The sequence below is a fragment of the Parundibacterium terreum genome, assembly GCF_014636315.1.
In the GTDB taxonomy this organism is placed as follows: Bacteria; Pseudomonadota; Gammaproteobacteria; order Burkholderiales; family Burkholderiaceae_D; genus Undibacterium; species Undibacterium terreum.
The window spans coordinates 345,742-402,780 of sequence record NZ_BMED01000006.1; the positions used below are offsets into that span (position 1 = coordinate 345,742).

A 57,039-nucleotide genomic window follows, 5' to 3' on the forward strand; every position below is an offset into this window, starting at 1 on the left:
GCAAGGTGGGATCGTAATCCTTATCCATCAGGGCGCGGAAATTGGGATCGTAGCTGATTGCGACACCGGCCTGTTTCAATTCTTCTGCCAGCGCGACCAGCTTGCCGGCCAACGGCTGGCGCGCCAGGCTGATGCCGCCGAAATGCACCCATTGCGCATGCTGCTGCCATTGTGCAGGCAACTGGCTCTGGTCAAAGTGCAGGTCGGCGCTGTCATCGCCGACGAAAAAATATTTGGGCGGATCAAGCTGGTACACCATCGCCAGCAGCGGCGATTTGGCAACGCGCTGCAGGAAGCGCGGGTCCAGCCCGGCGGCATCGTTGGCCGCCGCCAGCGCATCGCCGAACACGTCCTGGCTGACGGCGCCGGCAAAGGCGCTCTGCACGCCCAGGCCGGCCAGTACGCGCGCCACATTCCAGGTGGAGCCGCCGACCTGCGCCTTCCAGCTATCGGCGCCGGTATGCAGCATGTCGGTCAGCGCTTCACCGGCGGCGACAAAACGCGGCAAGCCGCTCATGCCCTGCTCCCGGACTTGTCTGCGCGGTCCAGCACTGTCAATACTTCGTAACAGGCGCCCATCGTGTGGTAGTCCACCTTGCCGGCCGGGCTCTTTTCCGCGCTGTATTTTTTATTGTCGGCACTGAGTATGCGGTACCACGCGCCATGCTGATGATCGACAAAATGGCGCCAGCTATAGTGCCAGATATTATCGTAGTGCTGCCAGTAGACGTCGTCGCCGGTGCGCTGCGCCAGCACAGCCGCTGCCGCCAGGCTTTCCGCCTGCACCCAGAAATATTTGTCGGCGTCGCAGATTTCGTTTTGCGGGCCGAAGCCGTAAAAGATGCCGCCGTGCTCATCATCCCAGGCTTTACCCAGCGCCGTATCGAATAATTGCGCCGCGCGCGGCGCCAGCCAGTCGGCTGGTCCGGCCAGTGCATCTGCATGGCGCTCCATGATCAGCAGCAGCTTGGCCCATTCGGTGAAATGTCCCGGCTGGTAACCCCAGGGGCGGAAGATATTGGTCTTGTCATGCAGATTGTATTCCCAGTCCACCGACCAGTCGGCCTGGTAGTGTTCCCAGATCATGCCGCCGGCCAGCGCTGCTTGGCGCACGGTGATATTGTGGGCCAGGGTTTCTGCGCGATGCAGATACTGTTTCTCGCCGGTGGCCTCATAGGCTGCCAGCAAGGCTTCGCAGGCATGCATATTGGCGTTCTGGCCGCGGTAGGAGTCCAGCACAGACCAGTCGGCGCTGGCTTCATCGGCATACAGGCCGTGCTCTGGCTGCCAGAAGCGCTGCTCCATCAAGGCGAAGGTTTCCGCCACATGTTCACGCGCCTCGGGTACACCAGCCGTCAGCGCATGCGAGTAAGCGAGCAATACAAAGGCCAAACCGTAGCAGTGGTTGTTGCCGTCGGTGACGGTCTTTTTTCCATCCTGCCAGGACAATTGCCATGCATAGCCGCCGCTATTGCTATCGCGATGCACATTGCGCAAAAAGTCCAGGCCGTGCCGCAAGGCGTTCAAATAGTCGGCGTTGCCGAACTGGCGGTAAGCCATTGCGTAGTTGAAAACGAAGCGCGTGCTGCTGACCAGATGGCGCGTGCTTGTGTCGTATACGCTGCCGTCATCCATGAAGAAATGATAGAAGCCGCCGCTAGGATCGATACAGCGTGGATGGTAGAAGCGCATGGTGTGCGAGATGTGCGACAACAGCATGTCGCGCGAACGGAAATCGGGAATCATGTAGTCTCTGATGTAGTTATGGCAGGCAGATAGCTGATAGATAGTGGTGCTGACCGTGAAATCTGGAAAGCAGATACGGCACAGCGGAATGTAGCACAGCGCGCATGGTAGCGCTACCGCGCACCGGCTATTTGACTGAAATCCGCCGCTGAAGTTCACCTGGTGCCAGGCCCAGCAACTGCCGCATGCTGCGCGCCATATGGCTCTGGTGTGTAAACCCGGCTTGCAGCGCAACCTGGCTCAGCGGCTGGCCGCCTTGTATCAGCTCCGCAGCAAATTCCACGCGCCGCCGCATCACGTAGCGATGCGCGGCAATACCGGTTGCAGTTTTGAACCGCATTTTAAAATGGGAGACACTGAGGCCCGCGATTGCAGCAAGTTCAGCCAGCGACAAGTCCGTATCCAGATTGTTTTCTATGTGGACCAGCACGCGCTGCAGTCCAGGTGCGGGAAGCTGGCGCAATTTGCCCGCTTGCGCTGCAGCATTGTCTACTCGCTCCGGCACGGACGAACCCAGCAGATGCGCTGCCAGCGCGGTACCCAGGCTCTCCAGGTAGATGGCGGCGGCGGCCGTGGCTGTGCGATGTTGTGCCTGCAGCGCCCAAGCCAGGTGTTCTATGCTTTTATCGCGCAATTGCAATTGCGGCCTGATACCGCGCACAGACAAGTCGATGTCCATACGCGCTGCAGTCGCCGCAACCAGGTCCTGAGACAGGCTGATCGTCAATATAGAACACGGAGCCTCATCTTCCCATTCACCGGTGCAACCGGCCGGCACCACATCGATGTCGCCAGGCATTTGCAATCGCCGCTGCAACGGTCCGCCGGCCAGTCTGCAAGCCGCCCGGACAGGTTTGCCGACATGGATGGCCAGCAAGTGGCGGGTTTGCGGCGCCAGGCTGACTTTGCATGCAGGCATGTGTTGCAAGGAAATGCCCACATTTCTTTTTGCGCTATTTGCGGCGGTCGTCGTAAGCATCAGAATTCGCCTTCATAAGAATACGGCCTTGCTTGCCGGAATGTCGTCCATCCTCAAGTCTACGCCGATGACTGCATCATTGCAGGCGCTGTGTTTATTTACGGAAAATGCAATAAAAAGTGCAATAAAACTGCGCAGTATTGCGCGCGATGAGGCGCATCTGTGTTGGCTTGGCATATAATTTAACACTGTCAAGATCAGGGTTTTACAGACCAGCATGGATAATAAAAAAATACCCTCTACAGACACGGAACAGGCCAGGGAAGTCCGGGATGCCTATCATCACGGCTCGCTGCGCGAATCCCTGATTGCCGCAGCCGACGATATCCTGAGTGAACGCGGCGTGGCAGGATTTACGCTGCGCGAGGCGGCGCGCCGTGCCGGCGTGTCCGTCGCGGCACCGGCCCACCATTTCGGCAGCGCCGCCGGCCTGCTCAGCGAGGTCGCCATCCTGGGTTTTGCAGAACTAGCCCGCTATCTGAAGGAGGCGGGAGGTGCGTTGACAGGAGCCGCCCGCATGCGCGCGCTGGGCAAGGCGTATGTGTGTTTTGCACTGGCTTATCCGGGCCGCTTCCACTTAATGTTCAGGCATGATCTGTTGCTAGCAGAAGAGGCAAGGCTGGAAATCGCCGGCCAGGCGGCGCTGGCCGAGGTGGAGCAGGCGGTGCGCCTGTACCTGGGCATGGCGGCCGATCAGCCGCTGGACAAGGCTGCCCGTACCATTAAGCTGTTGGCATGGTCCACCGTGCACGGTTTTGCCCATCTGGCGCTGGACGGCAAATTTGATAATCTGGCCATGATGGATGCAGGCATGGGGGATTTCCTCGAAGACATCCTGCCCGCGGTCTTGCTGGCGCAATGGCCGGATAACAAGGCCTAGCGTTTTCAGACTACCTGTATTTCTTCCTTCTCTTATGCCGGCATATTCTTGCGTTGCCTGAACTGTTGCCGGTAATCTGCAGGCGACAGGCCGGTCTCGCGCTTGAACAGGCGGCGGAAAGAACCGGGGTCGGCGTAACCTATGCGTTCAGACACGGTATCCAGGCTCAGCGTCGAAGTTTCTAGCAAGCGTTTGGCAAGGTCGATTTTCAGCAGCTGTGAATAGGCGGTGGGCGTACTATCCAGCGCCTGATGAAAATGCCGTATCACCGTGCGTTCACTGACCGCAAGATGAGCGGCCAGGTCGCGCAGACTGAAGGGCAGGTCTTGCCGCTTGCTCATCCATTTCTGCGCGCGCAGCACCAGGCTATTGCTATGCGACTGGCTGTCCTGCTGGGTCATGCTGATGTAGGGCATCTGCGACGTGCGGTTGGCGTCGATCAGCATGCTCTTCGCACAAACCGCGGCTATATCCTGGCCGGCATAGCGCTGCACCAGGTGCAGGCTCATGTTCAGGTAGCTGGTGCCGGCGCCGCTGCATAGCATGCGCTCGTATTCAGTCAACACATCGGCCAACCGCAGTTCCACCTGTGGATAACGGGCGCGAAACGCGCGTTCCAGCCACCAGGTCGTGGTTGCGTGGCCGCCATCCAGCAGTTCTGCTTCGGCCAATAAAAAACTGGCGCTGCAATTGGCTGCCAGCAGGCTGCCTTGCCGGTATCTTTGCTGCAGCAAAGGGTATAGCGGCTGCAATTGCTGCAGATTGGCCAGCAATCCCGCCACGCCTTTGTCGATATAAATGCCGGGCAGCATCACGACATCTGTGTCGCCAGCTTCGTTTTCTATGGCGCCATCCGCCGCAATCTGTATGCCAGAAGGCGTTTTGACAGGATTACCATCGAGCGAGCGTATGCTCCATGTAAATAGCGGGCCGGTACGGTCGCGGTTTTTTGCCGCCCAGATCGCATTGGCCGCGGCAAAAATGTCCAGCGGCCCGGTCACGGCGGAGGCCAGGCAGTCCGGGTAAATCCACACTTCGATATTGCACATAGGCTATTTCCGCAGGCTTGTCAGTTTTGGCTTCAATTGAGTCAATACTGACACTATCCTGCCTTCGCCGCAATACCTACAATGGTCTTCATTTGCAACGAGGCAAGCATCATGGTCAAAGACAAATTTTCAGCAGACGCTTATAACGAGGTAGGCAAAAACTTTTTGCCTGGGCACCTGGGGATAGTGATCAAGAAGATCGCACAACGCGAAGTGCAGGCGGAACTGGCGGTGGTCCCGCATCTGATGGCGCCTAACGGTTTCCTGCACGCAGGCAGCGTAGTGACGCTGGCGGATACCTGCTGCGGCTATGGCTGCGTGGCACATCTGCCGGAAGGCGCCAGCGGTTTTACGACGATAGAACTGAAATCCAATCATCTGGGTACCGCGCTGGAAGGCGTGATCCAGTGCGAAGCCAAGGCTGTGCATCTGGGTAAATCCACGCAAGTCTGGGATGCGGTGGTCAGCCAGAACGGCAAGACGCTGGCGCTGTTCCGCTGCACGCAGATGGTCTTATTTCCTAAATAAACGAAGAGGTTGATGATGGCTGAAGGATTGGAAGGAAACGGCAGCGTGCTGGAGCAGTGGCTGGCGCGCGAGGCCGAAGTAAGGGCTAACATCGCCGGCTATGGCGTGTCTACAATGGAGCAGATGAAGTCGCGGAGCGGCTTTGAGTTCCTGCGTGCGATCATCAGCGGCGAGTTGCCGGCCGCGCCGATTGCCCAAACGCTGGGATTTCTGGCTGTGGACGGTGAACCCGGCCGTATCGTGTTCCAGGGTACGCCGGGCAAGGAACACTACAATCCTCTCGGCAGCGTGCACGGCGGCTACTTCTGCACCTTGCTGGATTCGGCGGTGGGTTGCGCAGTGCAATCGGTATTGCCCAAGGGCGTGGGCTACACCACCTTGGAGATCAAGGTGAATATGATACGCGCGATGACCGATAAGACAGGTCCGGTGCGGGCCGAAGGCAAGGTCATCCAGGTCGGCAGCCGGGTCGGCACGGCAGAAGGGCGCATCATCGATGCGAACGGCAAGCTGTATGCGCATGCGACCACCACCTGCCTGATTTTCCCCTTGCCTTAATCAGCCTTAATGACGGTCAACTGGTGTGCCAGCTCCCGCGCCGCCTGCCAGCGGCGGGCCGGCGCGGGGTGGCTGCGGCTGTCGAAATTTGGCGATGCACTGGCACGCGCCAGCTTCTTGAAATAATTCGCCAGCCCATGTGCCGGCCAGCCGGCGCGCCAGGCCAGTTGCATGCCCTCGCGGTCGGCCTCCACTTCCTGCGCCAGGTTGAAAGCGGCCAGCTTGCGCATCAATGCATTGTCATTGTCCACCGCCTGTTCCAGTTCTTCGAACGGCCTTTGCTGCCAGGATGGGTCTATTCTTAGGGCTTCCTGATATTCCTTCAGATTGTGCTGCTGTATCGCGTGCTGCATTTCGTGGCTGATCAGCATGGCCAGTTCTGCATCGTCCAGATGCAAATCAGTGGCGAAGCGCTGCCCTATCAGTATCTTGCCGCCCGCCATGCAAAACGCATTTTCTTCCGGGTCCGACGTGGTGTGAATATCCCAGGTCCAGCCCGCCGTCTGTGGATAATCGGCAGCGGCACGCTGTATCAGGCGCTGCGCCAGTTGCCTCACTCTTTGCAGAAAAGCGGCGTCGCCATCCAGTGCTGATCTGGCATCCAATGCGGCAATGCGTTCGCGGTACATGCGTTCGGCACCTGCCACTACCTGCCCCTGCGTCAGTGCGCAGGCGGCATAGGCAGCACAGGCAGCAAGCAAAGCAAGACAAAACAAGAGTGCGCGCAGCATAGTGAAAGGAGGATTGGGCGTAGTAGCAAATGGTAACAGGCTTGTGCAGGTCTTTAGCAGTGCCGGGCATTTGAAAACCAGGGGTTTGCAGTCAAGGAACTGCTTGTGGATTTATCGCTTAAAGATTTGCAATCAAAATACGTTCGTGGTTCAGCGGAGCGTTGATTATCGCAATTACTTTCAGGCGCTCCTTATTCAGGATGTCAACACAGGAGCAAATATGCAAACCGAAAGCATTTACCGCCGCCGCGGTCTGGAGTTACTGGAACAACTGCATGGCGGGCATGCCGGGGCCGCGATGGTCGCCGAGATGCAGGATGTCTGCCCTGCCTTTGCCGACATGACGATAGATTGGGCGATAGGCGCGATCATGGACAGGCCGGGCCTGGATTTGCTGACGCGCGAGCTGGTGCTGATTGCCTCCTGCGTGACGATGGGCCATGCGATGCCGCAGTTGCGCGCGCATGCGCAAGCCGCGCTGAAGCTGGGCGCGAGCCAGGAACAGATCGTGGAAACCGTATTGCAACTGACTTTTTATGCAGGCGGCCCGGCAGTCAGGAATTCGCTGGTGGTATTGAAGGAAGTGTTCCAGCAGGCCTAGCTCAGAATGAAAAAAGCCGGCTTGCGCAACAAGCCGGCCTCGTCTGTTTTGATTACCCAAGATTAGGGGTTGTTGGCCGCTTCTTTTTCCTGCAGCGCACGCCACATTACCTTGCCGGTGCCGGACTTGGGCAGCGTGTCGACAAATTCGACGATGCGCGGGGTTTTGTAGGCGGCCATTTTTTCATGCGACCAGGCGATGATGTCTTCCGCGCTGACATCGCTGCCCGGCTTTTTAACTACGATCGCCTTCACCGTCTCGCCGCGATAGGCATCGCGCGAAGCGATGATGCAGCATTCCTGTATGCCTGGATGCTGGTACATCATTGATTCCACTTCCGCCGGCCATACCTTGTAGCCGCTGGCATTGATCATGCGCTTCAACCTGTCGGTAAAGAAGAAGAAACCTTCTTCATCCATATAGCCGAGATCGCCGCTGCGGAAGAAGCGTTTGCCATCCAGCTCGGCAAAAGATTCGGCAGTTTTTTGCGGGTCGTTCCAATAGCCCTGGAATACCTGCGGGCCATTGATCCAGATTTCCCCGGTTTCGCCCTGCTTTACCTCCTGCAGCGTCGTCGGATCGACCACGCGTGAATCGGTACTGAAGTAAGGCATGCCCAGGCATTGCTGCTTCATGCGCTGCGGCGGATTCAGGTGCGAAGGCGCCATGGTTTCCGACAGGCCGTAGCCTTCCATATAGGTCTGGCCGGTCAGTGCCAGCAGCTTTTGCGCGATCGCGGCCGGCATTGCAGCGCCGCCGCCGGATACCCGGCTCAGCTTGGAGATATCGTATTCGGCCAGGCGCGGATTGGACAGGAAATCGATCATCATGGCCGGCACCAGCGTCCACGCTGTGACGTGATAGCGGGTAATCAACTGGCCGGCCACATCCCTGTCCCAGCGCGGCAGGATCACCAGCGCGCCGCCGCAGTAGATGGCGCCGTTCATCACCGACTGCATGCCGGTTACATGGAAGAAAGGCAGCACCGCCAGCGACACCATGTCCGGATTGATGGAGCCCGACCATACCGGGCTGCCGACCACGTTAAACATCACCGATGCGTGGGTGTGGATACAGCCCTTGGGTTTGCCGGTCGTGCCTGAGGTATACGGCATGCAAGCCAGGTCGGCAGGGCCTGCCAGATGAGGCCCCGGAACATGCCCGGCGGCGATCACGTCTTTCCACGCGATCACGCCCGCCTGCTCAGGCACCTGGCGCGGCGCGGCGACAAAATCGGGCACGGTAAGGTCGGTAGAGGCAGGCAGGAAGTCGGAATAGGTCGCTACCACTGCATGCTGCAGGCAAGTCTTGCCGACCAGCGGCAGCATGCGCGGGAAAATCTCTTGCGAAGCGACGGCCACCTTGGCGCCGCTGTCATTGATGTAATGTTCCAGCTCATCGGTCATCAGCATGGGATTGACCGGCACCACCATCGCATCGGCGCGCATGATCGCATAATAGGCAATGACAAACTGCGGGCAGTTCTGCATGTCCAGCAATACGCGGTCGCCGCGCTGCACGCCGCATACCTGCTGCAGATAACCGGCCAGCGCCAGCACTTCGGCATGGAACTCCGCATAGCTCAGTGTCTTGTCGTAGAAAATGATGGCGGGCTTGCTGGGGTAGCGCTTGGCCGAGATTTCCAGGTTGGTATAGACGCTTGTTTCAGGTGGAGTGAGGAAATGCGGCAGGCCTACCGGCCAATGGGCGTAGTGCAGGGTATTCATGTCTCGTGTCTCTCTTTTATCCTGGTGGAAATGTATTTTTGTAGGAGTAGAGTGCCACATCTAAAAGATTTTTGCACGGTCGTTCACAAATTTGCAACGCAAAATGGCAGGCTGTTGCCCTGGCGCCGGGAGAGTGGACTACATCTCCAGGCTCAGCGTTACGGAGCCGTATTTGTGTGAATTGGCCTGGGTCTTGAATTCCTTGCTGTTGATATAGTGCGCGTAGGCGATCTTGCCGCCGCGCCATTGCCATGCAAAGCCCAGCGCGGCATCGCCCACCAGGTATTTCTTTTGCACAGAGGGGCTGGAAGAGAAGGTGTTGCCATCAAGAAAAATATCCCTGGCGACCAGCCTGCCGTCCAGCGCCAGGAAAGCATGCACACCGGTCGTCGCATACCGGCTGCCGTCGCCTTCCACCGGCGCATTGCTATCGCCGCCCGGGCGTATCGGTGCCGAGCCAAAGTCATCCGGCAAGCCGGTGCCAAGCCGGAACTCCATACCGGCATTCAGATAGGTGCGGACATTGCCGACGCTGGCGCCGAAGTGGGAAATCGCGTCGAAGTGTATAGGGCTGGCCGGATCGGGCTTGGACAGCTTGTATTTGCGCTCAGCCACCAGTTGCAGGCCCAGCTCATTGTGCAGCTGGTTGTCCCAGCCGTAGAAACGTCCCAGTCCGCGCAAGTCGTGCACGAAATCCTGCGTCTGCTTTGCCAGTGCCGCCGGCCCGACCACGCCTATGTTCACTTCGACCGTATCCATGCGGTCCATCTCCACATCCAGTTTTTCGGTCAGCTTGTTCTTGGGCGGAGGCACGCTTTTCCGGGCGTTGTAGCCCAGGCCCAGGTAGAGCCAGCCGGCATACGGCCTGTCATTCGGAATCACGTCACGGCGCAGCCGGTCTTGCGGCGTGTACATCGCCTGCCCCAGTGTGACCACCATGTTGCGGGAGGTAAAATCGCCAGGATGTACGCTGGTGAACAGCGAGTTCATGCCCTTGACCCACTGCGGCAGGCAATCCGCCTCGGTATAGCTGCGCAGGTTGGCCGATACCCAGGATAGCTTGACGCCATTGGTGTAATCCCGGTCGGTGCCGGTGAACATGTCATTCTCGAAGTAGAGATTGATGACGGAAGGATAGGAAATGAATTCATTCACCCCCTGTTTGATACCTGCGCACTGCGATTCTATGTTTGCTGTCTGGGCCCACGCGCTTTGCGCACCCAGCGCTATTGCTAGCGGGAGTAGGATTTTAATCAATGCCTGCCTTTAATCTCTGATGCCGTGCTGCCGCTGCCTGGTAAGCGTCTTGGTGGCGACAAATATCTCGCGTAAGAAAAACATAAAACTGCCGATCAGCACCAGGATGCCCGCGACGAACAGCGAAGCGATCAGCTTATCCAATTGCACATCCAGCGCGTCTCCGGTAAACAGCGCGGCAATCACCAGGCAGATCAGCAATGCGCAGGTGGTGCTGAGCGTAATGGCCCGGTTGATCAGGTGCGCCCTCTCATACAGCTCGCTCAATTCTTCGCGCAGCGCGGGTTTTTGCGTGGTCTGGCCTTTCGCCTGCAGGATGTCTTCCAGTATCCGCGAGCGGTCTATGATGCGGCCCAGACGGTTGGTAAGCACCACCAGCGTGGTGCCGACGCCGCTCAACAGGAAGACCGGTGCAATCGAAAGCTGGATGATATGCCCAACATCGCCTAGTTGTAAATTGATCATGATGTTTTTTTTGTACTTTTTTTGGCGCCGGCCTTTTCGCAACTGCCAAAATCATCCCAGCAGGGCGTGTCGCCGAATTGTTCTATCAGGTAGTCGACAAAGGTCCTGACTTTGGCCGACAAATGCTGGCGGCTCGCATACACGGCCTGCACCATGCTGGCCGGCGGCACATAATCCGGCATCAGGTGTACCAGCTTCTGGTCGCGGATGTCGTTGCCGACGATGAAGCTGGGCTGCAGCACCAGGCCCATGCCGCCCACGGCGGCTTCGCGCAGCAGGTCGCCGTTATTCGCATTGATGCTGCTGCTCAGCTTGACGGTATGCGTCTTGCCGGCTTTGACAAAGGTCCATACGTCGGGATTGTTGGCATAGCTATAGCGCAGGCAGATATGGTTTTGTCTTTCTATGTCCTGCGGCACCAGCGGCGTGCCGTATTTTTCCAGGTAGGCCGGCGACGCGCACAGCACCAGGCGGGCGGGTGCGATCTTGCGCGCCACCAGGCTGGAATCTTCAATACGCCCTATCCGTATACCAAGGTCATAGCCTTCGTCGACCAGATTGACTACGCGGTCGGACAGGGAAATATCCAGCTTCACATCCGGGTAGCGCTCCATGTATTCCGGCAGGATGCGGCCCAGGTGGTTGACCGCAAATGACATCGGCACAGTCATGCGCAGGGTGCCGGTGGGATTGGCCGCGCTCATGCCGGCTTCCAGCACCGCATTGTCGATATCCAGCAAAACCTGGTTGCAGCGTTCCAGGTAATTGCTGCCGACTTCGGTCAGGCTCAGCCGGCGCGTACTGCGGTTGAACAGGCGCGCGCCTATATAGGCTTCGAGGTCGGCGATATAGCGCGTGACCGAAGGATTCGAGGTGTCCAGCGACCTGGCGGCACCGGAAAAACTGCCGGATTCGGCAACCTTGACGAACATGCGCATGGCTTGAAACAGGTCCATTTGAGCCCTCTCCCATTATTCTAAAAACCGGAATAATTATTTTCTCACATCCCCATTTTTCTATCAAACTGAAGAATATATGCTGTGTTCACGGTCTGCATTCAGACGTTTCAGGCTAAGCCAAGAGCACGTAAATACTAGACAAACACTAGAACTCATTTCATAAATAGGAGCGAGTGCGAACGAGTCCATTTGGGATGCAGTGCGAGGCGCGTCGCGACGCAAAGACTGGCCGTCTTTGCTAGCGGCGCAACGCTGCAATGCGCCCAAATGGGCCGTTCCCAGAGGGTTTGCCTTAAAAGTGGCGCTGGCTGCGTTGCGCTCGTTGTCAATAGCTCGCTATTGACGCCTCGCACGCCTTGCCAGCACCGCTTTTAAGGCAAACGCATCTCACTCCTATTTATGAAATGAGTTCTAGATAAATACCGGAGATATCATCATGAACGACAGAAACACCAACATCGCTGCCAGCTTGCTGCGCGTCAGCTTCGGCGTCATCCTGCTTGCGCACGCATTGCTGAAGGTACTAGTGTTTACCCTGCCCGGCACGGTCGCATTCTTCGCCAGCCAGGGATTTCCCGGCTGGATGGCCTACCCTGTCGTTGCGGTAGAATTTTTTGGCGGAGCGGCACTGCTGCTGGGTTTTCAGACGCGCCTGGTCGCACTGGCGACCTTGCCGGTGATGCTGGGTGCGCTGACGGTACACATGGGCAATGGCTGGGTGTTCAATGCGCCTAACGGCGGCTGGGAATATCCTGCCTTGCTGGCGGTTTTGGCAGTCGTCGTGGCCTTGCAATCCAATGCAGGTGTTACATTGAGTAAAGCTGGAATTAGTACCGGGGCAAAGGCACACTAAGCACACTAGGCCGCGCTTGCAGAATGCAGTGCCGCCCCCAAGTGCTTGTAAGATAGCTTAAGCAGGGAATCGGCAGGAAAGCTGCGCCTTGCTGCTGAATTTTGATTGTGGACAAGCTTGCTTATCCACAGTATCGGTACCCCGAAGTAAGATTAAAGAAAGAACCATAAAACCATGTCCACTATGTCCACTACACGACGCATGCCGGCCATTTTTTTCGGACACGGCAGCCCGATGAATGCGCTGGAAGACAATCGCTATACCAAGGTGTGGGAAGATTTCGGCAAGAATTTCCCGCGCCCGAAAGCCATACTGGCAGTGTCTGCGCACTGGACCACCCGCGGCACCGGAGTGACTGCCAGCCAGGCGCCGGTCACCATCCATGACTTCGGCGGTTTTCCACAGGCCTTGTTCGACGTGCGCTACCCCGCTCCCGGCGATCCTGCGCTGGCCAGGCGCGTGGCAGAAATCTTGTCGCCTTTGCCGGTGGCGATGGACCAGCAATGGGGGCTGGATCATGGTACCTGGTCGGTGCTGGTAAAGACCTATCCCGACGCCGATATCCCGGTGATACAGCTCAGCATCGATGTCGAAAAACCACCCGCCTATCATTTTGCGCTGGGGCAGAAACTGCAGGCATTGCGGGATGAAGGCGTGATGATCATAGGCAGTGGCAATGTGGTGCATAACCTGCGCCGTCTTGACCGCGATACCGCCGGCCACGGCTGGGCCATACGTTTCAATAATGCGATACGTCAGGCCTTGCAGGAAGGCGATATGCAGACCGTGATCAACTACCAGGCCTTTGGCCAGGATGCCGCCTTATCGGTACCCACGTCCGAACATTTCCTGCCTTTGCTGTATGTGCTGGGAACCAGGACAGAACAGGACAAGCTGGAGATTCCTGTGGATGGAATCGAGCTGGGCGCGATTAGTATGCTGTCGGTGGTCGTTTCTTGATAGAGAAACGATTAGAATTATTTTGTGCAAGAATTGCACTTCGTGGGTATAGGCCGGGGGTGGCCCGGCGGCCACTCACTTTTCTTTGCTTCGCCAAAGAAAAGTAAGCAAAAGAAAGGCGACCGCAGACTTGCCCTACGGGTGATGGCGCGGCGCCATCACATTTTGTGCGTCACAAAAAATGGGAAATGAACGAAACTCGCTTCCCTTGCAGGGCGCATATCCGCTTGCAAGCGGATACCGTTCCGCAGGCACGGAGCAGTGCTCCGTGAAACCCCTGCTACACCTCAGACAACGTTCATTTCTGATCCATTTTCTGCGAAGCACAAAATGCAGCGTCCCCAGCGGAAGTAGGTCAACAGCAACGGCAATCAAGCCGTATGTTTTTGGAGTTTACGGGTTTCGGCTTGCGACTTGGTTTTTCTCAGGCAGCTTTTTCCATCAGGGTCAGCCTGACTTCCAGGCCGCCTTCTTGCAGGTTCACCAGTTGCAGTGAGCCGCCGTGCTGTTGCGCGATGTTCTGTGCGATGGTCAGTCCCAGGCCGGTGCCGCCGGTGTCGCGTGAGCGTGAGGTTTCCACGCGATAGAAGGGTTCGAATACCTTATTCAACTGGTCCGGCGGGATGCCATGGCCACCGTCGCGCACGCAAATCTGTATCAGCCGCTTGCCGGCATCGTTCACCGCTTCCGTGCTGACCTTTGCGTATTGCCCGTATTTGACGGCATTGTCGATCAGGTTGATCAGGCAGCGGCGCAGAGCGACCGGCCTGGCCATTACGGTAATGCCGGGCTTGCCGTCGAAACTGACCTCTTGTCCGGCATCTACTGCATCGGCGCAAACGCTGTCTATCAATGAATCAAGGTCCAGCGGTTTTAGCGGTTCATTGCTGTCCATGCTGCGCGCCAGGTCCAGGCCTTCCTTGACCATGGCCTGCATTGCCGACAGATCGTCGATCAGCTTGTCGCGCAATTCATTGTCGTTGACCTTCTCAAGCCGCAGGCGCAAGCGGGTCAGCGGGGTTTGCAAATCGTGCGTGATCGCGGCCAACATGTGAGTGCGCTGCTGGATATGGTGGCGGATACGCGATTGCATGGAGTTGAACGCATGCGTGGCCTGCACGATTTCGACCGCGCCTTTTTCTTCCAGCGCCGGATGATTGATATCGTTACCCAGATCTTTTGCTGCCTGCGCCAGCTGCTTCAGCGGATGCATGGTCATGCGTGAGATCAGGAAAGCCAGTACACCTATGCTGGTCAGGAACAATGCCAGCGAAACGACGAAATCCGTACTCAGCGGCGGCACCGGGCTGCGCGGCGGCAAGACCGTCAGGCGCACGGTTGTACCGTCATGCAAGATGAGGCCAAGCGCTTCACACGGCCCGCGCACGCCCCTGGCTTCCGGCGACAGCGGCGCAGGGCAGTTCTCAGGATTCATGGGCAGGAACTGCACCTTGAATTTATTGCTGAGCCGTTCTTTCAGTGCATAGGCAAACGGCGTATGCATTTCATCATCGGAAGTCGCGGCCGGCAGCTTGCTGAGCTGCAGGCCCAGGCGTGGAGCCGTTTCCAGGAAAGCTTCGCGGTTATCCGCGGGCAGCGCATCCAGCGCCAGCAGCAATTGCTCGGCCCTTTCCACGGAATGGGATTCGCGATATTGCGCTATCGTCTTTTGACGTTCGCCAAAAGCCAGCCACCAGGTCAGCGCAGTGGAACTCACCACGCCTAGCAGCAAGATGGCGAATACCCGGCCTGACATGGAGCTGAGGATTTTCATGATTAATTTTCAGCAGTGACGGCGACGGACAACACATAACCGCCATTCCTGACAGTCTTGATGATTTGCGGCGAGCGCGCATCTTCCCGCAATTTCTGGCGCAGGCGGCTGATCTGGATGTCGATGGAGCGGTCAAACGGATCGGCGTCGCGGCCATGCGTCATGTTCAGCAACTGGTCGCGGTTCAAGATACGGTTCGGGTGATCAAGGAAGATGCCCAGCATGCGGAATTCTGCGCCGGACAGCGCAATGACCATGCCCTCGGGGCTGATCAGGTGGCGCGCGGTCAGGTCCAGCGTCCATTCTGCAAATTTCAGTTTTTGCACTTGTTCGCCGTTGGCGCCCATGCTGGAAGTTTGTGTGCGGCGCAGCACGCTACGCACCCTTGCCAGCAACTCGCGTGGTTCGAAAGGCTTGGGCAGATAATCGTCGGCGCCCATTTCCAGGCCGAGTATGCGGTCCAGCGGTTCGCCGCGCGCGGTCAGCATGATGACCGGCACGGAAGATTTGGCGCGCAGGTTGCGGCACAGTGTCAGGCCGTCGTCGCCGGGCAGGTTCAGGTCCAGCACGACCAGATCGATGTGGTGCTCGTCCAGCATGGCCCACATGGCAATGCCGTCGGCAGCGGTGACGGTGTCGTAGCCGTTACCGTTCAGGTAATCGGCCAGCAGGCTGCGGATGTCGCGGTCGTCGTCGACGATTAATACTTTGGTAGGTGTATCCATACTTGCCATCATCACTCATCATTGTTCTTGATGGCTATTATGGAGGCATCCGCCGTAGATAAAAAGCGTTTTTGTATCCACTTGTTAGGATAAATCGCTTGGGAAACAGTGCGAAACAAAGATTCCCCGCACGTGGTCTGAATTGTTACTTTGCGATACAAAGGCCGAGAGCAGAGACACTTGCCAGTTACATAAGTAGGCCAACATGCTTCCCATGTGCAAGGCACAGAAAGCCTGCGCCGCAAGGTGCTGCAAGCAGCCAGTATATTTAGCCCAGCGTTGCCCACCAGGTGCATGACTTTAATTTATCCACCAAAAGGAAGATCATGAAATCGTTGAAAAACCAGTTTTTTATAGGATTGACCGCATTGACGATGGCTGCCGGCGCCTACGCACAAAGCGCTTCCGCCCCGGCCGCATCAACACCGGCAAGGCACGCTCCGAGCGAAGCGGACCGTGCCAAATGGGCGGCAAAAATGAAGGACCGCATGGCCAAGCACCAGGCTGAACTGCACGACAAGCTGAAACTGACTGCCGCGCAGGAACCAGCCTGGAAAACTTTCATCGACGCGACTGCACCAGGCCCCATGCCAGCGCACAAGCCGGAAGACCGCAAGGCTTTCGAAAAGCTGAATACGCCGGACCGCATGGAAAAGGGCCTGCAAATGATGAAAGAACATCAGGCGAAGATGGAAGCGCATCTGGCAGCATTGAAGACTTTCTATGCAGTGCTGACGCCTGAGCAGCAAAAGACTTTTGATGACGCGCATCGTCATATGCGTGGACATCGGGGTGGGTGGGGGCATCATGGCGGTGATGGCAAGCCTTCTGACAAGAAGTAGTAGCTTTGGGTTTTACTTCTTCGAAGTATGGCTGCTTGTGATTTAAGATCGCTGGCCGGGGGTGGCCCGGCGGCCACTTACTTTCTTTGCTTCGCCAAAGAAAGGAAGCAAAGAAAGGCGACCGCAGACTTGCCCTTCGGGTGATGGCGCGTAGCGCCATCACATTTTGCTGCACTACAAAAAATGGGAAATGAACGAAACTCGCTTCCCTTGCAGGGCGCATATCCGCTTGCAAGCGGATACCGTTCCGCAGGCACGGAGCAGTGCTCCGTGAAACCCCTGCTACACCTCAGACAACGTTCATTTCTGATCCATTTTCTGTAAAGCACAAAATGCTGCGTCCCGAGCGGGGGTAATTCAAAAGCGGCGTCAAGAACAACCCCAACCCCTACATCAAGCCAACTTAATTTGAATAGTGAGATTCTTTTGAAAAAAGAGAATCTGGTTGCCGTTGTTTTTGACTTGGCTTTTGACCTTAAACCGCTCGGAGCCTCGCCGATTGTGCGGTACAGAAAATGGATCAGAAACAGGTGTGTCTGAGCGCAGCGAGTTTCGCCTGTTTCCCATTTTTTGGGCCGAATAATCGGGCACCCCGAAGGAGCGAGGCTTGCGGTCGCCTTTCTTTGCTTACTTTTTCTTGGGGGCCGCCGAGGTGCGAAGCAAAAAAAGTGAGTAGCATGCCGGGCTACCCCCGGCCAGCAATCTTAAATTAAATCTAAGCGTTATCGCAGCCAGAAAAGGCGGCGACCACGATAGCTTGATATCAAGCGTAAGTTACGCAAACTTGCGCAACGCATCCAATCCCAACCCCGCCCCAATACTCCCAAACAAATCCCCCTCCACCTTCTTCGCATCCGGCACGATAGCACCGATGCGATCGCGCAGTCCGCGTACGCCGCTGGAGCCGCCGGTGAAGAATACAGTGTCGACTTCGGCAGCCTTGACGCCGGCGTCGCTCAATACCTTGGCAACAGCCTGTTCGACGCTGGTGATCAGGTGCGAGATCGAAGTCTGGAAGCCGGCCTGGTCCAGATTCATGCTGCATGCGGTGCCGCTCTTGTTGCGCAGGCGTTCCAGCGGCAGGTCTATCTGGTCCTGGCTGGACAGCAGTATCTTGCCCTCTTCGGATTTCAGCGCCAGCCAGTGGCCGTCGCGTTGTTCTATCAGGTACAGCAGACGGTCGAAGCGATCGCGCACGTTGGCGTCGCTGATGTCGCGGTACACATCCTGCAGTTCGCGCCAGATCTTTTGCGTGTAGTTCAAATTGATTGTGTGCCAGGTTGCCAGGTTGAAGTAATAGCCGGACGGTACATCGGTGTTGCTGCCCAGGCGGCCGCCGAGGCCCAGCAGCGGCATCACGTGGCCCAGGCTCAGGTATTTGTCGAAGTCGGTGCCGCCTATGTGTACGCCGCCGTTGCCCAGGATGTCGTCGCGCCTCTCGGTTTTTTTGGCGCGTTCCGGTGACAGGCGTACCAGCGAAAAATCGGAAGTACCGCCGCCGATGTCGGCGATCAGTACCAGTTCTTCCTTGTCGATGCGGGATTCATAATCGAAGGCAGCGGCAATCGGTTCGTATTGGAAACTGATGTCGCGAAAGCCTGCTGCGCGGGCGATTTCTTCCAGCGTTGCTTCGGCTTTCTTGTCTGCCGCAGCGTCGTCGTCGATGAAATACACCGGGCGGCCGAATACTGCCTGCGTGAAGTTCTGGCCGGCGGATTGCTCGGCGCGCTTTTTCAGTTCGCCGATGAAGTAGGCCAGCAGTTGGCGGAACGGTAAGGCCCGGCCTTGCACTTCGGTCTGGCCGTCGATCAGGCTGGTACCCAGCAGGCTTTTCATCGAGCGCATCAGGCGGCCTTCGTAGCCGGCCAGATAAGTGCTCAGTGCGGCACGGCCGTAGCTGACGTGGTCGTCCTCGGCATTGAAAAATACTACCGAAGGCAAGGTGGTCTTGTCTTCTTCCAGCGCCAGCAACGCAGGTTTGCCGGGCTGGTGCCAGCCTACGGTCGAATTGGAGGTGCCGAAATCCACTCCACATGCAATTGCCATGACGCTTCCTGATTAAAAAGTGGGCAGCGATTATAGAACGAAGCAGGGCGTCTCGTCATTTTTATTATGAAATGCTGTTAATTTGTCACTGAATTAACGGGTTTGTCCGCACGCACCACCAGCAACTGGTCAATACGGTAGTGATCGATATCCACGACCTCGAATTGATAGCCGCCATAGAACACGCAATCAGTGCGTTTCGGGATTTTTTTCAGCATGGTCATCATGAAGCCGGCGATAGTTTCATAGCTTTCCTGCTCCGGCAATTCATCCAGGCCTAGCGCGCGGCAGACGTCGTCCACCGAAGTAGCGCCGTCTATCAGCCAGGAATCTGCATCGCGGCGCACGATCTGGTCTTCGCCGAAAGGGTGGACCAGGTTGCCCATCAGTGTGCTGAGCACATCATTCAGTGTGATCACGCCGACGACGTGTGCGTACTCGTTCAGTATCACTGCGAAATCTTCACGCGTGCCCTTGAAGTGTTCCAGCATTTCAGACAGTGTCAGCGAATCCGGCACTACCAGCGCAGTGCGCATGGACAACTCCTGCACCTTGGTAAAGGCCTGGTTGGTCAGTACCCGTTTCAGGATATCCTTGGATTCCACATAGCCGACCACGTTGTCGATATGGCCGTCGCAGACCAGGAACTTGGTATGCGGATGCTCGGCGATTTTCTGGCGTATCACGACGTCGGTATCCTGCAGCGTGAAATAGACGATGTCGCCGCGCTGTGTCATCGCCGACAATACCGTGCGGTTTTCCAGTTCGAACACATTGCCGATCAAATGATGTTCGCTTTCCAGCAAGGCGCCGGCTTCGGCTCCCGCATCGACAATCGCATAGATATCGTCGGACGTAATCTTCTCATCGCGCTGCGTAGAGATATTGAACAGCTTGAAGATCAGGTTGGCCAGGCCGTTGAAGATCCAGATCAGCGGACTCAGCAGGCTGACGCAGCCGTTCATCGGCCCGACGACGGCCATCGCTATCGATTCCGGCGCGGTCATCGCCAGCCGCTTCGGCATCAGGTCGGCAAACAGCACGAACAGCGAAGTGACCAGCACAAAGGCCACCAGAAAGCTGGCGCTGTCTACCCAGGGGCGGTCGCCCAGCATTGCATGGAAGGCGCTGGAAAAATAAGGCGACAAGGCTTGCTCGCCGAGGATACCGCCGAGTATCGATACCGCGTTCAGCGCGATCTGTACTGCAGTAAAAAAGTGGCCGGGCTGCTGCTGTAACTCCAGCACGCGCGCAGCGCGCAGGCTGCCTTCGGCAGCGAGTACCTGCAGCTTCAATTTACGTGCGGCTGCCAGGGAAATTTCCGACATCGAGAAAAACGCACTGATCGCGATTAATAAAGCGATCACAAGAAAATGGTCAAATAAGGCCATGGGCAATTCCTTTCAGCATTCCATGCAAGGCCGCTGTCCGGGCGGTGCGAGGAATGGGGGGGGGGCGAAAACTTTGGGCGGGCGCAAATAGAAGCAATCGGCGGCCTGCCCAGGGTTTCTCTTCATAGATATTCTTGCAATCATATACTATGGTAATTCCCCAGCGAGGTGTATTGAACAACAGTTGTCACATAAATTTTCCTAAATGTAGCGTTCTTCTCTGAAAGTGGCAGCTTCATGCAGCAAAAAACTTCCGCGCCCTCATTGCAACCGAGTGTTAAATTTGTCCTGATTACGGTGTTCCTGGACATTCTCGGCATAGGTTTGATCATTCCTGTGTTGCCCAGGCTGGTGTCACAATTTGCGCCGCAAGCCGATGCGCAAGCGTATTGGTACGGCATCATTGTGGCGATTTACGGTATCGCGCAATTCTTTTGCGCACCGATACTGGGAGCGCTGAGTGACCGCTATGGCCGCCGCCCTATCCTGCTGCTCTGCGTCTTCGGCCTGGGAGTGAATTTCCTGCTGATGACGGCGGTGACTTCGATCGTCTGGCTGGTGGTGGCGCGCGGCCTGGGTGGCGTGACCGCCGGCAACCTGTCGGTGGCGAATGCCTATATTGCCGATGTCTCTACGCTGGAAAACCGCAGCCGCGCGCTGGGCAAGATAGGCGCGATGTTCGGCCTGGGCTTTATCTGCGGCCCCGTGCTCGGTGGCGTACTGGGCGAGATCAATACCCATTATCCGTTTTATCTGGCAGCGCTTGTTTCGCTGACAAATTTTGCTTACGGCTGTTTTAGCCTGCCCGAATCGCTGCCCCAGCATATGCGCAAGCCTTTCTCCGCGCAAAAGGCCAATCCTTTCACCGGTTTGATGGGCCTGGCCAAGCTGGCCAATGTTGGTCCGCTGGTGATCGTGTATGCGCTGTCCATGTTTGCGCAATTCACGCTGCAAACCACCTGGGTCCTGTCAACAGAGCTGCGCTTCGGCTGGAGCCCGCTGCAGAACGGCTTGTCGCTCTTCGTGGTTGGGGTGTCCAGCGTGCTGATGCAGGGCGTATTCCTGGGCAGGCTGATCAAGCGTATTGGCGATGCGCGTGCGGTATTGATAGGACTGGCCTCGTCCACCACCGCATTGCTGTTGTATGGGCTGGCGACGCAGGGCTGGATGATGTATGCGCTGATCTTGTGCAACGTGCTCGGCTTTGCTTCCGGCCCGGCGCTGCAGGCTATTTTTTCCAAGGCGGTAGAGCCGCAGTCGCAAGGTGCAGCGATGGGTTCATTGACAGCCCTGGCCAGCATCATGAGCGTGGCGGCTACGCTGGCAGGCACCTTTTTATTGGGCCAGGTCAGCCATCAGGCCAAAGGCAGCGTTTTGCTGGGAGCGCCGTTTTTCATGGCCGCGGTCATGCAGGGGCTGGCGCTGACTATTGCCTACCGCCATTTGCGTGCTGCGCCGGCTGGCGCATAACGGAGAGGCGGTACCCAAATAAAAAAGCAGACCATAGTCTGCTTTTGTTTTGCCCGTTCGGATTGCTGATTATTCAGCAATCCGGTTTAGCGAGCCATATGGGCAGTGGTGTGATCCAACACGGCTTCCGGGTTGTCTGCATCGGGCTCCACTTCCTTGTTCAGGACCTTGCCCAGCCTGACCATGTCCACGTCATTACCCCATTTGCCGACTACGACGGTGGCGACGCCATTGCCGATCAGGTTGGTCAGCGCACGTGCTTCGGACATGAAGCGGTCTATGCCCAGGATCAGCGCCAGGCCTTCAACCGGGATGGTGCCGGTGGAAGACAGCGTCGCCGCCAGAACGATGAAGCCGCTACCGGTAATGCCCGCTGCACCCTTGGAGGCGACCAGCAAGAAGATCAGCAGGGAAATCTGATGGCCTATCGTCAATGGAGTATTGGTCGCCTGCGCGATGAAGACCGCAGCCATCGTCAGGTAGATTGCGGTGCCATCCAGGTTGAAGGAGTAGCCGGTAGGAATCACCAGGCCGACCACGGATTTTTTCACGCCCAGGTTTTCCATCTTTGCCATCATTCGCGGCAGTGCGGATTCAGAAGAGGAAGTACCCAATACGATCAGCAGCTCTTCCTTGATATAGGACACGAACTTCCAGATGTTAAATCCGTGCCAGTAAGCGATCAGTCCCAGTACGCCGAAGATGAAGATCAGGCAGGTGATGTAGAAGGTACCCATCAGGTAGCCCAGCGAAAGCAGCGAGGCAACCCCGTATTTGCCGATGGTGAAAGCCATCGCACCGAAAGCGCCGATAGGTGCTGCTTTCATGATGTAGCCGACGATCACGAACAGTACGTGCGAAGTCTTTTCGATGAAATCAAATACCAGCGTGCCGCGGCCGCCGAAGCGGTGCAGCGCAAAGCCGAAGAACACGGCAACCACCAGAATCTGCAGGATATCGCCTTTGGCGAAGGCATCAAAGATGGTATTCGGTATCATCGCCATCAGGTATTCGACGATGCCGGCCAGTTTGCCGGGGCCCGCATAGGCCAGCGCCTCTTTGGAGTTGAGCTTGGTGAGGTCGACATTCATGCCGGCGCCAGGCTGCAGTACATTGACGACGACCAGGCCGATGATCAGTGCGATCGTACTGACGACTTCAAAATACAGCAGCGCCATGCCGCCGGTTTTGCCCACTTTTTTCATGTCTTCCATACCGGCGATACCGATCACGACAGTACAGAAAATAATTGGGGCGATCATCATCTTGATCAGCTTGATGAAGCCGTCGCCGAGGGGTTTCATCGCAGCGCCGGTTTGCGGATAAAAATGGCCCAGCAGAACGCCGATGACAATGGCGAGGATGACCTGGAAATAGAGGGATTTATAAAGCGGCTGCTTCATTCTTAGTCTCCGATTAATAATTATGCACTGAGACTGCGCATCAAAATCAGAGATGCCCACGTATCAGCGATGGGGGTGATGACGGCAGCATGGAAATCGGTTTTTCCAATTTGCGCTTGGCCGTGATCATCAGCGATTCCCATCATACGGGCAATTGTGGGTTTCCACAGCAGTGCTGCGTGGTGTGTAACTTACTGTATCGCAACGGACCTTGGCTGTAGCTTCAGGCTGCGATGGACGGACGTTTGAGTTTTCTTTCTATCAGCACGGCGATGATCTGGCCCAGCTTGCGCAATGCCTGGTCCAGCTCATTGGAATAAGGCAGGCCGCAATTGATGCGCAAAAAATGGTCGAAGCGATTGGAATTGGAAAACATCAGGCCCGGCGATACCAGGATATCTTGCTGTAGTGCAGCATCAAATACTGCTTGCGAAGAAAGCTGCTGCGGCAGTTCCACCCATAGCGATACGCCGCCGTCCGGTATCGTCAGCCGGGTACCGGCAGGAAAATAGGCAGCGATTGCCTCGGCGGTGCGCTCCCGCTGTGATTTCAGGGCGCTGCGCAGGCGCCGCAAGTGCCGGTCGTAAGCGCTGGAACCCATGAACTCGGCCACGATGATTTGCGCCCATTCTTCGTTATAGCGGGTCTGTGCATACTTCAGCATATTGATGCGCGCATGCCAGCGTCCGCCTACCATCCAGCCCAGCCGCAGGCCGGGCGCGAGTATCTTGTGCAGCGATGCGCAATAGATCACATTGCCGGTCTTGTCCCAGGATTTGGCCGCCAGCAGCGGCACCTCGCTATTGGCCAGCGCACTGTAGGAATCATCTTCGATCAGCGGGATGTGCTGGGCATCGCACAACTGCACCAGCCTTTCCTTGTGCGCGTCCGGCATGATGCTGCCCAGGGGGTTTTGCAGATGCGGCACTACGACCACCGCCTTGATATTGGGATAGGTCTGCATCGCCAGTTCCAGTGCCTCCAGCGAAATGCCGGTCTGCGGGCTGGTGGGAATTTCCAGCGCCTTCATGCCCAGGCTTTCCAGCACCTGCAGCAGGCCATAGAAAGTCGGTGACTCTACTGCGATCACGTCGCCCGCCTGCGCAACCGCGCGCAAGGCCAGGTTCAATGCTTCTATGCAGCCGTGGGTGACGACGATATCGTCGGCTGCAATTGTCAGGCCATGGGCCATCGCGCGTTTGGCCAGCGTGGACTTGAAGGCCTGGTTGCCGCGCGGCGGGCAGGCCTTGGTCAGGATGTCCGGGCGCTGCCGCAGCGCGCGCAGCGCCAGGTTTTTTAATTCCTGCTCGGGATACAGTTCCGGCGCGCCGGTAGCGCGTGCCAGGTTAACCTTCACCGGCCTCTGCCCTTGCGAAATGATGGCAGACACCCGCTCATGGATGCCGACAAACTGCGCCGGGTCTATCGCCTGCCCGGCCTTGGGTTCGGCCAGCGGCACCAGCGATACACGCTTCGGCTGCCGCACAAAATAGCCGGAACGCGGCCGCGCTTCCAGCCAGCCCTCGGTTTCCATATGGCGGCACAGCGTCAGCGCGGTGGACAGGCTGACACCGTGCAACTGCATCAGCTTGCGTACCGAAGGCATGCGGTCGCCGCTGACCAGGGTGCCGGCTTTGATTGCGGCCACATAGTGCGCCGCCAGTTTGCGATACAGGGTTTGAGTGTCCATGTCTCATCATTCCATTGTTATCCCGGCCAGGACAGATACAGGCTGGAGGAATTCAGACGATAACAGATATGAAAATTGGCTGCTGATGCGATACAGATAGGTTTTTGCTGTGTCTGTCAGGCACGGAGAGGCGGGACTAAGCTGTAGATACTGTCACCTAAGGAGAACGCCATGCATGTCAGCAATATCAGCGATACCCGTACCCAGCTTAGCGCCGGCCAGCGCCTGCACTTTCCGGCGCTTCAGGGGGACCTGATCTATGTGAGTTTTGGCAAGGCCGGTATCTGCAGCGCTCCGGTCTGGATGGAAACCCCGTATTTTGAATCGGAGCTGGTGTTGCGGGAGGGGGAGTCTTATACGGTGGGCAATAAAGGCTGGGCCACGGTTTCCGCCTATGAGCACTGCGAACTGATACGGATCTGCCCCGCCAGCCGCTGGCAAAAATGGGCGGAGGCGGTGCGTACCGGCCTGCAAGCCGGCAGGCTGGCGCTATTGCTGCGGCTAAAGAGAAAGCTAGGTCGCTGGGTACGCGCTACCTGAAGTCGAATTCCCGCATCATGAAGTCTTCCAGCGCGGCGGTATCTTCCGGGCGGGCAGACATCGATACTGTGCGTCCCAGGCGGCGGGATTCCCAGTTGAAGTCGCCGGTGTAGTAGGTACGGATGATCTGTATCATGCGGCGCACGATGGCCAGGTCAATGTCTTCACCCTGCTTTGCATCAACTTCAATCACTTGGCGCCAGCGCTTACGGGAATTAGGTTCGGAGCCGTTAAATGCAAAAGTCGCTGAGTGCGCGTCCTTGTTCAAAATTTGAAAAATTGAACTGGAATTTGCAGCAGTGCTTATCCGCTTGAACGGAGCTATTGTGCGATTACGATCCAAAATAGCTGCGTTTATACCTGCGAGTTGAGCCTGGTTGGCAACGATATCTGGATCTTCCGCATTGAGTTTTTTGACTCGTATCGCTAAAGCTTGCCTGCTAAGCGGCTCTGCTTGCTCGAAAAAACCTTGCGCCGCATAGATGGCGGCAAGTTTGCTTAGGCTGGTTGCCACATCGGGATTATTAGGTGTGTTGTCGCTTTGGGCAAGCTGAAGGGATTTTTTTGCCAGTGCGGTAGCCTGGTCATATCTCCCGTCTTGATAGAGTGCGGTTGCTTCATCGTTCAATCGTTGCCACTCTGACTTTTGTGCTGCGGGATTTGCGCAGGCGCAGATTAGCAGTGACCAGAGCAGACTGTGGATATTTCGTTTTTGCATTGTGCGCGCACGATATAAGAAAGCAGGAACATTGTTTATTCATTCTGCTCAAGCAACTGCAAGCTGACAGGCAGAAAAGCTTCGCGATTCATTTCGGATCAACGATGTCAGATGAAGGCGTAAAAATATTACGCAACATTGAGGTTGAGTATTGTAAAACGGAAAATAGTATTTTTGGCAATAAAATGCCGAAAAAGCTCGTTGAGTTAGTAGCTTTTTGCTATTCCCATAGGAGGCGATAAAGAGGGTATTTAGTGGTTGCAGACCGGCACCGCCTGCAATGTGGATATCCGACCCTTTGCCGTTGTGAGCTACCTGAAGTCGAATTCCCGCATCATAAAGTCTTCCAGCGCGGCGGTATCTTCCGGGCGGGCAGACATCGATACTGTGCGTCCCAGGCGGCGGGATTCCCAGTTGAAGTCGCCGGTGTAGTAGGTACGGATGATCTGTATCATGCGGCGCACGATGGCCAGGTTGACATCGCCACCCAGACCGGCATCGACTTCAACCACCTGGCGCCAGCGATTATTCGCATTCGGTTTCCATCCATTGAAAGCAAAAGTGGCTTCGCGGGTGCCCTTGCGCAAGATCTGGAATACGCCGCCGGTACCCTCGGTATTGGCCCTTTGCATACTGCGCCTGACGTTCGCTTCCGCCACTTCCTGTGGCGACATGCCACGGCCGGACTGGGCTGCGGCTTCGTTTTCCTGCCTGGCCTTGTCTTCGACGGCCTGGCGGCGCTGGCGCGCGGCGGCCAGCATGCTCGTCATGTCAGGCTCATTGGTCGTCACCGACGGCGGCGGTTGCACCGGCGAAGGTGTCGGCGTTTCCCGTGCGATGATAGGGCTAGGCGTGGATTTTCTCGGCGGTGTGATCGCCTTTGGCGTTTTTGGGGAAGGCTTGGGCTGAGTTTTCTTGGGCTCAGCTTCCTGCGCGATCTTGGCCATGGTCTTTTGATCCAGGATCAGGACCATAGGCGGTTGCTCCTGACCGCCGCCATTTTTGATTTTTTCGGTGTGGTGTGTCAGGATCAGATACAGCAAAAAGCCGTGCACCAGCAGGGCTATCAGTATTCCGAGCAGGTTGCGTGGACGAAAACGGATGTGCAGGTGCGCTTCGCCTTGCTCTACCCATTCGCCGTCAGGTTGCTCAAAATAAAACTTCATGTTTCAGATGCAAGGAGAAAAACCCGTTTACGGCGGCATTTCGCTGGTCGCGGCCCGTTAAAAGGGGCAAGCTTAACCCAAACGGAAGTAAACACATGTAACAAATTTTTTCGCCTTAATAATATAGTCAGATGTACCCAAACCAGCCCAGCAGCGCCCCGGCAGCCAGCAGCCACAGCAGGTGGATGCGGGTGCGCCAGACAATCAGCGCAGCGGCGGCAGCCAGTAGCCACACGGGCCAGTCGGTCGCCGCATTACTGTGCGATGAAGCAAGAATCCAGCCTGTCGCCACCAGCAATCCTATTACTATAGGCGCCATACCCAGTTTGAAGGCACGCACCGGCCGCATTTCGCGGTTCTTGTGACCCCAGCTCGCTGCGATATACGTCAATGTAGTGCTGGGAAGCAAGATGCCTACCATTGTAATCATGACGCCCAGCAAGCCGGTCCAGACACCGCCTGCATTCAGGCCTATATTCCAGCCCATTAGTGCAATAAACAACACATTGGGGCCAGGGGCCGCCTGTGCAATGGCGATGGATGCATTAAATTGGGGATCGGTCAGCCAATGTTGCTCAATGACAAGATAACGATGCATATCCGGCACTGTGGAAATGGCGCCGCCTATGGATAACAGCGATAGCATCAGATAGTGCAGGAACAGGTTCAGCCAGTCGCTCCAGCCCAGGCTCAATTGCAATACTGTCGTCATCCGCCCAGCCTCTTATAAACCAGGATGCAGGAGATGCCACCCAGGCCGATCAGGATATAGGCCAGCGGCCAGTGCATGATGGCGATGCCGAGAAAGCACAGCACACTTAATACAGTGCAAATCTTGATGCCGAGCGGATTGGTTTTCAGCGCGCCGTACAGGCGCAGGCCCGTCGCAATGATCAGGCCGGCCGCGACCGCGCTCATGCCGCGCAAGGCACCGGCCACGCCGGGATGGTCGGCGACATGCGCATATACCAGGGCGAGCAGCAGGATGATAACCAAAGGAACTACCAGCATGCCGGCCAGCGCTGCCATGGCACCCGGCAGGCCGAAATAGCGGCTGCCTATCATCATCGACAAATTCACTACATTCGGACCGGGCATGATTTGGGCGACCGCCCATTCTTCGACGAATTCTTCCTTGGTCAGCCAGCGCTTTTTCTCTACCAGCTCATGCTGAACAATGGCCAGCACGCCGCCGAAACCTTGCAGCGCCAGCAGCGTAAAGGAGACAAACAGGTCGGTCAGGGATTTGGGTTGCGGACTGGCTGGGTCGGGAGGCGACTGGGGCAAGCTGTTCATTAGTGAATTCGGCAACTAGAGGAATGCGGCGCAAACAAAGGGCTGCTAAAAGTAAGTACCTGTTTGCGCATGCTGGACCTGCTTATTGTAAAGCAAGGCGGGCAGACTTGATACGCCGGATGCAGCGTTTAGGCTGCTTCCGGCGATTTGCCGGGGCCGCGTGTTTCCTGCCGTGAGCTATGCGCCCGTATCCTGGCGCGCCATTCGCCCAGCACCGTCAGTGCGCCCTGGAATTCGCGTTCTATCAGATCCGCTTCCGCATTGGTGATCACGCCATCCATCAGTGCCGAAGAGACTGCTTCGGCGACATCGCCCACCTGGCTCATCACGCGGCATACGGTTTGCGACAGATCATCATTGCTGAGCTGCTCCGGCTCCGGCACCACAAAGGCGGCCATGCCATGGCGTCCCAGCAAGGCATGCAGCGGCAGCAAGGCATCCTTGACTCCGGCCTTATGGCAAAACTCCACGATCAGCGAGGTTTCCTCAAACGAGGGGTAGTGCGACTCTATGCCCGGTGCCAGCTTGTTGCGCAATACATTGGCCGAAATTTCCATTTTCTGTGCCAGTGCTTCCAATCCTCCCGGATAGGCGCGCGCTACTTTATACAGTGCATCGTGCTGGTTCATGTCCGAGTATTTGCGAGTCATGGTGAATTTCCCTTTTTATTACCGATGCGTTTTGTTTTTCTGTCTACTAAGATTCCCTCCACTGCAGCGACGATGAAGAGTTTGCAGATTGTACCGAACAAAAAGCAGAAAATGGGCAAAGGACGTTGCGAAGCACGGTATTCGGAGTAATGTATTGTTACCAATATCGGGTTGATGATTTTATTATTAAAATGATAGCATTCGTGAAAAAATATCGGACTTGGTCGGGTACCTATAAATAGCATTCGGGAAAAAGATGATGCAGAAAAAAGCAATAGCAGTGATGCGCATGATGGTGCTGACGATAGCGGCGGCGGTAGCCGTCGCCGGCGTCAGCGATGCGCAGGCCAGCTCGGCCAGCAGCAGCCGTTCCAGCACATCGGGCTCCTCATTCAAGAGCGGATTTTCGTCGCAAAAGAAATCGTCTTCCGGCTCTTCATCGAAGAATTCTTCTTACGACTTCGGCAATAGCAGCAAATCTTCCGGCAGTTCGGACTCCGATTCGGGCAGCAGTAGCAGAAAGACCGGTTTCGGTTCTTTCAGCAAGAATTCAGACAGTGGTTCTGCGCCATCATCGGACTCCGGCAGCTCCAGGTCCAGGTCCGCGCTCGGCAAGGATCTGGACAAGAATGCAGCCAATGCCAATGCATTAAAGACGCTGGACGCCAGGAACGCGGCAAAAGCCCGCCAGGATAGCCAAAACCAGCAATCGGCAGCGGGCGGCCCGCTGTATTCACCTGCCCCGGTACAGCAGGCTCCTGCGGCGGCACCGCCGGTGATCATCCAGAACAACGGCGGCGGTTCGTCGAACGGCTGGATGTGGTTCCTGCTGGGCCAAAGCATGCATAGCCACGATAGGGAGCGGGTCATCATAGACCGCGGAAACGGTTCCACCAACTCGTCCGGCAGTTCTGACGGCATGGCCGATGGCGTGGGCGGACAAGGGGGCGGCAGTGGTGCGGTCAGGGCCAGCCAGCCTGAGCAGCCCGGCTTTTTCATGCATACATTGCGCGTCCTGTTCTGGTTGCTGGTATTGGCCGCGGTCGGCGGCGGCATCTACTACCTGGCAAAGCGCAAGGGAATCAGCAAATCCTCCAACTACTCATTAGGAAAGTTCTGAAATGGCCTGGACAGATGCATTCAAATACGTAAAAGGCATAGCCGCCCGTCACGGCATGGACAGCGGCGAGCGCCGCGAAGACCAGGGTTTGCCGCTGGGCGGCCGCATAGGCGGCATGATCAAGATGCAGAAAACCCCGTTCATCCACGCTAGCACCAATGGTTCGCTGATGGAAATCCCGGGTGACGGAGATACGCTGATCAGGGCCGTGAGCCGGGTCAACCTGGATATGTCGGGCAGCCTGTTCCGCTATTACCTGGCGACCGGCGATGACGACAGCCAGGAAAAATACCTGCAGCTTTACCAGGACGACAAGGGCCAGGTGGCGGAATTGATGTACTGCACCCGCCTGACCCGGCTGATCCCGGAAACCGAGGAAGACCAGGAAGCCTACCTAGGGGAAGCCGGTTACGGCCTGGGTGACAAGTCATATACCTTGTGGCGCGAGCAGTTGGCGGGCCTGGGTTTTGACGAGGCGGATCTGAAAAACGTGTTTGGCGAAGCAGACAGCATTACCTACCAGCGCGATGCCGGCGACCCGCAGGCGGAATTTGTCCGCCCTTTCTCCGGCACCGAGACCAGGATAGACGACGCTGGCGGCGAACACGGATTGAAGCAGCAAGTCGTCTTCATGCCTTACACCAGGGACGTGGTCGGCAGCCCGGAATACCTGCTGATTACGACAGAAATTGTGCTGAGCCAGGACGGCGACAGCAGCAAACGCGGTATCCACGTGGACTTCATGATAGGCATACCACTGGAACAGGACAGGGTAACGATACAGTAGAGAATGCGAATTTGATTTCATCCCCATGACAGTATTTGGCAGTAAAACATAAGAACCAAACACAAGAATTGAAGAGCTGTACGGCAGTAACACACTAGAAGTATTTCTTAATTGAGAGGAAGCAAAATGAGTAATTTGAATGGTTGGGGCCTGACAGCACGTTTGATATCCAAACACTTCGGCGTACTGGGCGACAAGGTATCGGAAGCCATCGCCAATTTCGACCCGGAAACAGCAACCGAAGCGGATCGTGACCGCCTGGCCGATACCCTGAGGGAAACTGCACAAAAGCTGGCGGCGGCCCGTTCTTCTTTCGACAAGGAACACGCTGACGTCGTCAAACTGCGCGAACTGATCGCCACCGACGAAAAAGCCTCGGAAACCCTGGCAGAACGTCTGGCGGCAGGAAAGATTTCGGAAGCGACAGTCAGCCTGTTTTGCGACGAGCTGGAATCGAACAAAGCCAGGCTGCCGCTGGAAGTGCAGGAAGAGGCGGACGCGCAAGAGTATATGAGCGAGCTGCAAAAGATCGTCGATGCACTGTCCAAGCAACTGGCTGACTTTGATGCGGCTGCGAAGAAAGCCATGCAGGCACTGGCTTCCGCGAATGCGCAAAAAGACTTGCAAGCCTTGCGTGCCGAGCGCCAGGAGCAATTGTCCAGCCTGTCCGGCCTGAAAGGCAACAGCACTGCGCTGAACGCGCTGACCCGCCGTGCACAGACGGTCAGCAACGAAGCAGCCGGCCTGAAGATAGTTGCCGATATCGCGCAAAAACCGCTGGACCAGGCTGCCGAGATCGACGCTATCAGGAAGTCGGTCTCCCAGCCGGATACCGCCGGTGAATCGACACTGGAACGCCTGAAACGCCTGTCCGGAAAATCGGCTGCAGCAGCATAGTTAAAATTGCAGCGCTGAGTTTAAGAATGGCGGCGTGGAGAAATCCACGCCGCCATTTTTTCGCCATAGCTGGCGGGAAGTCGCCGTGGAATGGCGGCCAAGATTACTGTCGAAGCTGCTGCTTTTGCCTTTGCTGCAGATAATCCTTCACCTCTTCAAAGCTGACCTTGCCGCGCTTGCGCGTATCGATCTGTTCAAAATTCTTTGCAACATAGCCCAGGCCCGCCGCTCGCGCCTGTACTGCAGTAACCGCGCCGTTGCCTGATGTATCGGCAGCATCGAATTGCTGCTTCAGCTTTTTCAGCGCCTGCTCCTGCAAGGCCGCGCCGGACGCCGGTGGCTGCGTTGGCGCTATGCGCTTTTCGGGCGGTAGATAAGGATCGGCGTGAGCGGGACTGGCATAAGGCGGTACAGCACGCGCAGTATCCTGGCTATTCTGCGCCAGGCAGGCTTGCGTAGTGCCGGATGCAAGAATAAGGATGCCCAGTAATTTTTTCATATTTCCTCCCAGTGCCGGCCGTCTGCTAATGCGCTGCCACTGCCGCGGCATAAAACTTGAGCAGATCGGCCTTTGCCAGTTTGCGCGAAGCATCATCCAGATAATTCATATGGCCTCCGCTATAGTTCCTGATCTGTATATTGGCATTACTGCCCAGCCTGGCCAGATCCATTTCAGTCTGGTAAAACGGCGTGGCCAGGTCATGGTAGCCGTTCAGTGACAATACCTGCATCGCCGGATTCAACAGCAGGGCTGCCGCCAGGTCCGGCACCGTATCCGGCAGGCCGATACCGTCGTGCTGGAAATTCCAGCTATTGATGGCGGGTGAAGAAACGATGTAAGTGGAGTTCGCCGAGTACTTGAGCTGAGTGCTCAGGTAGCTGGAAAAGATGCTGCTGAAGCTGGCCGTGATCAGCGTGGAAGACGGATCGCCGCCGCTGGCCAGCGCACTGCCATTGGCGGCAAAGATGCGCGCATCATAGCGGCCTATCAGGCTGCCGGGCAGCAGGAATTGCTGGAAGGTATCCGGCGTGACATTGATGTTCTGTTGCCAATAGCTGGCTGTCAGCCCGGTGTATGCGGAGGCCTGTGCCACCAGGCCGGCGGGCGCGGAAGTGTGATTGGCCAGATAGGCCAGAACAGCGGGGCGGTAGCTGGCCGCACTAAAACTCCGTACCTGAGCCAGGTAGCCGGCGAGGTCCGTGGGCACGGGACTGGACAAGCTGTAGTAAGCGCCTGTTGCCGCATAGCTGGGCAGATAGCCGTCGCAGCTGATGGTGACCGGATAAAGCACACCGCAATTGACGTTGTAATTCAGTATCGACGATTGCAGTACGATGCCGTCTATCTTGACGCCAGCCGTCTCCAGCAGATTTGCCAGCACGGCAGTCCGCGGCGTGCCATAGGATTCGCCGAACAGGAACTTTGGCGACGAGCTGCGCTGGTACGCGGCGACATAGCGGATCACGAAATCGCGGAATACCGCAGCATCCTGGTCCACGCCCCAGAAACTTTGATTGGTATTTGGCGCTATCGCTTGCGAATAGCCGGTGCCTACCGCATCGACAAACACCAGGTCACTGGTATCGAGCAGGCTTTCAGCGTTGTCGATGAAGGGCACCGGGTTTGCCAGAGAGGTCGCCGGGGCATTGGTGACGATGCGCTTGGGAGCATAAGAACCCATGTGCAGCCATATCGTTGCCGAGCCGGGGCCGCCATTGTAAAAGAAGGTGACGGGCCGTTTGGCCGCATCCTGGTTATCCGCCGTATAGGCAACATAAAAGAAAGAGGCGGAAGCTGCCCCGGTTTTCAGGTCGCTGGCGGTGAGGTGGCCGCTGCTGCTGGTATAGGCGATCGTTTTGCCGTTCAGGCTTAACTGGCTGTGCACTTGCGCGGCTTGTTCACTGGCCATTGCCAGCGATGCGTTTGCTGCGCCGGAATAAAAAACGGGATCGGCGTAAGCCTGGTCGCCATTGCCTGGGCTGACCGGGGTGCCGGTGCCATTGCCGCCGGATGCCGGCGCACTCGATCCACCGCCGCCGCATGCGCTGAGCAGTGACAGCAGGATTGTCAGAATACCTGCCCAGATTTGTTTGTGTGCCGTCGCCATGCGCAGGCTCCTGGAGGATGGCCGGATGCCGGCCTGAGGGGACCCTGTATGCATTATCGGACTATTTGCAGGGATTTCAAGTTTGGCCGCCATACCCGCTGTTAAAACGATGTGCGCTATCCTTGCAGCAGGGACTTGTGACTATTTTTGAACTCCGCTGCACGGCGGCGTGACATTTCTATCACTTGCTGCTTGCCCAGATGCATGTCCAGGCCGCCATTGGCCGAGGCGGTGATGCTTTGCACATGGTCCAGGTTCACGATATGGCGGCGGCTGGCGCGCACGAAGCGGGACGGCTCCAGCTTTTGCTCCAGCTGTGTCAGCGAGCGCAGCATCAGCGGCTGTTGGTTGTCGAAATACACACGGGTGTAATTGCCTTCCGATTCAAACAGCCGTATTTGCGGCAGGCTGACAAACCAGCAACGATCGCCATCCTTGATGAACAGCTTGCTCTCGCCTGCTGTTGTCGCAGCCGCTGCTGCTGCGCCGGCTTGTGATGGCGGATGCGGGGCTGTCTTGTGCAAGGCCGACGCCAGCCTGGCTGCCGTCACCGGCTTCAGCAGGTAATCCAGTGCGCTGACTTCAAAGGCCTTGATTGCATAGGTATCGAAAGCGGTAGTAAAGATGACTTGCGGGGCATGGTCCAGCGCTGCCAGCAAATCAAAGCCGCTACCGCCCGGCATTTGTATGTCGAGAAAAATCAGCTCGGGTTGCAGTTCTTCTATCAGCCTGTGTGCCTCCGCCGCAGTCGCGGCTTCCCCTGCGATGATCACTTCCGGGTGGGCCGCCAGCAGGCGGCGCAACTCTGCCCGCGCCAGCCTTTCATCATCGACGATCAATGCCCTCATGCCGGCTCCAGCGGCAACGTCAGCGTCGCGTAGACCCAACCGCCGTTTTCAGTGATGGTGGCCGAGGCCTGTGCGCCGAACAGCAGGCCCAGGCGTTTGCTGACGTTGTTCAAGCCCAGTTGCGTGGAACCGTGGCGCCGTACCAGGCTGCCCTGATTAGCTACGGTCAATTGCAGCCTGTTCCCCAGCAATTGCGCGCCTATGCGTATCTCGCAGCTGCCGGCACTGGTTTCCACGCCGTATTTGACCGCGTTTTCCACCAGGGTTTGCACTGTCATGGGGGGAATGGCAAGGTGCTGCAAGGCATCGGGCACATCTTCTGCAAACAGCAGTCGGTCTTCAAAACGGATTTTTTCTATCGCCAGGTAATTGCGCACTGCTTCCATTTCCTGTGCCAAGTGGACGGTCTTGTTTTGGCCGGTTTGCAGGCTATAGCGCATCATGTCGGCCAGTTGTTCCACTGCCTGTGCCGCCAGTTCGGTGTCCTGGTAGATCAGTGCCCGTATGCTGTTGAGGCTGTTAAAGAAAAAATGCGGGTTGACCTGCGCCTGCAGCGCGCGCAGTTCTGCATCCTTGATGCTGATCTCCAGCCGCAGTTTGTCCAGTTCTGCCTGCACAAAGCGGCGGCGTGCATGCACGCTGGTATACAGCACGGTCCACATCCCAAAAATGAAAGTCCATCCGGCCAGCGCCATAGGCAGCCATTGCCAGTTATGGAAGCTGTTAGCCGGCCGCAGTGCATAAAACACGGCGGCAACCAGTATCACTTGCGCCACAGCCAGCACCACTACACCCAGGGTGAGCTTTAGCCAGGGCAGGCTGCGCCTGTGATCCAGCCATCCGCTTGCCTGCAGATGCCTGCGCCAGCGATGCGTCAGCCAAAGCCCGGTCACACTGGACCAGCTATAAATGAGCAGGAATTTGCCGGTATCGGCCGGCTGGTTCAGTACTGACGGGTAGGTATTGAATGCCCCCACCAGCAACCAGCCCAGTAGCTGCCAGATCCAGTACCAGGGCATGCCGTTTTTTTTGTACTGGCCGGGCTGCCGGGGCAGTTTTGCGTCCGGTGCTGCGTCCAGTGTTTGTTCAGGTGCGGTGATCACTTCAAGAATTCATCCATACGGGCGAGCATCCATTGCGGGTCGTCATACATGATAAAGTGCCGCGAGGTATCGCTCAATTCAATTTTCACACCCGGCAGTTTTGCATATTGCAGCTTGAATGTCGATTCGGCAGTAGAGCGCGGCATGTATTGTTTGTAAGCGATCCAGGTTCCTAGTACCAGCGTAGGAGATTTGATCTGGCCGATTTTATCGCGCAAGTCGGTGGACAGCATCTCATACATGGAGTTAGCAATTGTTTTTTGGTCGGACTTCATGCTCCAGCCGACGATTCTTTCTATGTCTTCCGGTTTGCTGATCATCGTGGAGGCGGTGCCGCGAAACTTTGCTTCCAGTGCTGCCGGGCTGCTTTCCAGGATCTTGTCGCGCATCGGGGCTGCCATTTCCTTCAACTGGGCTTCCGTCATGCTGGGCATCTGGGTTGCGCCCAATGCAGGCATGGTATCCACGATGATCAGCTTGCCTATCTTGTCCGGATGGTCGGCGGCGGTTTGCATCGCCAGGAAGCCGCCCATGCTATGGCCGACGATGATGGGCTTGTCCATTTTTTCGGAGGCGATCAACTGCATCAATTGCTGCTCTGCCTGCTGCAGCAAAGGGCCGTCGGTGGCCGGCGTGCCGGCAAAGCCTGCCAATGTCAGCACATAACAGCGGTAGTGCCTGTCGTAATGGGCGACGGTGTCTTTCCAGACTTCACCTGGGGAAGACAGGCCGGGGATCAGTATCATGGGCTGGCCCTGGCCGCTGGCCTGGACCTGGAAAGCCGGGTTGGTGGCAGCTTGGGCGCCGGAGCCGAGCACACTCAGGGCAGCAATGAAGCCGAGCGATGCGGCGGCGCTGCGCGCCAGTTTCAGTAAGGATGTGTTCATGCGGTTTCTCTCTCAGGTGGTTGGTACAGCCATCTTAGGGAGTCGCAATGCGGGACACTACCGCTTTGGTATGAACGGTCATCTTCAATGATGAGCGGTATGAGCGGTATGAGTGGTATGAGTTGTATAAGCGGTAAAGCACGGGCGAAAAAAAACCTCCAGCGCCGGTAACGCTGGAGGCTTGCTTTACCTGGGGAGATTCCCCTGGACTTGTTACACCGGCTGTATGCCTGCCAGTACCCAGCCGCCCTGGCCATTGACCGGCTTGCTCATATTCCATACTTCGGCAAAAGCTTCCGGTGCGGCATGTTCGCTTTCCTTGATGATGCCGTTGAAGCGTACGCTGGCCAGATAATCCCTGTCCGTCGTTTCCACGCCCAGCAGTTCCGAATTCAGGCTGACCACGTCGGTATGGTTGGCAGAGGCACCGCGTTCCTGCAATTGCAGACGCAGTTCACCAAACATTTCCGGCGTTGTGAATTCACGGATATCGTTCACATCGGCACGGTCCCATGCTGCCTGCAGACGGATATAGTGGGCCTTGGCATTACGCAGGAAGGTATCTACGTCAAAGTCTGCCGGCACATCCCAGGTCGCTGCACTGGCACCTGTTGCCGAAGCAGTGGACGCCGCTGCGGATTGGAAAGCTGCAGGCTGGCTGGCGGACTGGTTGTTTATACCTGAACCGATTTCCGGTACGCCGTTAGCCTGGCCGCCAGCGTAGGCATTGGCAAATGCCGGCTTTTGTGCGCTCGATCCCGCACTGCGATTCTTGATCATGCGGTAGATGAACATACCTGCTGCTGCCAGCAAGCCTATCATCAGGATGGAGCTCAGCATGCTGGCCATTGCGCCGCCCATGCCCATGCTGGAGAACAATGCGCCCAGACCCAGGCCCAGCAATGCGCCGCCCAGGATACCCTTCCAGGGGCTGGCCGGTTTAGGCGGAGTGGCGCCGGGAGCTGCTGCAGGAGGTTTGGCTGCGTTAGGTGCTGCCTGTGCCGGTGGCGCCTGGCGCGAAACGTTTTGCGACTGCCTGCCGATAGCGCTGCCGCCGCCTACGCGTTTGGCCTCCGCATCTGCGACGCCCAGCGACACCGCGCCAAGGGCAATCATCATGGTAAGCAAGAATTTTTTCATGTTAGCTCCTAGTATGTGTGTCCGGTACAAAAGCACCGGATTCATCGTTTAGCCGACGATACATGGATACTAAAGCAGCATTGCTTATAGAAAAAGCGAAGATAATAGAAGGATTACTTCGTAAAAACAGAAGTAAAAAGGGCTTGGAGTGAATTTATGCGGATAAACTCACCCCAAGCTCAGCAACTCAACGCAGGCTCAAAGTCTGCCTTTTCCAGGCCGGGTCTTGCCATTTATAGAACAGGCTGAGGAAATTTGGCGCATCGGCCTGCTTTTCCACTTCCAGCGTATCCATTTTGACCACTTCAAAGCTGCGCTTGTAGCGGCCGTCTATCCTGGCCTCGCGCGCGACCAGCATCTTGTTGCTGCCGGGCACCCAGCCGGCAAATTCGGCATAGCCCAGCTCGGACTCGCTGGCGGTCGGCGGCAATACGTCGATGATCCAGCCGTTACTGCCCTGATGGAACAGCCATAGCTCGCGCCAGCTATCCATGGGTTGCACCGCCAGTGCCAACGCCGTGCCCTGGGAATTGGCGCGGGCAGAGGCATTCCACACCAGCCCATACGTGCAGCGCTGCGCCAGCGGGTTTTTCTGGTCATGCTTGGCATCCACCAGGCTGATGCAGGTTTCGCCGGGCTTGCCGGGCGTGGTGCGTATGCCCAGTCCGGATGGTTTTCCATCTTGCCCGTTTTGCGGCGCAGGCACCGTCTCTGCTGCCCAGCGCATGCTGCCAGCGCGCACACCGGCATCGGCGTAGGCGCTATTATCTTCATCGCTGAGTTCCAGCTTGTTCACGCCTGCCAGTTCCAGCATGGCACGGTTGCCGGCATCCACCGGTGATTCATTGCGCCTGGCTTTCTGGAAAACGATGCTGGACCAGACTCCGGCGCGGCGCATGCGCACGCGGTTTTTCAGGTAGTCCGGCAAGTTGACCAGCTCTACCCTGTCCAGCACGTCGGCGCGCCAGGTATCCAGCGCCGCCTTTTCGGCCGGGCGCATGGCAGGGTCTATGCATTCCTGCCGGGTCAGTGCCAGCGCGGCCCTGGCTTTTTGCTCATTGCTGGACGTCATTGCCAGCACGCGGCGGAAGGCTTCGCCGTCATAGCATAGTTGCATGCGGCTATCGCGCTCGAAGCCCTGTATGCGTATGCCGTAGTTGGCAACCACTTCCAGATGCGCCGCGATGATGGCGTCATTCTGCTTGCTCTGGCGCGCAGAGGCACGGCGCGCCAGCCGGTCTGCCATCGTACCCAGCGCGTCGAAAGCTTCCGCGCCTATCGCCTCGGCCGGTGCCGCCTTCAGGTAGGCTGCCGCATAACTGATGCCCAGCGCTTCCGCTCCTGGTGTATCGCGCAGGAAGCGTACCACCGCCATCAAGTCAGGCGCATCGTCCGGCCTCAGCGACATCAGGCGTACCTGGGAAGCCTTGATATAGCCGGCACGCTCGCGCCGGTGATCATAGACTTGCAGGTAATCCATTTTTTCGCCACGGATTTCCAGGCTGTCGCCCTGCCATAGCACGACTTGCTGCTGAGCCGAATCCTTGGGCGAGGCCCGCAACTGGGCCTGGTCTTGCGTGACTATCGCGACCAGTGCGGCCGCAGCGATGCCGGCGGCGATCATTGCTGGCTCCCTTCGGTATTGGCCGTGGCTTCCGCGGCTACCCTGCGGCTCCTGTCCTGCTTGCCGCCACCCAGCAGCGTGGAACCGATGAAGCCGCCGTCGCCTGGGGGCGGCGCAATGATGACCGAGATTTTGTCGGACAATTTATCAGCCATGGTCTTTTGTATCAGCAATGGATGCTTGCTGATCAGTTCACCGTCGCGTTCCAGTTGCGCGCTGGCGACCTTGCCGACCAGTTCCTGCCGGTAGGCTTCCGCATCGGCCAGTTTGCGGCGCGAATCGGCTTCGCCGGACGCTTCTATCACGCGTGCCTGGGCCGCACCTTCCGAGGTTTTGATGCGGGCGACTTTTTCGGCCTCCGCTTCATATTGCCTTTGCTCTATCTGCTTTTGCTTGAAGGGCAGTACGTGCTTCATCGCTTCTTCCTGTGCCTTGGCGGCGATAATTTGCTCATTGCCGGCGGCTTCTGCGGATTTTTCGCGCTTGATTTTGTCGGATTCCGCTTCCAGTGCGGTTTGCTTGACCTGTTTTTCCTTCAATTCCAGCGTGTAGCGCATTTTTTCGGTTTCCAGTTCTTCTGCCAGCAACTTATCCATGCCGTTCTTGTAATCTTGCGGCAAGTCCACCTTGCCCATCATCACGCTGCGCAGCAGGATGCCGTCGGCTGCCAGCTTGGGCTTCAGTTCCGCTTCTATCTGCTGCTGGATTTCCTGGCGCTTGGAAGAAAAAATTTCCCGCACCGTATATTTGGTAAATGCCTTATAGATGACGCCCTGCACCAGCGGCTCCACTACTTCTCCATTGATATCCTGCGGCAGGCTGGACGACATGCGGGTCAGCTTGCTTTGGTCCAGCGCATAGCGGATGGTCAGATCCACGCCCAGTGACAGGCCTTCTATCGACTGGAAAGGCGCTTCGCCATCGGCACGGCTGCTGCCTTCGGGACGGTAAATCTGGTCCAGCAGCGAGTAACGGCGCACATCGTGCAGGCCGGGAACTGCAAACGCCAGGCCCTCATGCAGCTCGGTCGCATTGCCGGTCAATTGGTTGATCCTGACGCCGACCTGGCCGTGAGCGATATTTTGCACCGGCGGATGCTTGTACAGCCCATAAACCGCCAGCCCGCTCAATCCCAGAATCAGCACGCGGCGCCCCAGGCGGCTGCGATCCACCTGCACAGTGCCGACCCTGGCGGCTTTGGAATGCAGGAAATGGAAGCTGGACTTGATACCGGCAACACTGCCGGACAGCGCTGCACGTATGGCTTGTACGACGACCTTGATCCGCTCTGACATGGCTTTACCCTATTGTTGTAGACATCGAAGAAAGGAAACAGTGCCTTGATGGAGGTTTTCTCATCGCACTTCCCTGGCAAGCAGTGTGCTCCGGCGGTGGCGGAAGTATCAATGCCGCGCCGTTGCCAGAATTTTCATGCCCAGGCGGCGCTTGTTCCCGGCGCGGAAGATGCGCTGCCGCGTGTGAAGAAAAGCTCACAGCAGATGTATGACTTTTCTGGCGAAAGCGTGGATACTTTGCCTCATCAATCAATAAGGCCGGAAGAATCCGGGAAGCGCATGGCACAGCTAGAGGCGAAGGCAGCGATAAAAGTGGCGGTCATAGAAGACGATCTGCCTACCAGCAACCAGTTGAAAGGCTGGATAGAAGCGGCCCGGCCCGGCATACAGGTGGACCAGTGGTTCAGCCGTGACGATGCCGAGGCGGCGATAGAACGCGAATCCTACGATCTGGTGGTGCTGGACATCGAGCTGGGCCGCGAAAGGCATGCCGGGGTTGCCATCATCAACGCGATCAACAAGAGCCGGGCAACGCCGGTGCTGGTAGTGTCGGCGATGCCGGCCACCATCTATCGCAGCATCATGAAGGCGCTGGACGCCTGGGACTACCTGCAAAAAGCCACCTTTGAAGAATCCGATTTCATCGATACCTTTCTGGAAATACTGCGCGCCGCCAAGGACCGCCAGCAGCACAGGCAAAAAGAGCAGGCGGCAGCGCCAGCCGGCAATGAATTGTCGATAGACCCGCTGCGCCAGCGTACGCCGATCTGGCGCGGCCAGCGCATCAACCTGCCTCTGACGGCGCAGAGGATACTGGCAGCCTTGTTCGCCAGCCGCGGCCAGGTGGTGTCGTATGAGGACCTGTACCAGGTCGTGAAGAGCGGGCAGAACCGCGACAATATCCGCAAGCACGTCAGCACGATACGCGATGCCTTCCGCGAGATTGATCCCGGCTTCGAATGCATAGAAAACGTGCCGATGCGCGGCTTCCGCTGGACCGACGAAGCACCCGGCAAGCACAAATGAGCGCGCCTGTATTGCAGCGGCTGCTGAGCATAGCGCCCTACCGGCTGCGGATATTGTTCCGCACCGTGTTCCTGCTGCTGGCGGCGGCTACCGTGGCGCTGGTGCTGTTTGTGCTGCAGCAGGAAAAGCAGCTCAGCTACAAAAATTACCAGGGTGGTTTCAACAAGACGCGCGAACAGATTTCATCCACGCTGCGCAATCCCGCCGGCCAGCTGGCGCTGCTGAATCCTCCGGCACAGGAAGGCAGCGGGCGTTTCCTGCATCCGCTGCTGCTGCCCTACTCCGCGCTGGATTTTGACGACCAGAACAAGGTGCAGCAGGCGGTGGCATTGTCCGGTTGCATGGCCAGCTATGGCAATGACGGCTCACTGTGCGTGGGCATAGGCAATAATCCCTGGGCCGGCGGTTTCATCTATGTGGCAGGTAGCTTCAACAGCAAGGCCCTGGTTGCACACCAGCGTGGCGAACTGGTGCTGGACCAGTCGCACCGGGTCAAGGTGACCGTGGCCTTGCGCGGCCAGACCTACCAGTGGATAGCTCCTTTTGAAGAGATCTCGGATGCACCGGCATTGAATAGCCGGCTGGCGGCAGCCAGGGGCCTGCGCGGCCGCCTGACCGGCTTCAATGCCGGCGAAGCGGATAAGCCGCATGCGCGTCCGGTGAAGGAGTTCCGTGGCTGGATATGGCAAAACGCCTCGTGCAATGAACCGGAGCAGGATGGCAGAGATGAAGAATGCAGCCGCAGTTCCTTCTTTTCGCTGCGTTTGCCGGTAGGCGTATTGCAGGATGCGCTGTTCGAGAAAAAACGTCCGGTGTGGCCGCCAGAGGACCTGGATCAGATCAAGGTACAGGTCGTGGTGCTGGCGCCGCAACAGAGCACGCCTCTCCTGGATAGCGATAGCCGCGATGCGGTACCGCCATTTTCGCTGAGCGACCTGCAAGCCTTGCTGCTGCCCGGAGAAACCCTGCGCATACGCAAGCTGGATAAACCGACCAAGGAGACGGAAACTGAGCGGCCGGATTTCGTCAAGCTGGTGGGCAAGGTGGAACAGGAAGATGAATCCTGGCATTTGCTGACCAGCGTGATCCGCCGCCTGCCGGTGGAGGCCTATGACACGCCGCTGGAGAGCCGCGAGGTGATCACGACTTCGCTGGGCAGCTATGAAGTGCTGCTGAAAGGCGATGTGCGCAGCGTCAGCAAGAGCCTGAGCGTGATTGCCACTCGCGTCTCCTGGTTTGTCGGCGCGATATTGCTGGCGCTGCTGCTGGCCTGGCTGGCGATAGAAATAGGCATCATACGCCGCATCACGGTGCTGACCCGGCGCGCCGATTCGGTATCGAAGACGGTGAAGGGTGCCGGCGGCCTGGAAAAATTCGACTTGTCCGATCTGCGCGGCAGCGATGAACTGGGCGTATTGGCCAATTGCCTGCACGACCTGCTTCGGCGGGTCAGGGAAGATGTAGAGCGTGAAGGCATACGGGCCGAGCAAGAAAAAGAAATGTGGCATGCAGTCGGCCACGAGATCATGTCGCCGCTGCAATCGCTGATGGCGCTGCATGATGCGCCGGATGACCAGAGCAGCCGCTACATCAACCGCATGCAGCAGGCGATACGGGTGTTATACGGCAGCGCATCGCCCAGCGAAGCTTTCCAGTCCACGGTATTGCAGGTTGCGGAAATAGATATCACCGCTTTCCTGCAGCATGTGGCAGGCAACGCGCCTTGCGTCGGCATACCGCAGGTGCAGTTTGCCGGTGATGCTGCGGCGCAGATGCCGGTCATGGTCAGGGCGGATGACTATTCGCTGGAGGATGTGGTCACGCATGTGCTGCGCAATGCCGACCGCCACCGCTTGCCCGGCACGGCCATCACGATCACGCTGGAGGCCAGTGAAACGGCGGCCACGATCACCATCTTCAACCAGGGACCGCATATTGCAGAAGACTTGCTGGACAAGATTTTTGAATATGGCGTGTCGGACCAACATGAGTCCGGCGCCAACGGCAATCGCGGCCAGGGCTTGTTCGTCGCCAAGACCTATATGGCCAAGATGGGCGGCACCATCGCCGCCCACAATGTCGCCGGTGGCGTCAGCTTTATACTGAACCTGCAGCGGGGGCTGGGCTAGTGATTGCCGCAGCCCGGGCATCGCGCCAGCGTGTCCATGCGGTGGTCAGCACGAACATGATGGCGATGATGACGGCCCAGGCGGTATAGCAAGCCAGCAAGGTCGGTTCATAGCCGTCCGGCAGCTTTTGCCCGCGGCCGACGAAGGATGGATGGTAGTCGTAGCGCCAGCCCATGTACACCCAGGCCAGCGCATGGATCAGCGCAATATGCACGCAATAGAAAAACAGCGGCGCGCGCCCGAATAGCGACAGCACCGGCACCCGCTGCTTTACATACTTATCCAGCACGGCCAGTATGGCCAGGCTGATGCCCAGCGTGGAGCACAGGTAGAGCAGCGACGGCGGATACTTGTGCACGCGCATGAAGGACAGGAAGCTGTATACGCCGCCCTTGGCCTGTTCCGACCATGCATCCGGATCGCCGTAGATATTGCCGAAGCGCAGCCCGACAAACACCAGCAGCAAGGCTGCAACGCTGATCCATAGGAAGCGCTGGCGCTTTTCTGCCTGCCACAGGAAGACCGGCCCCATTGCATAACCGGCCGCCATTAGGCCTACCCAGGGCATCAGCGGATAGGCAAATGCCGCGCCGAAGCCCTCACCCAGTGGCAGGAAGCCGCCCTGGTGCCAGGCCTTGAACAGGATGCCGGAAGTCGGCCCATGCAAGGCGTCCAACAGGTTATGCGGCAATATCAGCGCCGCAGCAATCACGGCGACCAGCGTGCGCGGCAGCCAGATCAGCGCCGACAGGAAGATCATGCCCATGCCCAGCGCCCAGATGACTTGCAGGATCAGCACGTTATAGCCGAATTGCCAACTAAAGCTGATCCACGTGCATTCCAGCACGACCAGCATCGCGCCGCGCCCTAGCAGGTAGCGGGAATTGTCCGCCACGCCTGCCTTTTGCTGGCGCAGGAAGGCAGATACGCCTGCCAGCAGCACGAAGGTAGGCGCACACAGGTTGGTGATCCAGCGGGTCCAGTACCAGCCGGGGCTGGTCTGCGCCAGATCCATGGGATCGAAAGGCGTTGCCGCAAAAAAATCCCGGGTATGATCCAGGGCCATCAAGACGATTACTATGCCGCGCAATAAGTCGATTGCCGGCAGCCGAGCCGATTTCCCCACGATACTGTTCCCCAGGTTGTTTTGCTATTTTTCTAAGATTTTATTTTCCGCCAAGCTAAAGATGCCGCCATGTGTTGCAGTCAGGATGGCTTCCACGGCCGCATGCTTGATCTTGCGTTCGGTGGAGACTGCGTAAAACTGTTCCTGCACCTGGCTTAACTCTCCGACCAGTTCCGCGCCGAATTGTTCCGCAACGTCGGCCGCCAGGATGGATGCCGCTGGAAACAGGCCCAGTCCGCTGCGGCCGAAAGTGCTCAGCAGCGCGCTGTCTTCAAATTCGCCGACGACGTCCGGCCTCACATTATGCAGCTCAAACCACTGGTCTATCCGTCCGCGCACCGCATTGTTGCGGGTAGGCAGCAACACCGGCGCGCCATGCAGGCTGGCCGGGAAGTTGTCGCGGTATTTTTTTGCCAGCGTCGGTATGCCGAACAACTGGATCTGGCATTCGCCCAGCGGATGGCTGAACACCCGCAGGCTGGTGCCGGCGCTGACCGGCCTGTCCGTCAGCACCACGTCCAGCTTGTGCAGCGCCAGATCGGCCAGCAGGGATTCAAACTTACCCTCATAGCATTCCAGCCTGACTTTTTGCGGCAGGCGCAATGCAGTTTCCAGCAGGCGATAGGCGATCAGCTTGGGCAGGGAATCGGAAATACCCACCGTCAGCCGCATGCTGCTGCCGAGATCGGTTTCTGCCAGGGCATCCTGCATCTGTTCTTCCAGAAGGAAAATCTGGTCGGCGTAGCTGAGCGCCACCCGTCCGGCCTCGGTCAGCACCAGGCGCCGTCCCTGCGTGGTCAGCAGCGATTTGCCGACAGCCTGCTCCAGTTGTGCCAGTTGCATGCTGATGGTCTGTATCGCCACGCCCAGGCGCTCGGCGGCGCGCGTGACGCCACCCTCCTTGGCGACCACCCAGAAGTAATACAGGTGGCGCAGGTTGAGGCCGGTATGCTTCATTGTGCTGTCAGCATGTTGCGCAGCGGCGAGTCAGCAGGCTGAGCCAGCGGTCCGCTCCCTGCGCATCGCTGATCACGGTGGAAAAATCGCTGACGGTGCGCGCTGCACGCTCCAGCAACTGGATGTCGGCCTCATGCTGGCGCGCCACGTGCGGGTCTTCTAAAAACAGGATGCGGCGTATCTGCCGCTCCAGCACCAGTTCCGCGATTTGCGCATCGCCGCCCAATGGGCCCGACAGGAAGGGGCGTACCCAGTTGCGGCCAGCCTCTTCTCCCTTGATTTTTTGCGCCAGCTTGTTCAGCAGGCCGCCGGTGGTACCGGTCGCATAGCGCATTGCGTAGCCGTCCAGCAATTCAAAGTGCTGTTCCGCCAATGCCAGCATGCGTTCCTTCATCGCATCATGGGCGATGAGTGCGATACCCTCGCCGGCAAACGAAAAGCTTGCATCCAGCGCAGCATCCGGTGTGGCGCCGGCCGCCATCGCTTCCAGCTCCAGCCACTCGCGCGCACTGGCCAGCGTGGACAGGAAGGGTTTGTTATGGATCACGCATTGCCGCTTCAGCGCCAGCGCCTCGGGAAAGATGGAGGAAGGATCCACCGGGTCGATTAGGTAGATCACTGCGTCGACAGTGCGTTCCGGATCGCTGTCCACCACGCGCGACACCAGCTTCATCAAACCGCCCTCGCGGCCATACGGGAAGCGCTGCATCGCCGGAAAACCGTTGATCAAATCATGCGAGGCCAGCGCATCCAGCGTGCGGCCCACTACGATCAGCTCGGGCTGCAGCGCCTGCAAGGCGTTTTTTGCACCGCGAAACAATTGCACCAGCGCCGAATTGGCGGCATCCTGGTGGGAGCGGTTGGCGATCAGGCCTATACGCAGGCGACGTGCGGGAAGATTCATGGATGGTGCGTCCGTAGGGATTGAAAGGCTGCAGATAGTTTACTGCCTATTTGCCATGGTTTTGGAAGCAGGCGATAAAAATTTCCTTTGCTGCATGTTTTATTGCGCGGAATAAGAAAAAACGTGGGCTTATCAATGCGGGGATTGACATTTCATAGCTGATGCACGGCCATCCTGATGGGGAAAACGCAGCTAAACTCAGGCATAATCCGGTCTTTCTTCTCTCGCAGCATCTTGCAACGGCCATCGCCATGCCATTTCCGATTTTTACCTCTCCCTGCCAATTGTTGTCGGATGCCTCGGTGCTCGGGCGGCAGGTTTGGGTCAAGCGCGACGATATGCTGCATGCACAGGTATCGGGCAACAAGTTCCGCAAGCTGAAGTTTCCGTTGCAGCGGCTGCAGCAGTTGCCACAGCATTCAGCCAAACCGGTGGCGCTGATCACCATGGGTGGCCCCTGGTCCAACCACCTGCACGCGCTGGCGCATGCGGCAAAGATTTGCGGCTACCCATGCCTGGGCCTGGTGCGCGGCCCGCATGTGACCGACAGCGCGACTTTGGACGATTGCCGCCGGCTGGGTATGGAGATACGGTTCGTGACGCGGGAAGAATACCGTGCATTGCGCGATGTACCGGACCAATGGCGCAAACATGCGGGCAAGGATGATCATGAGTGGACCTGGTTCCCCGAGGGCGGCAGCTCTGCAGCAGCGCTGCATGGCGTGGCCGAGCTGGTGGATGAGCTTCCTTTCGTGCCGGATACGCTGGTGGTCGCCTGCGGCACCGGTGCGACTCTGTCCGGCTTGCTGGCCGGTATGCGCGGTCGCGGCCGGGTGCTGGGCATTGCCGTGCTTAAAAATGCTGATTACCTGCGCGCAGAGATAGCACGTTTGCTGCAGCAGGCCGGCTATCCCGCCTATGACAATTACGAATTGCTGACCGGTTTTCATCACGGCGGTTATGCGAAAGTAACAGATGAGCTGCTGGCATTTTGCCGCGACTTTTTCGCGCGGACCGGCATTCCGGTGGAGCCTGTTTATACCGGCAAGATGTTCCATGCGCTGAAACAATTGACGGCGGACGGTGAATTCCGGCCCGATGAAAGCGTGGTAGCCGTGCATACCGGCGGCCTGCAGGGTGCGCGCGGATTTGCGGCCTACCAAGAACAAGCAGGGTAGCTGATGCCAACGGATATGCAGCCTTTAAAGAATGTACTGATCATAGGCTATGTATGGCCGGAGCCGCGCTCGTCGGCGGCCGGTAGCCGCATGATGGAATTCATTCACCTTTTTCTGCAGCAGCAGTGGCAAGTCACTTTTGCCAGCGCGGCTGCCTTGTCGGAGCACAGGGCGGAATTACCTGCGCTGGGCGTCAGCGAAGTCTGCATAGAAGTCAACAGCGACAGCTTCGACCACTTCATTGCCGGGTTGCAGCCGGACATGGTGCTGTTCGACCGCTTCTTCACTGAAGAACAATTCGGCTGGCGCGTGGAAAAAATATGCCCGCAAGCGCTGCGCGTGCTGGATACAGTGGATCTGCATAGTCTGCGCGACGCCAGGCATGGCTTGCTGAAGCAGGCACAGCAAGGCTTGGGCAACGAACAGCAAAAACAGAGCGCAGGTCCTGTACGTGCGACGCAGGCAGAGTTGCACGAAGTGATGGCGGTGGACGATACGGCGCAGCGCGAGATTGCCGCCATTTATCGTTGCGACCTGAGCCTGCTGATCTCGGATATAGAGCGGGATTTCTTGCAGCAGCATTTCTCGGTGCCTGCCTATCTGTTGCACCACTGCGCGCTGATGTCGGTCGCTTCTGCTACTGCGAATCCAGGATTGGAATTTGAGCAGCGGCAGCACTTCATCAGCATAGGCAATTTCCGCCATGCGCCGAACTGGGATGCGGTGCTATGGCTGAAACATGCGTTGTGGCCGGCGATACGCCGGCAATTGCCGCAGGCCGAGCTGCATGTGTATGGCTCCTATCCACCGCCGAAAGCAACAGCCTTGCATAATCCTCGCCAGGGCTTTCATGTGCTGGGCTGGGCCGACGATGCGCAGCGGGTCATGGCGCAAAGCCGGGTTTGCCTGGCGCCTTTGCGTTTCGGCGCCGGCATCAAGGGCAAGCTGGCGGATGCGATGTTGTGCGGCACGCCCAGCGTGACGACAGCCATTGGCAGCGAAGGCATGAGCGGGACGCTGCCCTGGGCCGGTGTGGTGGCCGAGGATGGCGATAGCTTTGCCGCTGCGGCGGTGGCGCTGTACCAGGACCAGGCGGCCTGGCAGCAGGCACAGCAGCATGGCAGGGACATCCTGCAACAGCGTTTTGCGCGGCAGGATATTGCACAGGGTTTGCTGTCACGCCTGAGCGACGCAAGACAGAATCAGTCGAACTGCCGCCAACAGAATTTTACCGGAGCGATGCTGCGCCATCACCTGCACAAGAGCACGCAGTATATGTCGCAATGGATCACTGCCAAGAACCAGTTGGCCGGAAAATAAAAACAGGCGATAAAAAAGGGCGGTGCCTTATTAACGGCACCGCCCTTGCATCGTTCTTGCATCAGTCTTGTACGTTTATTTTTTCTTCGCTGGATATTTGATCGTCATTTCTTTCAGCAGATTGTCTGCGTGATCAACTTCCTTCATCACCCACAGCATGTAGCGAATATCCACATGGATGGCGCGTGTAATTGCCGGATCGAAGTACCAGTCCTTGGTTACCGATTCATAGGTGGAATCGAAATTCAGGCCCACCAGTTCGCCGCGCTTGTTCATCACTGCGGAGCCGGAATTGCCGCCGGTGGTATCCGCACTGGACAGGAAATTGACCGGCACCGTTCCCAGCGCTGCATCGCGGAATCCGCCATAGCGTTTTTCCTTGATCGCATCCAGCAAGGCTTTCGGTGAATCAAACGGCTCCTTGCCGGTCGTTTTCTCGACTATGCCTTCCACGGTTGTGAACGGACCCTTGCTGATGCCGTCGCGCGGTGAATACGGCGCTACCGTGCCGTAAGTGACGCGCAAGGTGGAGTTGGCGTCCGGATATACGGGCTTGCCCTGCGATTTTTTCCAGGCGATCACGGCTTGCATGTATTGCGGAATCACGCGTTCCAGATTGCCGTCCACTTCCTTGCGGCGGTTTTCCAGCGACATCGCTACATCATTCAGTTTGATTGCCAGTTGCAGGATGGCGTCGTCGGATTTTGTCATGCTGTCCGCATCCTTGCCTATCCAGGCCAGGCGTTTGGCGGTATCGGCCAGTTCTGATTTCTGGTACAGGCCGGCAATTGCATCGGCATTCGGCAACAAGGCGTCAAGAGCCGGAGGATGTTCGGCCGCTGCACGTTTCTGGTAGCGCTGCAGCGCGGCTTTCCAGCGCGCTTGGTCCACTTCACTGATAAAGGATTGCTCCAGACGGGACAGGCGGGCCTTGATGAACGACAAGTCGCGCTGCTGGTAGCCTGCTTCGCGCTTGGCATCCGGTTTTTGCTGTTCCAGTGCAAGCCTGTATAGCGTGCGGGCGCTGCGCAGCAGATCGCTGGAGGTGGCGACGTTGTAGGCGGATTGCTGCTCGCTCAGCGCCATGTCTGCAGCGATGACCGCATCCAGGTCTGCCATCAACGCATTGTTTTTCGCCGTGTCTGGCTGCTTGGCCAGCCACTGGCGGAACTCGGCATCCTGGCTATCCTTGATTGCCGCGATATCCTTGCGGTTAAATCCGTCCAGCAAGCCCTGGGTTTTCTTCAGGCCATTGTTGATGCTCTTGACGACGTTTGCATAGCGCACGCCCCATTCGGCATTGCCCTTGGTCGCCTGCGCGATCACATCCAGGTCCGCGGTCGCCTCGGCAACGTATTTAGGGTAGGTCGCATCGCGAGCAAAGCGGATTTCCACCGGCAGCTTGTAGCGGCTGGTGCGTCCCGGATAACCGGCCAGCAGGATAGGATCGCCATTGACCAGGCCTTCTGCCGACACCACCAGGAAGTCCTTGGAATGGTAAGGCACGTTGTCAGGCGACGGGTCTGCCGGGCGGCCGTCCTTGCCTACATAGGCGCGCAGGAAGGAAAAGTCACCGGTCTGGCGCGGCCATTCAAAGTTGTCTATATCGCCGCCGAAATTGCCTATGCTCTCGGTAGGCGCATACACCAGGCGCACGTCGCGTATCATCAACTGGCGGATCCGGTAGTATTCCAGCCCGCGGTGGAAACTGGGCACGGTACAGCGGTAATCCTTGTCCTGTTCACATTCCGCGATCAGCTGCTTGATGCGTTCTTCCACCTGCTCGCTGCGTTCGCGTCCGGACAGGCTTGCGCTCAAGCCTTTCAGCACGCGATCCGTCACATTCTCTACCTTGTCCGTCACATAGATCAACTGATTCGATCCTGCAGGCAATTCTTCCGCGCGCGTCTTCGCCAGGAAACCGTTGGCAATATAGTTATGCGCCGTTGTCGAATTACGCTGTATCGCTCCGTAAGCGCAATGATGGTTGGTCACTACCAGGCCGTCGGTGGAAACGAAGGATGCAGAACAACCGCCCAGCGATACGATGGTGTTCATCGGATGCTTGGTGATATCAGCCAGTTTTTCTGCCGGTATCGTGATGCCTATGCGCTTCAGTTCGGATTTCAGTTGCGGCAACTGGTAGGGCTGCCACTGTCCTTCGTCGGCCTGCGCTGGGAGGGTCGCGCCCAGCACGGCGAACGGCAGGAGGATCGCTTTTAACGATAATGTTGACAAGATAATCTCATTTTTGTTTGATTGGGAACGGGCAAGTATATAGGGGTGGTGTTTTTGTCGTCAAATGACGATATGGCATTGTTTGATGCCTTTTGATTATAAGGATGGTTTTTTTTGGGGATTGCTGGCCGGGGGTAGCCCGGCGGCCACTTACTTTCTTTGCTTCGCCAAAGAAAGTAAGCAAAGAAAGGCGACCGCAGACTTGCCCTTCGGGTGATGGGGCTGCGCCCCATCACATTTTGCTGCATTACAAAAAATGGGAAATGAACGAAACTCGCTTCCCTTGCAGGGCGCATATCCGCTTGCAAGCGGATACCGTTACGCAGGCACGGAGCAGTGCTCCGTGAAACCCCTGCTACACCTCAGACAACGTTCATTTCTGATCCATTTTCTGTAACGCACAAAATGCTGTGTCCCGAGCGGGGGTAATTCAAAAGCAGCGTCAAGAACAACCCCAACCCCCTACATCAAACCAACTTAATTTGAATAGTGAGATTCTTTTGAAAAAAGAGAATCTGGTTGCCGTTGTTTTTGATTTGGCTTTTGAGCTTGTTTTTGACGTTCAACCGCTCGGAGCCTCGCCGATTGTGCGGTACAGAAAATGGATCAGAAACAGGTGTGTCTGAGCGCAGCGAGTTTCGCCTGTTTCCCATTTTTTGTACCGCATAATCGGGAACCCGAAGGGCGAGGCTTGCGGTCGCCTTTTTTTGCTTACTTTTTCTTGGGGGCCGCCGAGGTGCGAAGCAAAAAAAGTGAGTAGCATGCCGGGCTACCCCCGGCCAGCGATCTAAACTTATTTTGTGTCAGCCACAACGGCAGCACGACCTAAGGCCCAACCGGGTACCCGGATCAAGCCGGTAGTCAACGCGGTCCCGATGACAATCAATCCACTCCCCACCCCCATCCTGAAAGTAAACTCTTCGCCAAGAAATAGTACTCCCCACAGCACGCCAAATGCGGGTACCAGGAAAGGCACGGTCATGGTGCGAGAGGCGCCTACGTCGGCGATCAGTTTGAAGAACAGGACATAGGCCAGGGCGGTGCAGGCGACAGTCAGGGCCAGCAGGGCGAGCCAGGCGTGTGTTGAGGGTGTTACTGCGGGCCAGTAGAGGATGGCGGGTATGGCCAGCACTGCTGCGGAAATCAGTTGGCTGCCGGTGGCGACGGCTAATGGCGGCACTTCGGCCAGGCGTTGCTTGCTGTAGTGGGCGGAGAATGCATAGAGCAGGGTTGCGGCCAGGCAGGCCAGTACGGCCCAGCCGGTGGCGGTAGTGTTGCTGGTGCCGGTCTTGAAGCCGGCGCTGTCCCATACCAGCCACAGCACGCCGGCGAAGCCTATCGCCAGGCCCAGGCCGCGCTGGGCGCTGATGTTTTCGCGCAGCCATAGCAGGCCGATAAGCGCGGCATACAAAGGGGTGGCGGCGTTGAAGATGGCAGACAGGCTGGCATTGATGCTGAGCGCGGCAAAGCCGAACAGCACAAAGGGCAAGGCGGAGTTGGTGATGCCTACCAGGGCGATCGGCTTCCAGTGTGTTCTCAGTGCGGCCAGCCCGCCGTCGCGGCGTGAGGCCAGCAAGGGGAGCAATAATAGCGCCGCACCGGCGGCGCGCGATCCTGCCATTGCCAGTGCGCCAAACTCGCCTGCGCCCATGCGCATGAACAGATAGGAAGCTCCCCACAGTCCGGCCAGGAACAAGAGTGTTGCGATGTCTCGCTTTTTCATTTTGCCGCCTCCGATTTGGTAAGCTAAAAGCTTGTTCTATTAACTGGCTAGCTGGCGGTCTGGCCGAAGAGTATCTTGCGTGCCTCTGCCGATACCGGCTCTGCCTTGGTGTATACATCTTCCATGCCCCGGTAAGCGCGTATCGTTGCCGGTCGGGCTGCCATCGCATGGAACCAGCGTTGCAGATGGGGGAATTGCGCCAGATCCTGGCCATGTGCCTGGTGCGGCACTATCCACGGATAGCAGGCGATGTCGGCGATAGAAAATGCGCCGGCGATAAAATCGCGTCCTGCAAGTTGCCTGTTCAGCACGCCATACAGGCGATTGGTTTCATTGGTATAGCGCTGTATCGCATACGGTACTTTTTCCGGCGCATACACATTGAAATGGCCTATCTGCCCGGCCATGGGGCCGAGGCCGCCGACTTGCCAGAACAGCCATTTCAATACTTCCATGCGGCCCTGCAGATCGCCGGGGATCAGGCTGCCTGTCTTTTCTGCCAGGTACAGCAGCATGGCGCCGGACTCAAACAGCACGACAGGCTGGTTGCCGGAAACCGGTGCATGGTCCACCATCGCCGGGATCTTGTTGTTCGGCGATATCGCCAGAAATTCCGGTTTGAATTGCTCGCCCTTGCTGAGGCTGACCGGGATGATGCGGTGTTCCAGCCCTGTTTCTTCCAGGAACATGGTCATCTTGTGGCCGTTGGGGGTAGCGCTGTAGTAGAGGTCTATCACTTGGTTTCTCCATCCGTGCTTGTCGATAAGGCACAGGATAGGGTGTAATCTGGTATGCTAAAAGATCCACATTAAGCCAAATTTATGGAACCAATTTTCGAATTGGCACTGGAGTTGCCGGATAGGGACAGCCGCAATCTGCTGCGTTCGCTGCATGGGCAACTGCGGGCGGCAATCCTGGACGGCCGCCTGCAACCCGGCTTGCGGCTGCCGTCGACGCGGGTATTGGCATCAACATGTCGCGTATCGCGCAATACTGCAGTGGCTGCCTATGATTTGCTATTGGGAGAGGGTTATCTGGAAGCGCGGCCCGGTGCCGGCACCTATGTTGCCCAACTGCTGCCCAGGCACACGGAACTCCGCAGGCAAGGCAATGCGAGCTTGCCGCAGGCGGACGAACACAGGCTGAATGCCTACTGGCGCAAGCCCCCGGCCGTAGTACAGGCGCGCGGGGGGAGCATCCCTGCATACGACTTCCAGCTCGGTAGCCCGGACCAGAGGCATTTCGCCTTTGATATCTGGCGCCGCCTGGCCGCGCGCAGCCTGCATCAATTGTCGAAGTCGGTAGCCAGTTATGAGGGGCCTGAAGGCAGGCAGGGATTGCGGGAAGCCATTGCAGCGCATGTTTCACTGACGCGTGCCGTCGCCTGCAGCCCGCAGGATATTCTGGTGACTTCCGGTGCGCAGCAAGCCTTTGATTTGCTCGCGCGCATCCTGGTCACGCCCGGCAAGACTTTGGTGGCGGTGGAAGACCCAGGCTATCCGCCGCTAAGGGCGACACTGGCGGCGGCCGGTGCGAAGCTGGTGCCGGTGGCGGTTGATGCAGAAGGGCTTATCGTGGAACAGTTGCCAAAGAATGCAGCCATCATTTGCGTCACGCCTTCGCATCAGTTCCCGCTCGGTGTGGCGATGTCGGCACGGCGCAGGGCCGCCTTGCTGGAGCATGCGCAAAAATACGGTGCGGTAATCATCGAAGATGATTACGACAGTGAATTCCGTTTTGGCGGCCGCCCTCTGGATGCGCTGCAAACGCTGGATCGGGCCGATGCAGTATTTTATGTAGGGACCTTTTCCAAGAGCCTGTTCCCAGGGTTGCGCCTGGGCTTTGTGGTGGCACCGGTATGGGCGCAGGCTGCGTTGGCCGCCGCCCGCCAGTGCAGCGACTGGCATGGCAATCTGGTGGCGCAGGATACGCTGGCCGCTTTCATCAGCGGAGGCCATCTGGCCCGCCATGTGCGCAAGATGCGGCAAGTGTATGACAGGCGCCGCCGCCTGGTGCTGGATGCCTTGCAGGCAGACTTCCCCGGCCGCCTGCAGGCATTGCCGTCGGCTGCCGGCCTGCACCTGGCTGCGCTGGCACACGAAGGCAATGATTTGCAGGCGATCAGGCAGCAGGCCGCAGCGCACGGTGTCAGCATCAATACGCTGGGCCAGTATTTTATCGGCAGACAGCCGAAGCAGGCGGGCCTGGTGTTCGGCTATGGCGCGATTGACGAAGCGGCGATACCGACGGCGATGGCCATCCTGCGCCGCCTCATGCAGAGCGTCAGTTAAGCTTCTTGTGCAACACCAGCTTGCGCAGCAGCATGCCGGCACGCCATACGCCCGGCAGCTTGAACAGGCGCTCGCTGATCTTCAGGAAAGGAAAACTCAGCGTCGAACGCCACATCGCCTGCCGCAGGCCGCTGGCTATATCCTGACGGCCGGCTTTTTCCGCCGCCTGCAAGATGGCACGGTGTACGACCAGATTATGGATGCCGCCTACGCTCAGCTTTTTGATTTTTGCCAAGTCATACCTGGACCAGTCGAAGGACTCGGCCATCGCTTCTTTTTTACCCAGTATGTCCAGCGTGATCATGGTGCGATAACACTTCTCGCAGTGCGAACAATTTTTTTCCGGCAGGGCCATGCAGACATGCAGGGCCGTCTGGGCCGGCGGGAAGCGCGCGACCAGTTCGGTTTTTTCCACACGGGTGGCAACCGCGCCATCGTGTACGACCTGGGTCGTGGACGTTGAAAACAGCGGGTCCGTCATCGGGTGGGAACCCCAGGGCAGCAAGGTGGGATAAGGATAGCTGGAGCCCAGCAGCACCTGGCGGTAGCGTTTTTCCAGCATCAGCGAGACGAAGCCCATGCCCGCTCCATGCGTCAGTTGGGCCCAGCGCTCGGTCCAGGCCTGGTCGCGCAGATTGGTGTGGATCACAAAATGATTGCGGCCTATGCGGCCGGCGGCATGCGTCAGCATATTGAGCAAAGGCGTGAAGCCGGTCTCGTTGTGGATACGCACATCGAATCCCCATACGGTCAGCAAGTCGTCGATATCGCCTATGCACGGCAAGCCATAATCCTTGTCCGGCAAATGCCTGGCCAGCGTGAAATAAGAATCCACGCCGCCGGAAAAAAATGCCGCGATCTTCCCATCGGGATGCAGGCCGTCTGTGTGATAGGTAGGGCAATCGATGGCGATTTCGGCCAGATCGGGGAACCAGTCCACCCAGACCCGCAGCACTGCGCCCAGGTTCTCTTTCAACAGCCCATCCACCGGTAGCGACAGTTCGATGTTTTCATGCCTGGTTGCTGCCATGGGCAGCATCGCGATCAGCCAGGGATTGCCGCTATCGGACAGGCCTGCTGCGATGGCGTCCGGCACGTCAACCCAAACCTGCAGCTGCTCTCCATTGTCATAAGCGATACTGCCGGTGCTCCTGGTATAGCCGGGAGTGCGCGGGGACGGGGTAATCGTGACATCCAGCAAACGCATCGTTCTTCTCCATGGTGGTGCTATCTGGATCCGCTGCCTTGATCAATACAATCATGCATCGGCATTTGAGTGAACTATTTGATAACAAAGTGTAGCGGATTTGCTCTGCAAAGCACAATGCGGATCA

At 57.7% G+C, this 57,039-nt stretch carries 52 protein-coding genes (1 of these 52 only partly in view); 17 read left to right on the forward strand and 35 right to left on the reverse strand.

Translation table 11 applies throughout. The features are described 5' to 3' along the window. The 3 genes from IEW12_RS24500 to IEW12_RS24510 form a co-directional block, all read right to left on the reverse strand. Nucleotides 1–517, reverse strand: the 5' portion of a protein-coding gene (locus IEW12_RS24500) for a carbohydrate kinase family protein (RefSeq protein ID WP_188568753.1). It extends 404 nt beyond the left edge of the window; the window shows 517 of its 921 coding nt (coding positions 1–517); it begins with the start codon at nt 515–517; the stop codon falls past the left edge of the window. Next, complete coding sequence (locus IEW12_RS24505) at nt 514–1,746, reverse strand: AGE family epimerase/isomerase (protein WP_188568754.1); 1,233 nt, start codon at nt 1,744–1,746, stop codon at nt 514–516. The genes IEW12_RS24500 and IEW12_RS24505 overlap by 4 nt, the downstream gene beginning before the upstream one ends. Before the next feature lie 127 nt (nt 1,747–1,873). Continuing rightward, nucleotides 1,874–2,725: a helix-turn-helix domain-containing protein gene (locus IEW12_RS24510; RefSeq protein WP_188568755.1), complete on the reverse strand. Its 852-nt coding sequence runs from the start codon at nt 2,723–2,725 to the stop codon at nt 1,874–1,876. Between the two features lie 217 nt (nt 2,726–2,942). Here IEW12_RS24510 and IEW12_RS24515 point away from each other — a divergent pair, with 217 nt between their 5' ends. Beyond that, entirely contained in the window at nt 2,943–3,605 is a 663-nt protein-coding gene (locus IEW12_RS24515; RefSeq protein ID WP_188568756.1) for a TetR/AcrR family transcriptional regulator, read from the forward strand. A 32-nt stretch (nt 3,606–3,637) separates the two neighbouring features. On the opposite strand, the gene IEW12_RS24520 is transcribed toward IEW12_RS24515, so the two are convergent. Continuing rightward, nucleotides 3,638–4,654, reverse strand: a complete 1,017-nt coding sequence (locus IEW12_RS24520; RefSeq protein ID WP_188568757.1) for a GlxA family transcriptional regulator — start codon at nt 4,652–4,654, stop codon at nt 3,638–3,640. Nucleotides 4,655–4,765: 111 nt separating this feature from the next. On the opposite strand from IEW12_RS24520, the gene IEW12_RS24525 reads away from it, so the two are divergent. Together IEW12_RS24525 and IEW12_RS24530 are read left to right on the forward strand one after the other, a co-directional pair. Continuing rightward, nucleotides 4,766–5,182 (forward strand): PaaI family thioesterase, encoded by a 417-nt coding sequence (locus tag IEW12_RS24525; RefSeq protein ID WP_188568758.1) that lies wholly within the window; start codon nt 4,766–4,768, stop codon nt 5,180–5,182. A 12-nt stretch (nt 5,183–5,194) separates the two neighbouring features. Further along, nucleotides 5,195–5,740 (forward strand): PaaI family thioesterase, encoded by a 546-nt coding sequence (locus IEW12_RS24530; protein WP_229751327.1) that lies wholly within the window; start codon nt 5,195–5,197, stop codon nt 5,738–5,740. Here IEW12_RS24530 and IEW12_RS24535 read toward each other — a convergent pair. Continuing rightward, nucleotides 5,737–6,471, reverse strand: coding sequence for a M48 family metalloprotease (locus tag IEW12_RS24535; RefSeq protein WP_188568759.1), 735 nt, complete (start codon nt 6,469–6,471; stop codon nt 5,737–5,739). The two genes, IEW12_RS24530 and IEW12_RS24535, sit on opposite strands and share 4 nt — an antisense overlap. A 220-nt stretch (nt 6,472–6,691) precedes the next feature. Here IEW12_RS24535 and IEW12_RS24540 point away from each other — a divergent pair, with 220 nt between their 5' ends. After that, nucleotides 6,692–7,072, forward strand: coding sequence for a carboxymuconolactone decarboxylase family protein (locus IEW12_RS24540; RefSeq protein ID WP_188568760.1), 381 nt, complete (start codon nt 6,692–6,694; stop codon nt 7,070–7,072). Between the two features lie 62 nt (nt 7,073–7,134). Here IEW12_RS24540 and IEW12_RS24545 read toward each other — a convergent pair whose 3' ends face one another. The 4 genes from IEW12_RS24545 to IEW12_RS24560 form a co-directional block, all read right to left on the reverse strand. Then, the gene (locus IEW12_RS24545) at nt 7,135–8,799 is read right to left on the reverse strand and encodes a long-chain fatty acid--CoA ligase (RefSeq protein WP_188568761.1); all 1,665 of its coding nucleotides are present in this window, start codon (nt 8,797–8,799) and stop codon (nt 7,135–7,137) included. 138 nt (nt 8,800–8,937) lie between these two features. Next, nucleotides 8,938–10,056 carry a lipid A deacylase LpxR family protein gene (locus tag IEW12_RS24550; RefSeq protein ID WP_229751328.1) on the reverse strand — a complete coding sequence of 373 codons (1,119 nt, stop codon included), beginning with the start codon at nt 10,054–10,056 and terminating at the stop codon, nt 8,938–8,940. Between the two features lie 9 nt (nt 10,057–10,065). Then, nucleotides 10,066–10,518, reverse strand: a complete 453-nt coding sequence (locus IEW12_RS24555; RefSeq protein ID WP_188568890.1) for a DUF2721 domain-containing protein — start codon at nt 10,516–10,518, stop codon at nt 10,066–10,068. Then, entirely contained in the window at nt 10,518–11,477 is a 960-nt protein-coding gene (locus IEW12_RS24560) for a LysR family transcriptional regulator (RefSeq protein WP_188568762.1), read from the reverse strand. The genes IEW12_RS24555 and IEW12_RS24560 overlap by 1 nt, the downstream gene beginning before the upstream one ends. Nucleotides 11,478–11,916: 439 nt before the next feature. Here IEW12_RS24560 and IEW12_RS24565 point away from each other — a divergent pair, with 439 nt between their 5' ends. Together IEW12_RS24565 and ygiD are read left to right on the forward strand one after the other, a co-directional pair. Further along, nucleotides 11,917–12,333: a DoxX family protein gene (locus IEW12_RS24565; protein WP_188568763.1), complete on the forward strand. Its 417-nt coding sequence runs from the start codon at nt 11,917–11,919 to the stop codon at nt 12,331–12,333. A gap of 174 nt (nt 12,334–12,507) precedes the next feature. Further along, nucleotides 12,508–13,293 (forward strand): 4,5-DOPA-extradiol-dioxygenase, encoded by a 786-nt coding sequence (gene ygiD / locus IEW12_RS24570; protein WP_229751329.1) that lies wholly within the window; start codon nt 12,508–12,510, stop codon nt 13,291–13,293. Nucleotides 13,294–13,717: 424 nt separating this feature from the next. On the opposite strand, the gene IEW12_RS24575 is transcribed toward ygiD, so the two are convergent. Both IEW12_RS24575 and IEW12_RS24580 read right to left on the reverse strand, forming a co-directional pair. Beyond that, complete coding sequence (locus IEW12_RS24575) at nt 13,718–15,067, reverse strand: ATP-binding protein (RefSeq protein ID WP_229751330.1); 1,350 nt, start codon at nt 15,065–15,067, stop codon at nt 13,718–13,720. 2 nt (nt 15,068–15,069) lie between these two features. Next, nucleotides 15,070–15,792, reverse strand: a complete 723-nt coding sequence (locus tag IEW12_RS24580) for a response regulator (protein ID WP_188568764.1) — start codon at nt 15,790–15,792, stop codon at nt 15,070–15,072. A gap of 326 nt (nt 15,793–16,118) precedes the next feature. On the opposite strand from IEW12_RS24580, the gene IEW12_RS24585 reads away from it, so the two are divergent. After that, nucleotides 16,119–16,634, forward strand: coding sequence for a Spy/CpxP family protein refolding chaperone (locus IEW12_RS24585; RefSeq protein ID WP_188568765.1), 516 nt, complete (start codon nt 16,119–16,121; stop codon nt 16,632–16,634). A gap of 774 nt (nt 16,635–17,408) precedes the next feature. Here IEW12_RS24585 and IEW12_RS24590 read toward each other — a convergent pair. Continuing rightward, complete coding sequence (locus IEW12_RS24590) at nt 17,409–18,680, reverse strand: Hsp70 family protein (RefSeq protein ID WP_188568766.1); 1,272 nt, start codon at nt 18,678–18,680, stop codon at nt 17,409–17,411. Nucleotides 18,681–18,757: 77 nt separating this feature from the next. Further along, nucleotides 18,758–20,071 carry a polyamine export protein PaeA gene (gene paeA, locus IEW12_RS24595; RefSeq protein ID WP_188568767.1) on the reverse strand — a complete coding sequence of 438 codons (1,314 nt, stop codon included), beginning with the start codon at nt 20,069–20,071 and terminating at the stop codon, nt 18,758–18,760. 237 nt (nt 20,072–20,308) lie between these two features. Between paeA and IEW12_RS24600 the strand changes: the two genes are divergently transcribed. Next, the gene (locus IEW12_RS24600; protein ID WP_188568768.1) at nt 20,309–21,541 is read left to right on the forward strand and encodes a TCR/Tet family MFS transporter; all 1,233 of its coding nucleotides are present in this window, start codon (nt 20,309–20,311) and stop codon (nt 21,539–21,541) included. Between the two features lie 86 nt (nt 21,542–21,627). Here IEW12_RS24600 and IEW12_RS24605 read toward each other — a convergent pair whose 3' ends face one another. Continuing rightward, nucleotides 21,628–22,944, reverse strand: coding sequence for a dicarboxylate/amino acid:cation symporter (locus IEW12_RS24605; RefSeq protein WP_188568769.1), 1,317 nt, complete (start codon nt 22,942–22,944; stop codon nt 21,628–21,630). 223 nt (nt 22,945–23,167) lie between these two features. After that, nucleotides 23,168–24,634, reverse strand: a complete 1,467-nt coding sequence (locus IEW12_RS24610) for an aminotransferase-like domain-containing protein (protein WP_188568770.1) — start codon at nt 24,632–24,634, stop codon at nt 23,168–23,170. 171 nt (nt 24,635–24,805) lie between these two features. On the opposite strand from IEW12_RS24610, the gene IEW12_RS24615 reads away from it, so the two are divergent. Then, nucleotides 24,806–25,174, forward strand: a complete 369-nt coding sequence (locus IEW12_RS24615) for a hypothetical protein (RefSeq protein ID WP_188568771.1) — start codon at nt 24,806–24,808, stop codon at nt 25,172–25,174. Here the strand turns inward: IEW12_RS24615 and IEW12_RS24620 are convergent. The 5 genes from IEW12_RS24620 to IEW12_RS24640 all read right to left on the reverse strand — a co-directional run bounded on the left by IEW12_RS24620 (nt 25,167) and on the right by IEW12_RS24640 (nt 29,004). After that, on the reverse strand, nt 25,167–25,892 hold the full coding sequence (locus tag IEW12_RS24620) for a tetratricopeptide repeat protein (RefSeq protein ID WP_188568772.1): 726 nt from the start codon (nt 25,890–25,892) through the stop codon (nt 25,167–25,169). The two genes, IEW12_RS24615 and IEW12_RS24620, sit on opposite strands and share 8 nt — an antisense overlap. Before the next feature lie 311 nt (nt 25,893–26,203). After that, a complete protein-coding gene (locus IEW12_RS24625; RefSeq protein WP_188568773.1) occupies nt 26,204–27,058 on the reverse strand; it encodes a cell envelope integrity TolA family protein in 855 nt (284 codons plus the stop codon). A gap of 127 nt (nt 27,059–27,185) precedes the next feature. Further along, nucleotides 27,186–27,770, reverse strand: a complete 585-nt coding sequence (locus IEW12_RS24630) for a chromate transporter (protein ID WP_188568774.1) — start codon at nt 27,768–27,770, stop codon at nt 27,186–27,188. Next, the gene (locus tag IEW12_RS24635; RefSeq protein ID WP_188568775.1) at nt 27,767–28,354 is read right to left on the reverse strand and encodes a chromate transporter; all 588 of its coding nucleotides are present in this window, start codon (nt 28,352–28,354) and stop codon (nt 27,767–27,769) included. The genes IEW12_RS24630 and IEW12_RS24635 overlap by 4 nt, the downstream gene beginning before the upstream one ends. Before the next feature lie 128 nt (nt 28,355–28,482). After that, a complete protein-coding gene (locus tag IEW12_RS24640; protein ID WP_188568776.1) occupies nt 28,483–29,004 on the reverse strand; it encodes a phage regulatory CII family protein in 522 nt (173 codons plus the stop codon). A gap of 256 nt (nt 29,005–29,260) precedes the next feature. Between IEW12_RS24640 and IEW12_RS24645 the strand changes: the two genes are divergently transcribed. The 3 genes from IEW12_RS24645 to IEW12_RS24655 all read left to right on the forward strand — a co-directional run bounded on the left by IEW12_RS24645 (nt 29,261) and on the right by IEW12_RS24655 (nt 31,808). Continuing rightward, a complete protein-coding gene (locus IEW12_RS24645; RefSeq protein WP_188568777.1) occupies nt 29,261–30,124 on the forward strand; it encodes a hypothetical protein in 864 nt (287 codons plus the stop codon). Nucleotide 30,125: 1 nt separating this feature from the next. Then, nucleotides 30,126–30,911 (forward strand): DUF2491 family protein, encoded by a 786-nt coding sequence (locus IEW12_RS24650; RefSeq protein ID WP_188568778.1) that lies wholly within the window; start codon nt 30,126–30,128, stop codon nt 30,909–30,911. Nucleotides 30,912–31,037: 126 nt separating this feature from the next. Next, complete coding sequence (locus tag IEW12_RS24655; protein WP_188568779.1) at nt 31,038–31,808, forward strand: coiled-coil domain-containing protein; 771 nt, start codon at nt 31,038–31,040, stop codon at nt 31,806–31,808. 103 nt (nt 31,809–31,911) lie between these two features. Here the strand turns inward: IEW12_RS24655 and IEW12_RS24660 are convergent, their stop codons facing one another. The 8 genes from IEW12_RS24660 to IEW12_RS24695 form a co-directional block, all read right to left on the reverse strand. Continuing rightward, nucleotides 31,912–32,307 (reverse strand): EF-hand domain-containing protein, encoded by a 396-nt coding sequence (locus IEW12_RS24660; RefSeq protein WP_188568780.1) that lies wholly within the window; start codon nt 32,305–32,307, stop codon nt 31,912–31,914. A gap of 25 nt (nt 32,308–32,332) precedes the next feature. Next, nucleotides 32,333–33,916, reverse strand: a complete 1,584-nt coding sequence (locus IEW12_RS24665; protein WP_188568781.1) for a S10 family peptidase — start codon at nt 33,914–33,916, stop codon at nt 32,333–32,335. 116 nt (nt 33,917–34,032) lie between these two features. After that, a complete protein-coding gene (locus tag IEW12_RS24670) occupies nt 34,033–34,764 on the reverse strand; it encodes a LytR/AlgR family response regulator transcription factor (protein WP_188568782.1) in 732 nt (243 codons plus the stop codon). After that, a complete protein-coding gene (locus IEW12_RS24675) occupies nt 34,761–35,867 on the reverse strand; it encodes a sensor histidine kinase (protein ID WP_188568783.1) in 1,107 nt (368 codons plus the stop codon). The genes IEW12_RS24670 and IEW12_RS24675 overlap by 4 nt, the downstream gene beginning before the upstream one ends. Beyond that, nucleotides 35,864–36,754, reverse strand: a complete 891-nt coding sequence (locus tag IEW12_RS24680) for an alpha/beta fold hydrolase (protein WP_188568784.1) — start codon at nt 36,752–36,754, stop codon at nt 35,864–35,866. The genes IEW12_RS24675 and IEW12_RS24680 overlap by 4 nt, the downstream gene beginning before the upstream one ends. Nucleotides 36,755–36,967: 213 nt before the next feature. Further along, nucleotides 36,968–37,894, reverse strand: coding sequence for a Tim44 domain-containing protein (locus IEW12_RS24685; RefSeq protein ID WP_188568785.1), 927 nt, complete (start codon nt 37,892–37,894; stop codon nt 36,968–36,970). Between the two features lie 187 nt (nt 37,895–38,081). Further along, complete coding sequence (locus IEW12_RS24690; RefSeq protein WP_188568786.1) at nt 38,082–39,518, reverse strand: hypothetical protein; 1,437 nt, start codon at nt 39,516–39,518, stop codon at nt 38,082–38,084. After that, nucleotides 39,515–40,813 carry an SPFH domain-containing protein gene (locus IEW12_RS24695; RefSeq protein WP_188568787.1) on the reverse strand — a complete coding sequence of 433 codons (1,299 nt, stop codon included), beginning with the start codon at nt 40,811–40,813 and terminating at the stop codon, nt 39,515–39,517. The genes IEW12_RS24690 and IEW12_RS24695 overlap by 4 nt, the downstream gene beginning before the upstream one ends. A gap of 279 nt (nt 40,814–41,092) precedes the next feature. Between IEW12_RS24695 and IEW12_RS24700 the strand changes: the two genes are divergently transcribed. Next, complete coding sequence (locus IEW12_RS24700; protein WP_188568893.1) at nt 41,093–41,839, forward strand: response regulator transcription factor; 747 nt, start codon at nt 41,093–41,095, stop codon at nt 41,837–41,839. Then, nucleotides 41,836–43,968, forward strand: coding sequence for a sensor histidine kinase (locus tag IEW12_RS24705; RefSeq protein WP_188568788.1), 2,133 nt, complete (start codon nt 41,836–41,838; stop codon nt 43,966–43,968). Before IEW12_RS24700 ends, IEW12_RS24705 begins: the two co-directional genes overlap by 4 nt. Here the strand turns inward: IEW12_RS24705 and IEW12_RS24710 are convergent. From IEW12_RS24710 to IEW12_RS24720, 3 genes are read right to left on the reverse strand one after another with little or no spacing between them, the layout of a single operon-like run. Next, nucleotides 43,937–45,094: an acetyltransferase domain-containing protein gene (locus IEW12_RS24710; RefSeq protein ID WP_188568789.1), complete on the reverse strand. Its 1,158-nt coding sequence runs from the start codon at nt 45,092–45,094 to the stop codon at nt 43,937–43,939. The two genes, IEW12_RS24705 and IEW12_RS24710, sit on opposite strands and share 32 nt — an antisense overlap. Nucleotides 45,095–45,118: 24 nt before the next feature. Further along, nucleotides 45,119–46,051 carry a transcriptional activator NhaR gene (gene nhaR / locus IEW12_RS24715; protein ID WP_188568790.1) on the reverse strand — a complete coding sequence of 311 codons (933 nt, stop codon included), beginning with the start codon at nt 46,049–46,051 and terminating at the stop codon, nt 45,119–45,121. A gap of 7 nt (nt 46,052–46,058) precedes the next feature. Continuing rightward, complete coding sequence (locus IEW12_RS24720) at nt 46,059–46,955, reverse strand: methylglyoxal synthase (RefSeq protein ID WP_188568791.1); 897 nt, start codon at nt 46,953–46,955, stop codon at nt 46,059–46,061. Nucleotides 46,956–47,206: 251 nt separating this feature from the next. Between IEW12_RS24720 and IEW12_RS24725 the strand changes: the two genes are divergently transcribed. Together IEW12_RS24725 and IEW12_RS24730 are read left to right on the forward strand one after the other, a co-directional pair. Then, nucleotides 47,207–48,133, forward strand: coding sequence for a 1-aminocyclopropane-1-carboxylate deaminase/D-cysteine desulfhydrase (locus IEW12_RS24725; protein WP_188568792.1), 927 nt, complete (start codon nt 47,207–47,209; stop codon nt 48,131–48,133). A 3-nt stretch (nt 48,134–48,136) separates the two neighbouring features. After that, a complete protein-coding gene (locus tag IEW12_RS24730) occupies nt 48,137–49,453 on the forward strand; it encodes a glycosyltransferase (RefSeq protein ID WP_188568793.1) in 1,317 nt (438 codons plus the stop codon). 75 nt (nt 49,454–49,528) lie between these two features. Here the strand turns inward: IEW12_RS24730 and IEW12_RS24735 are convergent, their stop codons facing one another. From IEW12_RS24735 to IEW12_RS24745, 3 genes are all read right to left on the reverse strand, one after another. Continuing rightward, nucleotides 49,529–51,691 (reverse strand): S46 family peptidase, encoded by a 2,163-nt coding sequence (locus tag IEW12_RS24735; protein WP_188568794.1) that lies wholly within the window; start codon nt 51,689–51,691, stop codon nt 49,529–49,531. 793 nt (nt 51,692–52,484) lie between these two features. Next, on the reverse strand, nt 52,485–53,414 hold the full coding sequence (locus tag IEW12_RS24740) for a DMT family transporter (protein WP_188568795.1): 930 nt from the start codon (nt 53,412–53,414) through the stop codon (nt 52,485–52,487). A 47-nt stretch (nt 53,415–53,461) separates the two neighbouring features. Then, entirely contained in the window at nt 53,462–54,151 is a 690-nt protein-coding gene (locus tag IEW12_RS24745) for a glutathione S-transferase N-terminal domain-containing protein (RefSeq protein ID WP_188568796.1), read from the reverse strand. 84 nt (nt 54,152–54,235) lie between these two features. Here IEW12_RS24745 and pdxR point away from each other — a divergent pair, with 84 nt between their 5' ends. Continuing rightward, nucleotides 54,236–55,705, forward strand: a complete 1,470-nt coding sequence (gene pdxR / locus IEW12_RS24750; protein WP_188568797.1) for a MocR-like pyridoxine biosynthesis transcription factor PdxR — start codon at nt 54,236–54,238, stop codon at nt 55,703–55,705. On the opposite strand, the gene IEW12_RS24755 is transcribed toward pdxR, so the two are convergent. Next, on the reverse strand, nt 55,698–56,912 hold the full coding sequence (locus IEW12_RS24755) for a hypothetical protein (protein WP_188568798.1): 1,215 nt from the start codon (nt 56,910–56,912) through the stop codon (nt 55,698–55,700). The genes pdxR and IEW12_RS24755 overlap by 8 nt on opposite strands. Between the last annotated feature and the right edge of the window lie 127 nt (nt 56,913–57,039).

Bases quoted from the DNA above. Each gene is read 5' to 3' on its own strand.
- IEW12_RS24505 (WP_188568754.1), bottom strand. From the start codon at position 1,746: ATGATTCCCGATTTCCGTTCGCGCGACATGCTGTTGTCGCACATCTCG.
- IEW12_RS24510 (WP_188568755.1), bottom strand. From the start codon at position 2,725: ATGCTTACGACGACCGCCGCAAATAGCGCAAAAAGAAATGTGGGCATT.
- IEW12_RS24515 (WP_188568756.1), top strand. From the start codon at position 2,943: ATGGATAATAAAAAAATACCCTCTACAGACACGGAACAGGCCAGGGAA.
- IEW12_RS24520 (WP_188568757.1), bottom strand. From the start codon at position 4,654: ATGTGCAATATCGAAGTGTGGATTTACCCGGACTGCCTGGCCTCCGCC.
- IEW12_RS24525 (WP_188568758.1), top strand. From the start codon at position 4,766: ATGGTCAAAGACAAATTTTCAGCAGACGCTTATAACGAGGTAGGCAAA.
- IEW12_RS24530 (WP_229751327.1), top strand. From the start codon at position 5,195: ATGATGGCTGAAGGATTGGAAGGAAACGGCAGCGTGCTGGAGCAGTGG.
- IEW12_RS24535 (WP_188568759.1), bottom strand. From the start codon at position 6,471: ATGCTGCGCGCACTCTTGTTTTGTCTTGCTTTGCTTGCTGCCTGTGCT.
- IEW12_RS24540 (WP_188568760.1), top strand. From the start codon at position 6,692: ATGCAAACCGAAAGCATTTACCGCCGCCGCGGTCTGGAGTTACTGGAA.
- IEW12_RS24545 (WP_188568761.1), bottom strand. From the start codon at position 8,799: ATGAATACCCTGCACTACGCCCATTGGCCGGTAGGCCTGCCGCATTTC.
- IEW12_RS24560 (WP_188568762.1), bottom strand. From the start codon at position 11,477: ATGGACCTGTTTCAAGCCATGCGCATGTTCGTCAAGGTTGCCGAATCC.
- IEW12_RS24565 (WP_188568763.1), top strand. From the start codon at position 11,917: ATGAACGACAGAAACACCAACATCGCTGCCAGCTTGCTGCGCGTCAGC.
- ygiD (WP_229751329.1), top strand. From the start codon at position 12,508: ATGTCCACTATGTCCACTACACGACGCATGCCGGCCATTTTTTTCGGA.
- IEW12_RS24575 (WP_229751330.1), bottom strand. From the start codon at position 15,067: ATGAAAATCCTCAGCTCCATGTCAGGCCGGGTATTCGCCATCTTGCTG.
- IEW12_RS24580 (WP_188568764.1), bottom strand. From the start codon at position 15,792: ATGGATACACCTACCAAAGTATTAATCGTCGACGACGACCGCGACATC.
- IEW12_RS24585 (WP_188568765.1), top strand. From the start codon at position 16,119: ATGAAATCGTTGAAAAACCAGTTTTTTATAGGATTGACCGCATTGACG.
- IEW12_RS24590 (WP_188568766.1), bottom strand. From the start codon at position 18,680: ATGGCAATTGCATGTGGAGTGGATTTCGGCACCTCCAATTCGACCGTA.
- paeA (WP_188568767.1), bottom strand. From the start codon at position 20,071: ATGGCCTTATTTGACCATTTTCTTGTGATCGCTTTATTAATCGCGATC.
- IEW12_RS24600 (WP_188568768.1), top strand. From the start codon at position 20,309: ATGCAGCAAAAAACTTCCGCGCCCTCATTGCAACCGAGTGTTAAATTT.
- IEW12_RS24605 (WP_188568769.1), bottom strand. From the start codon at position 22,944: ATGAAGCAGCCGCTTTATAAATCCCTCTATTTCCAGGTCATCCTCGCC.
- IEW12_RS24610 (WP_188568770.1), bottom strand. From the start codon at position 24,634: ATGGACACTCAAACCCTGTATCGCAAACTGGCGGCGCACTATGTGGCC.
- IEW12_RS24615 (WP_188568771.1), top strand. From the start codon at position 24,806: ATGCATGTCAGCAATATCAGCGATACCCGTACCCAGCTTAGCGCCGGC.
- IEW12_RS24620 (WP_188568772.1), bottom strand. From the start codon at position 25,892: ATGCAAAAACGAAATATCCACAGTCTGCTCTGGTCACTGCTAATCTGC.
- IEW12_RS24625 (WP_188568773.1), bottom strand. From the start codon at position 27,058: ATGAAGTTTTATTTTGAGCAACCTGACGGCGAATGGGTAGAGCAAGGC.
- IEW12_RS24630 (WP_188568774.1), bottom strand. From the start codon at position 27,770: ATGACGACAGTATTGCAATTGAGCCTGGGCTGGAGCGACTGGCTGAAC.
- IEW12_RS24635 (WP_188568775.1), bottom strand. From the start codon at position 28,354: ATGAACAGCTTGCCCCAGTCGCCTCCCGACCCAGCCAGTCCGCAACCC.
- IEW12_RS24640 (WP_188568776.1), bottom strand. From the start codon at position 29,004: ATGACTCGCAAATACTCGGACATGAACCAGCACGATGCACTGTATAAA.
- IEW12_RS24645 (WP_188568777.1), top strand. From the start codon at position 29,261: ATGATGCAGAAAAAAGCAATAGCAGTGATGCGCATGATGGTGCTGACG.
- IEW12_RS24650 (WP_188568778.1), top strand. From the start codon at position 30,126: ATGGCCTGGACAGATGCATTCAAATACGTAAAAGGCATAGCCGCCCGT.
- IEW12_RS24655 (WP_188568779.1), top strand. From the start codon at position 31,038: ATGAGTAATTTGAATGGTTGGGGCCTGACAGCACGTTTGATATCCAAA.
- IEW12_RS24660 (WP_188568780.1), bottom strand. From the start codon at position 32,307: ATGAAAAAATTACTGGGCATCCTTATTCTTGCATCCGGCACTACGCAA.
- IEW12_RS24665 (WP_188568781.1), bottom strand. From the start codon at position 33,916: ATGGCGACGGCACACAAACAAATCTGGGCAGGTATTCTGACAATCCTG.
- IEW12_RS24670 (WP_188568782.1), bottom strand. From the start codon at position 34,764: ATGAGGGCATTGATCGTCGATGATGAAAGGCTGGCGCGGGCAGAGTTG.
- IEW12_RS24680 (WP_188568784.1), bottom strand. From the start codon at position 36,754: ATGAACACATCCTTACTGAAACTGGCGCGCAGCGCCGCCGCATCGCTC.
- IEW12_RS24685 (WP_188568785.1), bottom strand. From the start codon at position 37,894: ATGAAAAAATTCTTGCTTACCATGATGATTGCCCTTGGCGCGGTGTCG.
- IEW12_RS24690 (WP_188568786.1), bottom strand. From the start codon at position 39,518: ATGATCGCCGCCGGCATCGCTGCGGCCGCACTGGTCGCGATAGTCACG.
- IEW12_RS24695 (WP_188568787.1), bottom strand. From the start codon at position 40,813: ATGTCAGAGCGGATCAAGGTCGTCGTACAAGCCATACGTGCAGCGCTG.
- IEW12_RS24700 (WP_188568893.1), top strand. From the start codon at position 41,093: ATGGCACAGCTAGAGGCGAAGGCAGCGATAAAAGTGGCGGTCATAGAA.
- IEW12_RS24705 (WP_188568788.1), top strand. From the start codon at position 41,836: ATGAGCGCGCCTGTATTGCAGCGGCTGCTGAGCATAGCGCCCTACCGG.
- nhaR (WP_188568790.1), bottom strand. From the start codon at position 46,051: ATGAAGCATACCGGCCTCAACCTGCGCCACCTGTATTACTTCTGGGTG.
- IEW12_RS24720 (WP_188568791.1), bottom strand. From the start codon at position 46,955: ATGAATCTTCCCGCACGTCGCCTGCGTATAGGCCTGATCGCCAACCGC.
- IEW12_RS24725 (WP_188568792.1), top strand. From the start codon at position 47,207: ATGCCATTTCCGATTTTTACCTCTCCCTGCCAATTGTTGTCGGATGCC.
- IEW12_RS24730 (WP_188568793.1), top strand. From the start codon at position 48,137: ATGCCAACGGATATGCAGCCTTTAAAGAATGTACTGATCATAGGCTAT.
- IEW12_RS24740 (WP_188568795.1), bottom strand. From the start codon at position 53,414: ATGAAAAAGCGAGACATCGCAACACTCTTGTTCCTGGCCGGACTGTGG.
- pdxR (WP_188568797.1), top strand. From the start codon at position 54,236: ATGGAACCAATTTTCGAATTGGCACTGGAGTTGCCGGATAGGGACAGC.
- IEW12_RS24755 (WP_188568798.1), bottom strand. From the start codon at position 56,912: ATGCGTTTGCTGGATGTCACGATTACCCCGTCCCCGCGCACTCCCGGC.